The organism is Rhodococcus sp. CH91, assembly GCF_022554085.1.
Classification (GTDB): Bacteria; Actinomycetota; Actinomycetes; order Mycobacteriales; family Mycobacteriaceae; genus Rhodococcus.
In genome coordinates this window covers 228487-285706 of record NZ_JAKFYR010000006.1, presented here as the reverse complement: position 1 = coordinate 285706, position 57220 = coordinate 228487, and the positions used below count along the sequence as shown (strand labels likewise).

At 69.2% G+C, this 57220-nt stretch carries 56 protein-coding genes (2 of these 56 running past the window's edge); 43 read left to right on the top strand and 13 right to left on the bottom strand.

Annotated features, from left to right (window positions below; translation table 11 throughout):
- Positions 1–396, top strand: partial view of a type I methionyl aminopeptidase gene (gene map / locus MOM01_RS14325; RefSeq protein ID WP_241386082.1) — the final stretch only. The gene continues 402 nt to the left of window position 1, outside the view; 396 of the gene's 798 nt are visible here — the last part of the coding sequence; the start codon falls outside the window, past its left edge; the stop codon is at positions 394–396.
- A gap of 9 nt (positions 397–405) precedes the next feature.
- On the opposite strand, the gene dtd is transcribed toward map, so the two are convergent.
- The gene (gene dtd, locus MOM01_RS14320) at positions 406–843 is read right to left on the bottom strand and encodes a D-aminoacyl-tRNA deacylase (RefSeq protein WP_241386081.1); all 438 of its coding nucleotides are present in this window, start codon (positions 841–843) and stop codon (positions 406–408) included.
- A gap of 213 nt (positions 844–1056) precedes the next feature.
- Between dtd and infA the strand changes: the two genes are divergently transcribed.
- The 9 genes from infA to MOM01_RS14275 all read left to right on the top strand — a co-directional run bounded on the left by infA (position 1057) and on the right by MOM01_RS14275 (position 6812).
- Positions 1057–1278 carry a translation initiation factor IF-1 gene (infA, locus tag MOM01_RS14315; protein WP_006554587.1) on the top strand — a complete coding sequence of 74 codons (222 nt, stop codon included), beginning with the start codon at positions 1057–1059 and terminating at the stop codon, positions 1276–1278.
- Positions 1279–1369: 91 nt separating this feature from the next.
- On the top strand, positions 1370–1483 hold the full coding sequence (gene rpmJ, locus MOM01_RS14310; protein WP_003938068.1) for a 50S ribosomal protein L36: 114 nt from the start codon (positions 1370–1372) through the stop codon (positions 1481–1483).
- 210 nt (positions 1484–1693) lie between these two features.
- Entirely contained in the window at positions 1694–2062 is a 369-nt protein-coding gene (rpsM, locus tag MOM01_RS14305) for a 30S ribosomal protein S13 (protein WP_016932426.1), read from the top strand.
- The gene (gene rpsK / locus MOM01_RS14300; RefSeq protein ID WP_006554585.1) at positions 2062–2475 is read left to right on the top strand and encodes a 30S ribosomal protein S11; all 414 of its coding nucleotides are present in this window, start codon (positions 2062–2064) and stop codon (positions 2473–2475) included. Before rpsM ends, rpsK begins: the two co-directional genes overlap by 1 nt.
- A gap of 26 nt (positions 2476–2501) precedes the next feature.
- Positions 2502–3107 carry a 30S ribosomal protein S4 gene (gene rpsD / locus MOM01_RS14295; RefSeq protein ID WP_241386080.1) on the top strand — a complete coding sequence of 202 codons (606 nt, stop codon included), beginning with the start codon at positions 2502–2504 and terminating at the stop codon, positions 3105–3107.
- A gap of 101 nt (positions 3108–3208) precedes the next feature.
- The gene (locus tag MOM01_RS14290) at positions 3209–4270 is read left to right on the top strand and encodes a DNA-directed RNA polymerase subunit alpha (RefSeq protein ID WP_241386079.1); all 1062 of its coding nucleotides are present in this window, start codon (positions 3209–3211) and stop codon (positions 4268–4270) included.
- A gap of 30 nt (positions 4271–4300) precedes the next feature.
- Positions 4301–4855, top strand: a complete 555-nt coding sequence (gene rplQ / locus MOM01_RS14285) for a 50S ribosomal protein L17 (RefSeq protein WP_241386078.1) — start codon at positions 4301–4303, stop codon at positions 4853–4855.
- 65 nt (positions 4856–4920) lie between these two features.
- Positions 4921–5775 (top strand): tRNA pseudouridine(38-40) synthase TruA, encoded by an 855-nt coding sequence (truA, locus tag MOM01_RS14280; protein WP_374112304.1) that lies wholly within the window; start codon positions 4921–4923, stop codon positions 5773–5775.
- Positions 5776–5786: 11 nt separating this feature from the next.
- Positions 5787–6812 (top strand): alpha/beta hydrolase, encoded by a 1026-nt coding sequence (locus tag MOM01_RS14275; protein ID WP_241386076.1) that lies wholly within the window; start codon positions 5787–5789, stop codon positions 6810–6812.
- Positions 6813–6902: 90 nt separating this feature from the next.
- On the opposite strand, the gene MOM01_RS14270 is transcribed toward MOM01_RS14275, so the two are convergent.
- On the bottom strand, positions 6903–7769 hold the full coding sequence (locus MOM01_RS14270) for a phosphotransferase (protein ID WP_241386075.1): 867 nt from the start codon (positions 7767–7769) through the stop codon (positions 6903–6905).
- Positions 7770–7816: 47 nt separating this feature from the next.
- Positions 7817–8959, bottom strand: coding sequence for an acyl-CoA dehydrogenase family protein (locus MOM01_RS14265; RefSeq protein WP_241386074.1), 1143 nt, complete (start codon positions 8957–8959; stop codon positions 7817–7819).
- A gap of 71 nt (positions 8960–9030) precedes the next feature.
- Between MOM01_RS14265 and MOM01_RS14260 the strand changes: the two genes are divergently transcribed.
- On the top strand, positions 9031–9636 hold the full coding sequence (locus tag MOM01_RS14260) for a TetR/AcrR family transcriptional regulator (protein WP_241386073.1): 606 nt from the start codon (positions 9031–9033) through the stop codon (positions 9634–9636).
- A complete protein-coding gene (locus tag MOM01_RS14255; RefSeq protein WP_241386072.1) occupies positions 9633–10220 on the top strand; it encodes an NADPH-dependent FMN reductase in 588 nt (195 codons plus the stop codon). Before MOM01_RS14260 ends, MOM01_RS14255 begins: the two co-directional genes overlap by 4 nt.
- Here MOM01_RS14255 and eccE read toward each other — a convergent pair.
- A complete protein-coding gene (eccE, locus tag MOM01_RS14250; RefSeq protein WP_241386071.1) occupies positions 10208–11848 on the bottom strand; it encodes a type VII secretion protein EccE in 1641 nt (546 codons plus the stop codon). The genes MOM01_RS14255 and eccE overlap by 13 nt on opposite strands.
- Positions 11849–11985: 137 nt before the next feature.
- Here eccE and eccB point away from each other — a divergent pair, with 137 nt between their 5' ends.
- The gene (gene eccB / locus MOM01_RS14245) at positions 11986–13440 is read left to right on the top strand and encodes a type VII secretion protein EccB (protein ID WP_241386070.1); all 1455 of its coding nucleotides are present in this window, start codon (positions 11986–11988) and stop codon (positions 13438–13440) included.
- A gap of 4 nt (positions 13441–13444) precedes the next feature.
- On the opposite strand, the gene mycP is transcribed toward eccB, so the two are convergent.
- Both mycP and eccD read right to left on the bottom strand, forming a co-directional pair.
- Entirely contained in the window at positions 13445–14815 is a 1371-nt protein-coding gene (gene mycP / locus MOM01_RS14240; RefSeq protein WP_241386069.1) for a type VII secretion-associated serine protease mycosin, read from the bottom strand.
- A complete protein-coding gene (gene eccD, locus MOM01_RS14235) occupies positions 14812–16266 on the bottom strand; it encodes a type VII secretion integral membrane protein EccD (RefSeq protein ID WP_241386068.1) in 1455 nt (484 codons plus the stop codon). Before eccD ends, mycP begins: the two co-directional genes overlap by 4 nt.
- Positions 16267–16483: 217 nt before the next feature.
- Here eccD and eccCa point away from each other — a divergent pair, with 217 nt between their 5' ends.
- The 9 genes from eccCa (at position 16484) to MOM01_RS14190 (ending at position 26887) form a co-directional block, all read left to right on the top strand.
- Positions 16484–20467 (top strand): type VII secretion protein EccCa, encoded by a 3984-nt coding sequence (gene eccCa, locus MOM01_RS14230; protein ID WP_241386067.1) that lies wholly within the window; start codon positions 16484–16486, stop codon positions 20465–20467.
- Positions 20464–21915 carry a type VII secretion-associated protein gene (locus MOM01_RS14225; RefSeq protein WP_241386066.1) on the top strand — a complete coding sequence of 484 codons (1452 nt, stop codon included), beginning with the start codon at positions 20464–20466 and terminating at the stop codon, positions 21913–21915. The genes eccCa and MOM01_RS14225 overlap by 4 nt, the downstream gene beginning before the upstream one ends.
- 129 nt (positions 21916–22044) lie before the next feature.
- Entirely contained in the window at positions 22045–22398 is a 354-nt protein-coding gene (locus tag MOM01_RS14220) for a WXG100 family type VII secretion target (protein WP_241386065.1), read from the top strand.
- A 32-nt stretch (positions 22399–22430) separates the two neighbouring features.
- Positions 22431–22721, top strand: coding sequence for a WXG100 family type VII secretion target (locus tag MOM01_RS14215; protein ID WP_241386064.1), 291 nt, complete (start codon positions 22431–22433; stop codon positions 22719–22721).
- Positions 22722–23002: 281 nt separating this feature from the next.
- Positions 23003–23446 carry a 50S ribosomal protein L13 gene (gene rplM / locus MOM01_RS14210; RefSeq protein ID WP_241386063.1) on the top strand — a complete coding sequence of 148 codons (444 nt, stop codon included), beginning with the start codon at positions 23003–23005 and terminating at the stop codon, positions 23444–23446.
- On the top strand, positions 23443–23946 hold the full coding sequence (gene rpsI, locus MOM01_RS14205; protein ID WP_016932689.1) for a 30S ribosomal protein S9: 504 nt from the start codon (positions 23443–23445) through the stop codon (positions 23944–23946). Before rplM ends, rpsI begins: the two co-directional genes overlap by 4 nt.
- 151 nt (positions 23947–24097) lie before the next feature.
- Positions 24098–25438 carry a phosphoglucosamine mutase gene (glmM, locus tag MOM01_RS14200; protein WP_241386062.1) on the top strand — a complete coding sequence of 447 codons (1341 nt, stop codon included), beginning with the start codon at positions 24098–24100 and terminating at the stop codon, positions 25436–25438.
- Between the two features lie 88 nt (positions 25439–25526).
- Positions 25527–25871: a hypothetical protein gene (locus MOM01_RS14195; RefSeq protein WP_241386061.1), complete on the top strand. Its 345-nt coding sequence runs from the start codon at positions 25527–25529 to the stop codon at positions 25869–25871.
- Complete coding sequence (locus MOM01_RS14190) at positions 25868–26887, top strand: WXG100 family type VII secretion target (protein WP_241386060.1); 1020 nt, start codon at positions 25868–25870, stop codon at positions 26885–26887. The genes MOM01_RS14195 and MOM01_RS14190 overlap by 4 nt, the downstream gene beginning before the upstream one ends.
- Before the next feature lie 23 nt (positions 26888–26910).
- Here the strand turns inward: MOM01_RS14190 and MOM01_RS14185 are convergent, their stop codons facing one another.
- Positions 26911–27759, bottom strand: coding sequence for a hypothetical protein (locus MOM01_RS14185; RefSeq protein WP_241386059.1), 849 nt, complete (start codon positions 27757–27759; stop codon positions 26911–26913).
- Positions 27760–27886: 127 nt separating this feature from the next.
- Here MOM01_RS14185 and glmS point away from each other — a divergent pair, with 127 nt between their 5' ends.
- The 8 genes from glmS to tsaD all read left to right on the top strand — a co-directional run bounded on the left by glmS (position 27887) and on the right by tsaD (position 36340).
- Positions 27887–29752, top strand: coding sequence for a glutamine--fructose-6-phosphate transaminase (isomerizing) (gene glmS, locus MOM01_RS14180; RefSeq protein WP_241386058.1), 1866 nt, complete (start codon positions 27887–27889; stop codon positions 29750–29752).
- Positions 29753–29780: 28 nt separating this feature from the next.
- The gene (locus MOM01_RS14175; RefSeq protein ID WP_241386057.1) at positions 29781–31247 is read left to right on the top strand and encodes an NAD(P)H-hydrate epimerase; all 1467 of its coding nucleotides are present in this window, start codon (positions 29781–29783) and stop codon (positions 31245–31247) included.
- A 58-nt stretch (positions 31248–31305) separates the two neighbouring features.
- A complete protein-coding gene (gene alr, locus MOM01_RS14170) occupies positions 31306–32478 on the top strand; it encodes an alanine racemase (RefSeq protein ID WP_241386056.1) in 1173 nt (390 codons plus the stop codon).
- Between the two features lie 4 nt (positions 32479–32482).
- The gene (locus MOM01_RS14165) at positions 32483–33541 is read left to right on the top strand and encodes an alpha/beta fold hydrolase (protein WP_241386055.1); all 1059 of its coding nucleotides are present in this window, start codon (positions 32483–32485) and stop codon (positions 33539–33541) included.
- On the top strand, positions 33534–33992 hold the full coding sequence (tsaE, locus tag MOM01_RS14160) for a tRNA (adenosine(37)-N6)-threonylcarbamoyltransferase complex ATPase subunit type 1 TsaE (protein ID WP_241386054.1): 459 nt from the start codon (positions 33534–33536) through the stop codon (positions 33990–33992). The genes MOM01_RS14165 and tsaE overlap by 8 nt, the downstream gene beginning before the upstream one ends.
- A gap of 94 nt (positions 33993–34086) precedes the next feature.
- Positions 34087–34752: a tRNA (adenosine(37)-N6)-threonylcarbamoyltransferase complex dimerization subunit type 1 TsaB gene (gene tsaB / locus MOM01_RS14155; RefSeq protein WP_241386123.1), complete on the top strand. Its 666-nt coding sequence runs from the start codon at positions 34087–34089 to the stop codon at positions 34750–34752.
- On the top strand, positions 34749–35267 hold the full coding sequence (rimI, locus tag MOM01_RS14150; protein ID WP_241386053.1) for a ribosomal protein S18-alanine N-acetyltransferase: 519 nt from the start codon (positions 34749–34751) through the stop codon (positions 35265–35267). The genes tsaB and rimI overlap by 4 nt, the downstream gene beginning before the upstream one ends.
- 44 nt (positions 35268–35311) lie before the next feature.
- Positions 35312–36340: a tRNA (adenosine(37)-N6)-threonylcarbamoyltransferase complex transferase subunit TsaD gene (tsaD, locus tag MOM01_RS14145; RefSeq protein ID WP_241386122.1), complete on the top strand. Its 1029-nt coding sequence runs from the start codon at positions 35312–35314 to the stop codon at positions 36338–36340.
- A 20-nt stretch (positions 36341–36360) separates the two neighbouring features.
- Here the strand turns inward: tsaD and MOM01_RS14140 are convergent, their stop codons facing one another.
- Positions 36361–38031 (bottom strand): Hsp70 family protein, encoded by a 1671-nt coding sequence (locus MOM01_RS14140; RefSeq protein ID WP_241386052.1) that lies wholly within the window; start codon positions 38029–38031, stop codon positions 36361–36363.
- Between the two features lie 310 nt (positions 38032–38341).
- Here MOM01_RS14140 and groES point away from each other — a divergent pair, with 310 nt between their 5' ends.
- Together groES and groL are read left to right on the top strand one after the other, a co-directional pair.
- A complete protein-coding gene (groES, locus tag MOM01_RS14135; protein WP_006550071.1) occupies positions 38342–38644 on the top strand; it encodes a co-chaperone GroES in 303 nt (100 codons plus the stop codon).
- Between the two features lie 87 nt (positions 38645–38731).
- A complete protein-coding gene (gene groL / locus MOM01_RS14130) occupies positions 38732–40342 on the top strand; it encodes a chaperonin GroEL (protein ID WP_241386051.1) in 1611 nt (536 codons plus the stop codon).
- Positions 40343–40454: 112 nt separating this feature from the next.
- Here the strand turns inward: groL and MOM01_RS14125 are convergent, their stop codons facing one another.
- Complete coding sequence (locus tag MOM01_RS14125; protein ID WP_006550073.1) at positions 40455–40748, bottom strand: WhiB family transcriptional regulator; 294 nt, start codon at positions 40746–40748, stop codon at positions 40455–40457.
- 522 nt (positions 40749–41270) lie between these two features.
- Here MOM01_RS14125 and MOM01_RS14120 point away from each other — a divergent pair.
- From MOM01_RS14120 to MOM01_RS14110, 3 genes are all read left to right on the top strand, one after another.
- A complete protein-coding gene (locus MOM01_RS14120) occupies positions 41271–42134 on the top strand; it encodes a hypothetical protein (protein ID WP_241386050.1) in 864 nt (287 codons plus the stop codon).
- A 128-nt stretch (positions 42135–42262) separates the two neighbouring features.
- Positions 42263–42841: a sigma-70 family RNA polymerase sigma factor gene (locus MOM01_RS14115; protein ID WP_241386049.1), complete on the top strand. Its 579-nt coding sequence runs from the start codon at positions 42263–42265 to the stop codon at positions 42839–42841.
- Positions 42834–43919 (top strand): anti-sigma-D factor RsdA, encoded by a 1086-nt coding sequence (locus MOM01_RS14110; RefSeq protein ID WP_241386048.1) that lies wholly within the window; start codon positions 42834–42836, stop codon positions 43917–43919. Before MOM01_RS14115 ends, MOM01_RS14110 begins: the two co-directional genes overlap by 8 nt.
- 93 nt (positions 43920–44012) lie before the next feature.
- Here the strand turns inward: MOM01_RS14110 and MOM01_RS14105 are convergent, their stop codons facing one another.
- Positions 44013–44423, bottom strand: coding sequence for a DUF5319 domain-containing protein (locus tag MOM01_RS14105; protein WP_241386047.1), 411 nt, complete (start codon positions 44421–44423; stop codon positions 44013–44015).
- 259 nt (positions 44424–44682) lie between these two features.
- On the opposite strand from MOM01_RS14105, the gene guaB reads away from it, so the two are divergent.
- The 4 genes from guaB to guaA all read left to right on the top strand — a co-directional run bounded on the left by guaB (position 44683) and on the right by guaA (position 50962).
- On the top strand, positions 44683–46206 hold the full coding sequence (guaB, locus tag MOM01_RS14100; protein WP_241386046.1) for an IMP dehydrogenase: 1524 nt from the start codon (positions 44683–44685) through the stop codon (positions 46204–46206).
- 71 nt (positions 46207–46277) lie between these two features.
- Positions 46278–47411: a GuaB3 family IMP dehydrogenase-related protein gene (locus MOM01_RS14095; RefSeq protein ID WP_241386045.1), complete on the top strand. Its 1134-nt coding sequence runs from the start codon at positions 46278–46280 to the stop codon at positions 47409–47411.
- A gap of 186 nt (positions 47412–47597) precedes the next feature.
- Entirely contained in the window at positions 47598–49322 is a 1725-nt protein-coding gene (locus tag MOM01_RS14090; RefSeq protein WP_241386044.1) for a GMC oxidoreductase, read from the top strand.
- 68 nt (positions 49323–49390) lie between these two features.
- Positions 49391–50962, top strand: coding sequence for a glutamine-hydrolyzing GMP synthase (guaA, locus tag MOM01_RS14085; protein WP_241386043.1), 1572 nt, complete (start codon positions 49391–49393; stop codon positions 50960–50962).
- 98 nt (positions 50963–51060) lie between these two features.
- On the opposite strand, the gene MOM01_RS14080 is transcribed toward guaA, so the two are convergent.
- Positions 51061–51297 carry a hypothetical protein gene (locus MOM01_RS14080; RefSeq protein ID WP_241386042.1) on the bottom strand — a complete coding sequence of 79 codons (237 nt, stop codon included), beginning with the start codon at positions 51295–51297 and terminating at the stop codon, positions 51061–51063.
- The gene (locus tag MOM01_RS14075; protein ID WP_241386041.1) at positions 51290–52711 is read right to left on the bottom strand and encodes a PspC domain-containing protein; all 1422 of its coding nucleotides are present in this window, start codon (positions 52709–52711) and stop codon (positions 51290–51292) included. Before MOM01_RS14075 ends, MOM01_RS14080 begins: the two co-directional genes overlap by 8 nt.
- 133 nt (positions 52712–52844) lie before the next feature.
- On the opposite strand from MOM01_RS14075, the gene MOM01_RS14070 reads away from it, so the two are divergent.
- A complete protein-coding gene (locus tag MOM01_RS14070) occupies positions 52845–54131 on the top strand; it encodes an ATP-binding protein (RefSeq protein WP_241386040.1) in 1287 nt (428 codons plus the stop codon).
- The gene (locus MOM01_RS14065) at positions 54128–54814 is read left to right on the top strand and encodes a response regulator (RefSeq protein WP_241386039.1); all 687 of its coding nucleotides are present in this window, start codon (positions 54128–54130) and stop codon (positions 54812–54814) included. Before MOM01_RS14070 ends, MOM01_RS14065 begins: the two co-directional genes overlap by 4 nt.
- A gap of 17 nt (positions 54815–54831) precedes the next feature.
- Here the strand turns inward: MOM01_RS14065 and MOM01_RS14060 are convergent, their stop codons facing one another.
- Positions 54832–55983, bottom strand: coding sequence for a serine/threonine-protein kinase (locus MOM01_RS14060; RefSeq protein ID WP_241386121.1), 1152 nt, complete (start codon positions 55981–55983; stop codon positions 54832–54834).
- 276 nt (positions 55984–56259) lie between these two features.
- Between MOM01_RS14060 and MOM01_RS14055 the strand changes: the two genes are divergently transcribed.
- Both MOM01_RS14055 and MOM01_RS14050 read left to right on the top strand, forming a co-directional pair.
- The gene (locus MOM01_RS14055; RefSeq protein ID WP_241386120.1) at positions 56260–57036 is read left to right on the top strand and encodes a hypothetical protein; all 777 of its coding nucleotides are present in this window, start codon (positions 56260–56262) and stop codon (positions 57034–57036) included.
- Positions 57033–57220: the start of a DNA polymerase Y family protein gene (locus tag MOM01_RS14050; protein WP_241386038.1), read on the top strand. The gene runs 1381 nt beyond the window's last position; 188 of the gene's 1569 nt are visible here — the first part of the coding sequence; its start codon is at positions 57033–57035; its stop codon lies beyond the right edge, outside the window. Before MOM01_RS14055 ends, MOM01_RS14050 begins: the two co-directional genes overlap by 4 nt.

Sequence of the window (57220 nt, the reverse complement as noted above, 5' to 3'; positions counted from 1 at the left end):
ACCCGCCTGTCGCTCGAGGCCGGTATCGCCGCGATGCTCCCGGGCAACCGTCTGACCGACGTCTCCCATGCGATCGAGCAGGGTACGCACGCCGCGGAGAAGCTGCACGGGCGGTCGTACGGGATCGTCGACGGCTACGGCGGGCACGGCATCGGCCGCGAAATGCACATGGACCCCTTCCTCCCGAACGAGGGCAAGCCGGGTAAGGGCCCGAAATTGGTCGTCGGCTCGGTGCTCGCCGTCGAGCCGATGCTCACCCTCGGCACCTACGAGACCGAGGTCCTCGACGACGAGTGGACGGTCGTGACCGTCGACGGCAGCAGGGCCGCGCACTGGGAGCACACCGTCGCGGTCACCGAGGACGGTCCGCGGATCCTCACGCTCCGCCCCGAGTGACGAGCCGGGTCACACCTCGACGAGGAGCGTGACGGGTCCGTCGTTGACGAGGCTCACCTGCATGTGGGCACCGAACTTTCCGGTCTCCACCGTCGCCCCGAGATCGCGCAGTGCGTTCGCGAAGGCGTCGACGAGCGGTTCGGCCACCGTCCGCGGGGCGGCCGCGGACCACGACGGGCGCCGGCTCTTGCGGGTGTCGGCCATCAGGGTGAACTGACTGACCACCAGGATCGGCGCATCGACGTCCGAGGCCGATTTCTCGTCGTCCAGGATGCGCATCGTCCACACCTTCCGGGCGAGTGTCGCCGCCTTGCCGGCATCGTCGTCGTGAGTGACACCGACGAGCACGAGCAGGCCGTGACCACCCTCGGCCGGAGTGATCCGGGACACCTCGGTGCCGTCCACCGCCACCCTCGCAGTGGTCACCCGCTGAATCAACGCCCGCACGTGACGTCCTCCACTTCCGTCGTCGTCGATGTGTGCTCATTTGTCCTGCACGGGCAACGTCCCGTACCATTGATCGGTGGTGCGCGCTGCGCTCCGATCGGTTCCGCGTCGAATTCTTCTCGAATGTCGGTTCGTGCCGGTCACGGAGTTGCCGAGCGTCACGGTAACGGATGCCGATGCAACCACTACACCGAACGACGGATCGCGGAGGATATGGCTAAGAAAGACGGCGCAATCGAGGTCGAGGGCCGGGTTATCGAACCGCTGCCCAATGCGATGTTCCGCATCGAGCTGGAGAACGGGCACAAGGTGCTCGCTCACATCAGCGGCAAGATGCGTCAGCACTACATTCGTATCCTTCCCGAGGACCGCGTTGTCGTGGAGCTTTCTCCCTACGACCTCACGCGTGGACGCATCGTCTACCGCTACAAGTAACGAAGCTTCCCCGGCCACTCGGTCGGGGAGAATCATGTCGCCGGGCCGGTTCGCCGTGTCCGGCGGCGCACATACAGGAGATCGGACTTACGTGAAGGTTCAGCCTAGCGTCAAGAAGATCTGCGAGAAGTGCAAGGTGATCCGCCGTAACGGGCGGGTCATGGTGATCTGCGAGAACCTGCGCCACAAGCAGCGTCAGGGCTAGATCCACCTTCGTCTCGAAGATCTGCTTGGCAACAAGCACGAAGACCTTCCAGCACCAGTCGCGTGGTTACGATCCTCGATCCGTCGAGGAGCTACGCGATCAACCCCCGGTTCGGAGGCCGGGGCCCCACTGTGTTTATCGACTCACACAGTTCTTCGACGCAGGGGACGGGCTGGGAGCAGACCTCCGCACACCGAATAGGAATGCCACATGGCACGTCTCGCAGGTGTCGATCTTCCCCGCGAAAAGCGGATGGAGATCGCACTCACGTACATCTACGGCATCGGCCGTACCCGCTCCAAGGAGATCCTCGAGGCCACCGGCGTCAGCCCGGACCTGCGCAGCAAGGATCTGACGGACGAGGACCTCGCCAAGCTCCGCGAGTACATCGAGGAGAGCTACAAGGTCGAGGGCGACCTCCGTCGCGAGGTTCAGGCGGACATCCGCCGCAAGATCGAGATCGGCTGCTACCAGGGCCTGCGACACCGTCGTGGTCTGCCCGTGCGTGGACAGCGCACCAAGACCAACGCCCGCACCCGTAAGGGTCCGAAGCGCACCGTCGCAGGAAAGAAGAAGTAATGCCTCCCAAGTCACGCAGCACCGGTCCGAAGAAGACCCAGAAGGCCCGGCGCAGGGACAAGAAGAACGTTCCGCACGGTGCCGCTCACATCAAGAGCACGTTCAACAACACCATCGTGTCCATCACGGACCCGCAGGGCAACGTGATCTCCTGGGCGTCCTCCGGCCACGTCGGCTTCAAGGGTTCGCGCAAGTCGACCCCGTTCGCCGCGCAGCTCGCCGCCGAGAACGCCGCCCGCAAGGCGCAGGAACACGGTGTCAAGAAGGTCGACGTCTTCGTCAAGGGCCCGGGCTCGGGCCGCGAGACGGCGATCCGTTCGCTCCAGGCCGCAGGCCTCGAGGTCGGCACCATCTCCGATGTCACGCCCCAGCCGCACAACGGCTGCCGGCCGCCCAAGCGTCGTCGCGTCTAATACGGGAAAGGAAAAGGTTCTAAGTCATGGCACGTTATACCGGTCCCGTTACCCGTAAGTCGCGTCGTCTCCGTGTCGACCTGGTCGGAGGCGATCAGGCCTTCGAGCGCCGCCCCTACCCGCCCGGCCAGCACGGCCGCGCGCGGATCAAGGAGAGCGAATACCTGCTCCAGCTGCAGGAGAAGCAGAAGGCTCGCTTCTCCTACGGCATCATGGAGAAGCAGTTCCGTCGCTACTACGAAGAGGCTGCCAGCCGCCCCGGCAAGACCGGTGAGGTCCTGCTGACCATCCTCGAGTCGCGTCTGGACAACGTCGTCTACCGTGCCGGCCTCGCCCGCACGCGTCGTCAGGCCCGCCAGCTGGTGAGCCACGGCCACTTCCTGGTCAACGGCAAGAAGGTCGACATCCCCAGCTACCGCGTCTCGCAGTACGACATCATCGATGTCCGCGAGAAGTCGCTGAGCACGCTGCCCTTCCAGGTCGCCCGTGAGACCCAGGGCGAGCGCCCGATCCCGGGTTGGCTGCAGGTCGTCGGTCCGCGTCTGCGGGTGCTGGTCCACCAGCTCCCTGAGCGCGCACAGATCGACATCCCGCTGCAGGAGCAGCTGATCGTCGAGTACTACTCGAAGTAGGACACCTCGGTGTCGTGGTGTCCTCCGGTCCGTCCGGGCGGGAGGACACCGCTCCATTCCACTAGGGCGTCATATAGCGGACGCCCACAAGGAGGCAACAGATGCTCATCTCTCAGCGACCCACACTGACCGAAGAGGTCATCGCTGAAAACCGCTCGAAGTTCGTCATCGAGCCGCTCGAGCCTGGCTTCGGGTACACCCTCGGCAACTCGCTTCGTCGCACCCTGCTCTCCTCGATCCCGGGCGCAGCCGTCACCAGCATCCGCATCGACGGTGTGCTCCACGAGTTCACCACGGTTCCCGGCGTGAAGGAGGATGTCACCGACATCATCCTGAACCTCAAGGGCCTCGTGGTCAGCTCGGAAGAGGACGAGCCGGTCACCATGTACGTCCGCAAGCAGGGACCCGGCACCGTGACGGCCGGCGACATCGTGCCCCCGGCCGGTGTCACCATCCACAACCCGGACCTGCACATCGCCACCCTGAACGACAAGGGCAAGCTGGAGATCGAGCTCGTCGTCGAGCGCGGTCGCGGCTATGTTCCGGCCGTGCAGAACAAGGCGTCCGGCGCCGAGATCGGCCGTATCCCGGTCGACTCGATCTACTCGCCGGTGCTCAAGGTCACGTACAAGGTGGAAGCGACCCGCGTCGAGCAGCGCACCGACTTCGATCGGCTGATCCTCGACGTGGAGACCAAGAACTCGATCAGCGCGCGGGACGCGCTCGCCTCGGCGGGCAAGACCCTCGTGGAGCTCTTCGGTCTGGCTCGTGAGCTGAACGTCGAAGCAGAAGGCATCGAGATCGGTCCCTCGCCCGCCGAGGCCGACCACATCGCCTCCTTCGGACTTCCGATCGAGGACCTCGACCTCACGGTCCGGTCCTACAACTGCCTCAAGCGCGAGGGTGTTCACACCGTCGGCGAGCTCGTGGCACGCACGGAATCCGACCTGCTCGACATCCGCAACTTCGGCCAGAAGTCCATCGACGAGGTCAAGGTCAAGCTGCACTCGCTCGGCCTGTCCCTCAAGGACAGCCCGGCATCGTTCGATCCCAGCACCGTCGCCGGCTACGACGCCGCGACCGGTACCTGGAGCGACACCGACGCCGGCTCCTTCGGTGACAACGACGGCAACGAGGACTACGCCGAGACCGAGCAGCTGTAGCAGCTCACGGTCCGTTACTAGGAGAAAATCATGCCCAAGCCCAAGAAGGGCGCCCGCTTCGGCGGATCGGCCTCGCATCAGAAGGCGCTCATGGCCAACCTGGCCACTGCGCTCTTCGAGCACGGTCGTATCACCACCACCGAGGCCAAGGCCAAGGCCCTGCGCCCCTACGCCGAGAAGCTCGTCACGCACGCGAAGGCCGGCACGCTGGCTTCGCGCCGTGAGGTGCTGAAGGTCATCCGCAACAAGGACGTCGTCCACGCCCTGTTCGCGGAGATCGGTCCTTCCTTCGAGGACCGCAACGGCGGTTACACCCGCATCATCAAGACGATGCCGCGCAAGGGCGACAACGCCCCCATGGCCATCATCGAGCTGGTGCGCGAGAAGACCGTCACCTCCGAGGCCGACCGCGCTCGCCGCGTCGCAGCTTCGCAGGCTCCCGCCGAGGACAACGCGGTCGAGGCCGTCGAGTCCGAGGCCACCGATGCCGAGGTCGCGAACGCCGACGCCGTCGTCGACGGTATCGAGGACACCAACGCCACGGCTGCCGACGCACCCGAGGCGGACGAGGCCAAGAAGGACTAGTCCACTTGGTTTCGGCATCTGCTGAAGCTCACGAGCCCGCTGCCCCTTCGGGGGGTGGCGGGCTCGTGGCTTCGGACGAGACCCCTGACGGGGACACCCTCACGCGTCTGCGACTCGACATCTCCTACGACGGCACCGACTTCTCGGGCTGGGCCCGGCAACCGGGCCGGCGGACCGTGTGCGGCGAGATCGAGGACAAGCTCTCGGCGATCGTGCGATCACCCGTCCTGCTGACCGTCGCCGGTCGGACAGACGCCGGGGTGCACGCGAGCGGTCAGGTCGCCCACGTCGATGTCCCGACGGCAGCGCTACCCGACGACCCGGCCCGCTGGATCCGCCGTCTCGCGCGGTTCCTTCCGCGCGACGTGCGGGTCACCGGCATCTCGGTCGCCCCCGAGCACTTCGATGCACGCTTCTCCGCCATCCGGCGTCACTACGAATACCGGCTGACCACCGCGGTGTACGGTGCCGACCCGTTGCGTGCCCGTGACATCGTGGCGTGGCCGAAGGGCGTCGACCTCGATGCGATGCAACAGGCTTCGCGCTCACTGCTCGGTCTCCACGACTTCGCCGCCTTCTGCAAGCGTCGCGAGGGCGCGACGACCGTACGCGAACTACAGCGTTTCGACTGGACGCGGGAAGGTGACATTCTCACCGCCTACGTGAGCGCCGACGCCTTCTGCTGGTCGATGGTGCGCAGTCTCGTCGGCGCGGCGCTGGCGGTGGGGGAGGGGCGCCGCAGTGTCGAGTGGATGACGTCGTTGCTCGACGAGCGCGAGCGCGCGGCCGCCGTCGCCGTGGCTCCGGCCCACGGATTGTCACTCGTCCGGGTCGACTACCCTGCGGACGGAGAACTTGCCGCGCGCAATGTCGCGACGCGGGAGATGCGCGGGCCCATCACGCCCGGCTGTTGCGGATGAAAGGGACGAGCTTGCGCGGACGACGGTATGCACTCACAGGAGCGATCGGGGCGCTGGTCCTGTCGTCACTCGTCCTTCCCGGCACGCCGATCGCACTCGCCGATCAGCTGCCGGCGGCTGCGACCGGCGAGATCGCTTCGCAGGTCGCGACCGTCGAACGGATCGAGAAGCACACCGACCGCGACTGGTCGTTGTTCGTGTACTCCCCGTCCATGGGACGCTCGATCGAACTGCAGGTGCTGCGTCCCGCGGACACCGGATCACCGCGACCGGTCTTCTATCTGCTCAACGGTGCCGGTGGCGGCGAGGACCAGGCCAACTGGCGCGAGCAGACGGATGTCGTCGACTTCTTCGCGGACAAGAACGTCAACGTCGTGACGCCGATCGGGGGCGCCTTCAGCTACTACACCGACTGGCTGGAGGACGACCCCGTTCTCGGGCGCAACAAGTGGACGACCTTCCTCACCGAAGAAGTTCCGCCCGTGGTGGATCGGGCACTCGGAGCCAGCGGGCGGAATGCGATCGCAGGCGTGTCGATGTCGGCGACCTCGGCGCTGGCCCTCGCGGAGCAGGCACCTCATCTGTACCAGGCAGTCGGCTCGTACAGCGGATGCGCCGAGACGGCGACGGAGGTGGGTTCCCGCTACGCCGAGATCGTGGTGGCCTTCGGGGGCGGCGAGGTCGAGAACATGTGGGGCCCGGTCGGTGGAACCCACTGGCAGGAGCAGGATGTCGTGCTCAATGCCGAGAAGCTGCGCGACAAGGCGGTATTCGTCTCGTCGAGCAGCGGTGTGCCCGGCGCTCACGAGTTGCGGGCGTGGGAGCAGTCCGGTGTCGCCGTCCTTCCCGACCTGGCGCTGCTGGGACTGATCGAGGCCGGCGTGCACGACTGCACGGCTCGGCTGCGCCGTGCGCTCGACGAGGTGGGGGTCGAGGCGACCTATTCGATCCGGCCCGACGGCACCCACACCTGGGGGTACTGGCAGGAAGCGCTGCACGAATCGTGGCCCGTGCTCGGTGAGGCCATCGGAGCCTGATCCGGAAAGTGCTGTGGGGGTGGGATCGTCGCGATCCCACCCCCACAGTCGTTCTCACGCGTCCAGCGAGCCGAGGATCATGCGGGTCTGTCAACGCGAGGTGCTCGAGGTGCGAGAGAGGACCTCGGCGATCATGCGATGTCCCTCCGCCTCGTAGGGTTCGTCCCCCACGTGGAACGCCCAGACCGCGACCGCGACCGCCGCCCGGACCCGTTGGCGGAACCACGCTCCCGGCTCGCGGGGATCGTCTCCGTAGCCTCTCAGGAAAGCATCTTCGGCACCCGGGACCCGCAGGAATTCGCGTGCCGACAGGCGCTCGAAGTCCTCGGCGGCGGGCCGCAGTGCGGCACGCCCGAAGTCGATCACCTTCACGAAACCGGACTCGTCGGCCAGCCAGTTCCGGCCCTGCCAGTCACCGTGGGTGGGTACCAGCACGACCGCCGGGGTCGGCCATTCCCCGATCATGGACCGCAACCGACGGGTGATCTCGGGCCCGATGCGGTGGGGGGCGGCGAGCCACCTCGCGGTCTTCACGTTCGCGGATCGCTCGTATCCGTCGTCGAGGACGCCTTCCTGCGCATGGAACTCGGCGAGGAGCGAACCTGCCTGTTCGTAGACGTCGAGCGCAGCCGCCGCGCGTGTGCCGTGGATCAGACGCCCCGGGAGATATTCCGTCACGACGAGTTTCGCCGCCCGGTCGGCGAACACCATCCGTGCGGCGCGCCCCTGCCGCACCCACGGCGCCGTCCATCTCTCGTGGGCGTCGATCTCGCGGGCGATGTGACGGTCCGGAGCGCCCCCGGCCTTGACGACGAGCCGCCCTTCCCCGGTGTCCACCGCGAGGACGGTGGTCGCGACCAGCCCCCAGCTCATGTCCTCGACGACGACGGTACGGCCGAACCGCTGCGTCAGCAGACGACGTTGGTGTGGTGTGAGCCGCTCCAGGGCATCCGGCATGAAGGCACTTTATCGGTCTTTCCGCGCGGCGGCTGTCGTCCGAACGGTCATCCCGCGAGCGACCGCGCGATCACCAGCCGCTGAATCTGGTTGGTGCCTTCGAAGATCTGCGTGATCTTCGCGTCGCGCATGAAGCGCTCGACGGGGAAGTCCCGCGTGTAGCCGTATCCACCGAGAACCTGGACGGCGTCGGTCGTGACCTTCATCGCGGCGTCGGTGGCCACGAGCTTGGCGACCGACGCCTGGCGGGAATAGGGGAGTCCGGCGTCCTTGCGGCGCGCGGCGTCGAGATAGGTCGCGCGGGCCGAATCGACCGCCGCGGCCATGTCGGCGAGGACGAAGCCGAGACCCTGATGGTCGATGATGCGTTTGCCGAATGCCTGCCGTTCCTTGGCGTAGGCGGTCGCCTCGTCGAGTGCCGCCTGGGCCAGACCCGTCGCGACCGCGGCGATCCCGAGACGCCCGGAATCGAGCGCGCTGAACGCGATCGGCAGTCCCTGCCCCTCGGCGCCGATCCGGCGCTCGGCCGGGACGAAGGCATCGTCGTAGTGGGCGGAAGTGGTGGGAATCGCGTGCAGTCCCATCTTCTCCTCCGGTTTGCCGAAGGACAGACCCTCGGTGCCGGCGGGGACGAGGAAGCACGAGATGCCCTTGCTGCCGGTGTCGGCCGTGCGGGCGAACAGGGTGTAGAAGTCGGCCTTGCCGCCGTTGGTGATCCACGCCTTGGAGCCGGTGATCCGGTACCCGCCGTCGACGGGCTTCGCACGACACGCGAGTGCGGCGGCATCGGATCCGGCCTGCGGCTCGGACAGGCTGTATGCGCCGATGGTGGTGCCGCCCAGCATCTCGGGAAGCCAGGTGCTCTTCTGCTCGTCGGTGCCGTGGGTGGCGAGCGCGAAGCACGACAGGCCGTGCACACTGACCGCGACCGCGACCGCCGCCCAGCGGGCGCCGAGCTCTTCGAGCACCTGCAGGTAGACCTCGTACGGCTGGTCGCCGCCACCGAACTCCTCGGGATACGGCAGGCTCAGCAGCCCCGCGGCGCCGAGTGCGGGGAAGACGCCTTCGGGGAAGGTCTCGTTGCGTTCGTGCTCGTCGACGCGCGGCGCGAGCACCTTGTCGGCGACCTCGCGGGTGAGGTCGATAAGGTCGTAGGCCTCACGGGTGGGTAGCAGACGCTCGACGGGCACGGTGGTTCCTCCTGCGGAGTGCTGGGAACGAGAAGTAGTACTGAGGACGATACTGCAGTACTGTATTCCGTATGGCAAGAGTCGGTAGCCGGCGTTTCACCGCGCGGCAGACGCAACTGTTCGACGACCTGGTCGCGCTGTTCCTGGCGGAAGGCTTCGCGCATCTGACGCTGGACGACATCGCAGCCCGGCTCAGCTGCTCGAAATCGACGCTCTACGCCCTCGCGGAGAGCAAGGACCGGCTCGTCCACGCGGCCACCGTGCACTTCTTCAAAGGCGCCGCCGAACGTGTCGAGGCCGACGTCGCGCGGGCCGCGGACGCACAGGCACGCATCACCGCCTATCTCGAAGCGGTCGGGCGCGAACTCGAACCGGCCTCCACCCGCTTCATGGAAGACGTCGCACACACACCGGTCGCCCGTGAGGTGTACGAACGTAACACCCGATTCGCCGCGGACCGCGTCCGTCAGCTCATCGCCGACGGTGTCGGAGCCGGCCGCCTGCGCGAGGTCCACACGGCCTTCGTGGCCGATCTGGTCGCGTCGGTCATGGTGCGAATCCAGCAACGGCAGGTCGCCGAGGCGACCGGACTCGAGGACGCGCGAGCCTACCGGGAACTCGCCGCACTGCTCGCCCACGGCCTCGCCGCCGCACCGCACCTACGATCGACTCCATGACCACTGCGCCGCCGGCATCCGCACCGCACGACCCGATCCGCCTCGCGGTCGTCGTCGCGAGCGTGCGCGCCGGCCGCATCGCGCCGACGGTCGCCGACTGGTTCGTCTCCACCGCCCGTCGGCGCGGCGAGTTCGACATCGACGTCCTCGACCTCGCCGAGATCCCGCTCCCGCAGGACCTGTCGGGTGGACCGGGCGCCGAGGCCTTCACGCGGCGCATCGGCGCAGCGGACGCTTTCGTGATGGTGACCTCCGAGTACAACCACGGCTATCCCGCCGCGCTGAAAACCGCGATCGACACCGTCAAGCACGAATGGCGCACCAAGCCGGTCGGATTCGTCTCCTACGGCGGCCTGTCCGGTGGCCTGCGGGCAGTGGAGCAGCTGCGACAGGTCGTCGTCGAGGTCCATATGGTGCCGGTGCGGCAATCGGTGAGCTTCCACCGAGTCAAACACGCCTTCGCGCCGGACGGCACCACCACAGACGAGGCCGCGATCGACGGCGCGCAGCGCATGCTCGACCAGCTCCGATGGTGGGCTCGGACCGTGCGTGCCGGACGCGCGCACGACCGCTATCCGGGCTGACCGGCGGAGGGTCGACGAGCCGACGCGTGTGCGCGCCCGAGATGGGTGCTCTCCGCCGCGATCGTCACGAGGGTCAGAGGCGTGCGTTCGCCGCCCGCCGACAGGACGACCCGGTCCCCGGACGCCCCCGGTTGCAGCAGGGAGACCGTCGGTCTCTCGCGTGGCCATCCGTCCGGATGGAGGTGCACGTGGATCACCGTCGCGTGCGGTGCGGACGGCACCGGCCGGACGCCGTCGTAGACCACGGTGTCGAAATCGTGGTCGCCGGCGTACTCACCTGCGATCCGCAACCGGTCGGGTCCGGCGGCGGACTCGACCAGGGAGCGCCAGGAGGCCGGACGGTCGGTGTGGAGCAGGACCCGCGCGCCTACCGCCACGGACCGGAAGACGACCTGCTGGGCGAGATACAACTCTCCCGCGAGGTACACCGTGCGGATGCCCGGACCGGTCAGGCGTGCGGTGACGGCGCGCCCGGCGCCGTCCGAGCCGACGAGTTGCCCGCACCCCCCGGTCGGCAAAGCGAGCGCATCGAGTTCCCCGGCACACCACTCCCGCAGCGGGACGAGTCCTTCCAGGCGGGGAACACCGAGCGGTAAGGCGGCCGCCAGGGATTCGTGGTGGCGTCCGTGCGCCTGCAGTAGCCCCGCGACGGCCGGGGCCTCCGGGCTCCGGGTGACGAATCGAGCCAGTGCTCCCACCCGCACCGTGCCGTGATCACCCGGTCGCAAGCGGATCACGAGCGTCGAGGACGAAGTCGGGTGACTCCAGACCGCGGTCGTGCGGTGACGATCGACCGCACGGGGATCGAAGGACCCTCCGGTACCGAAACCGGTGGAGAGCACGACGTGCCGTCGTGCCCGGCCCCATTCCGCGGTCGGTACGCCCTGTGACACGCGCAGCCCGGCCTGCTCGACCTCGCCCGCGGTGAGCAACCGGGCGGGGTGCCCCTCGTCGGCGAGGACGCGGAGCACTCGCCGGGCCGCCGCGACGATCGTCCGGGCCACACCCTCGGAGCCTCCGCCCCGGCGGGCCGCGGCATCCGCGCAGGAGGTGGCGTCGAGTCGGAGCACGAGCCGGACCGTACGTTCCGCGGCGGCCGGAAGAGGGCCCACCAGCTGCGCGTAGGCCTGCCCGGCGGGAGTCGAGTCGCGGAGCCGGCAGCCGTGCATCACGACGTCGATCCCGTCGAGGACGGCATCGTGCCGGTGCAGGCACGCGGCGATTGCGGCGAGAGGAAGGGTCCGGCCCGGATCCTCGCTGTCGCGGCCGAGACGGGTGAGGGTGCCGGTGGGCGGCGCCAGCTCCAGTACGACGCTCACGAAAGGACCGTCCCATCGCAGCCCCACCGGCCGCGCCGCGGCCGGGTGGAAGTCGTGGACAGCCGCCGCTCCGGGCAGGGCACCGGAGCCTCGGGGGAGAAAGGTGGACACCCATTCGACGATGTCGCGGCCCCCCGCCCGGACCAGGAACAGTGCGCAGAACGGCACCGCGAGCGCGCACGCCGCCCACGCGGATGCCCCCAGGGCCAGTGCGACCGCCCACACGAGGATCCCCACGCCCTGCGCACTCGACAACCGGACGGCGGTACGACTTCTCGCATCACCCGACGCGAGTACGCTCCCGTGCATCGATCCCCCCGAACCTCGGCCGGCCGCTCTCGGGCGCATTCCGGCTCCCCCTCGCCCCGCGCGACACGCGTGCGGTCACCGCCCCCGCAGGACTGTACTGTGTTGCGCCAGAGAGCGTGCCGTACGGGGGGAGATCCATGGCAGCGCAACCGACCACGCGATGGCAGGTCAGTGGATACCGATTCCTGGCCAGGCGCACGGATCACGCGCTGGTACGAGGTGACGTGCGAATGATCCACGACCCCATGCGTTCCCAGTCCCGGTCCTTCGTCGTGGGAGTGGTCGTCGCGTGTCTCGTACTGGGGGCGTGTGCCGCACTGGCGCTGTTCCGTCCTCAGGACCGGATCGGCGATGCCGCTGTCGTCGTCGGACGTGATTCGGGCGCCCTCTACGTCGCGATCGACACCACCTTTCATCCGGTCCTCAATCTCGCTTCGGCCCGTCTGATCCTGGGTTCGCCCGCCGAACCCGCAGTAGTGGCGGACGAGGAATTGTCGAGTCGTCCGCGCGGGCCACTGGTGGGAATCCCCGGTGCGCCGTCCTCCCTCGCCCACGATCCGGAGGAGACCTCGTGGACGGTGTGCGACATCGTGGACCCGAACGGTCTGCACTCCGCAACCACCGCCGTGCTCGCGGGCACGCCCGATCACCGCGCAGGATCGGTGCTCCCGCGGGACGAAGCGCTCCTGGTCTCGTCGGAGGGCCGCTACCACCTGCTGTACGACGGCAGACGCGCGGAGATCGATCCGGACGACCGCTCAGTCCTGCGACTGCTCGGCATCGATCTCACCCGAGCCCGTCCGGCGAGCCCCGGGCTCCTCGCCGCCGTTCCGGAAGGGCCGAAGCTGTCGGCACCGCACATCCCCGGCGCGGGAGGTCCTCCGTCCGTGCCCATTCCGGATGTACGCGTCGGATCGGTCGTCGCCGTCTCCGAGCCGGACGGGCAGAGTTTCCACGTGGTACTCACGAACGGCACGCAGGAGATCTCACGCTTCACCGCCCACCTCCTCCACTCCTCGGATTCCCAGGGGGCGAACGAGATTCCGTCGGTCCCGCCCGACGTGCTCGCGGAGGCACCTCCGGTACACGAACTCCCGGTGGACACCTTCCCGGAAGTCGTGCCGACCGTCGTCGACCCGGGCGACATGCCGGTCGCCTGTTCGACCTGGCGGTCCGTGCCGGCCGAGGACGACAGGCACCGGTCGTCGCTGGGCCTGTCGGCCGGTACCGCACTGCCCACGGGACAGGACGCGGTGCCGGTCGTACCGGCGCAGGCCGACGGTGGGGGCCCGCAGGCCGACGCGATCCACCTATCACCGGGCCGCGGGCGGTACGTGCAGGCCACGTCCCTCACCTCCGCCACCGACCGGCGCGGATCGTTGTTCTACGTAGCGGACACCGGTGTCCGCTACGGCATTGTCGATGCGGAGGCCGCCGAAGCCCTCGGGTTCACGGGTCCACCGGCCCGGGTTCCGTGGCCGATCCTGCACCTGTTCGCTCCGGGACCCTCGCTCGGCAGAGCGCAGGCCCTGCTCGCGCACGACGGCATCGCCCCCGACCCCGGTGCGGTGCCCGTGAGCGCCGGCAACTGATCGCTCAGCCGCGTGACCGCGCGAGCCGTCGCGCCGGCGTGGTGAGGACGAGACCGAGAACGGTCGTGGCAATGACGGCCGCCGCCGCGATCAGCGCGATGCTGCGCGGCCGGTGATCCGGTACCGGCGGAGGGGCGGGCTCGTCGACGGGGACCGGTGGTGCCGGTACCGCGCGCTCGGCCGGCAGAGGGGCGGTGACGGCCGCGAGCGGATCGACGACGCCGTGTCCCACGCGCGGATTCCACCCTTCCGCCGGCGCGTGGGCAGTGCTCTCCACGCGGGCCATCACCTCGCGGGCCGTCAGGTGCGGGTACCGTGCCCGCACCAGCGCGACCGTCGCCGCGACCAGCGGTGCAGCGAAGCTCGTACCGGACACCGCCCTGCCACTCTCCGGGCCGGGGATCAGGTCGGCCAGGCCGGCGCTGCGGGGATCGAGGAACACCGATGCGCTTCCCGGAGCCGCGACATCCACCCACGGCCCGGGAAGGCTGTACTCGGCGGGAGTGCCGTCGTCCTCGACGGCGCCGACGGTGAGGACGTAGTCGTCGTACCACGCGGGGGACGCCAGGGTGGCGACCGATTCCCACGGATCCGCACCGGGATCCACCGGATCGACGGAGGCGGGATTACCCTCGCGGCAGGTGTCGAGATTGCCTGCGGCCGCGACGACTACCGCATCGTGCACGTCGGTTGCGTACTGCACTGCAGCTCCCAGGGCGCCGTCCGACATGCCCTCGGCGACGGTCCGGCAGGCGACCTCCGAGATGTTGACGACGGTCGCTCCGAGATCCGCGGCGCGACGGACGGCCGACGCGAGGGTCCTCACATCGCCGTATCCGGAAGCGTTGCGTGCCGCCTCGTCGTCCGGGCGGGATCGGTCGGCGAAATGACCGCTGGACTGCCGGATCGCGATCAATCCGACGTCAGGGGCACCGCCGGCGAAACCCGAGCCGGGTGTCGGGCGCGCAGCGATCAGTCCTGCGACGAGAGTGCCGTGCGCGTCGCAGTCGTCGGTACCGTCCCCCGTGGAGACGTAATCGCCGCCGGGTACCGGGATCGGCAGTCGCGGATGCGGATGGACGCCGGTGTCGATCACCGCGACCACCTGCCCGGCTCCCCGCGTGACGGGCCAGACGGACGCGAAATCGAGGCTCTGCTGCGCGTGCGGGATCCGCGGTCCGTCGACGGCATCCGGAAGATCCGCGCACTGCACCCGCAGTTCGGTCGCTTCGGGAGGTGACGGGTTCGCCGCGGGAGGCAGGAGAGTGGGATCCGGTACCGGCGGGGCGGCCGCCGCGACTCCCACCGCCGTGGCGGACGCGACCAGGACGATCACGGCCGGGGCCCGGCACCAGCGGCGCAGTCGATCCGTCACAGTCCGCGGACGGCCGCGTACAGGCCGGCGACCCAGCACGCCACGGGCACGATCGTCGCGACGGTCGCGTATTCGGCGAACTCGGCGAGCCGCCGCTGCACCGGGGTGAACGTCCGCCTCGGTGCGACCGTGCCGAACACGAAACCGGCACACGCGAGGGCGGAAGCGGAGACGAACACCGCCCACGGCGGCAGCGCTCCCGTCGCCGCGGCGCCCGCGATCAGGCCGAGCAGCAGCACGACCCCACCCGCCACGAGTGGAACTGCCTGCGCGGCCGCCGTGTACGTGCGTCCCCGGAAGACCAGCACGATGCCTGCCGCGACGGCCAGCACCGGTCCCGGAAGGAATATCTGTCCCTCCCACGGGAAGGCCGCACACCAGGCTCCGCCGGCCGTGAGGACGACGACCGCGTGGACGAGCCCCGTGAGGATGCTCCGGGCCTGCTCGGCACGACGTTCGAGTTCGGCGGTCGAGGGCAGGCCCGACGCAGTTCCGTCCTCGGCCGCCTCCGTATCGAGGCGAGCCCCGGGCGAAGGGACCGGAGGGATCGGAAGCTTCGCGAGAATACCCGCGAGGCGAGGCGCCGATCCGGCGAGAAGCAGTGCCGCGACGACCGTTCCCGCCCCGAGAGCCCGCGGACCGAGGCCGGTGGTGGACGCGAGGACACCCGTCACCAGTACGCCCGCCGAGGTGGTGGCGACCGCAGTGCAGGTCGCGAGACCGAGACGCGTGATCCGGACCGCGACCACCGCGACCGCGCCGGTGAGCACCGCGGCGAGGACGAGACGAGGAGCAGGGTCCTGTCCCGGGACCAGCAGCGCTCCGGCGGTGAAGGCGGGTGGGAACGCGCACCACGACAGTGCGGTGGCTGTGCGTCGATCGTGGTGGAGACCGGCGAGGATGCCGGCCGCCAGCACGAGCATCAGCGACAGGGCGGCACACACTCCGCCTGCCACCGAGCGTCCCGCACCGTCGGGCAGGAAGAACAACGGCGTGCAGCCCGCGACGAGCGCGGCAGGGCCCAGGACGGCGGCGACGAGGCCTGCGGGCTCCGGCCCCCAGGGGATCGCCGTCCGGTTCGAGGCCGCGATGCTGTACACCACGTCGTCGAACAGTGGCGGCGGAGCGGGAGATCCGGCGTCCTGGAGGACGAGGATCTCGCCGTCGCGGACGCCCTGCTCGTCCAGGCTCGCTGCGCCGGACAGGGGAGCGCGACCGATCCTTGCGAGCACCCAGCTGTCGGGTTCCGTGCGTTCGGGTGTCACGTCGAAGTCGTTGTCCTGCCGGTGCCCGGCCACGAGATCCACGATGCCCGGCAGCAGGAGCGCCACCGGAACGTCGAGTGGCAGGGCGAGATCGACCTCGGTGTGCCGGGCGAGCACCGTCAGCCGGCACAGATCCGGGGCGCCCACCTGCCCCGGGGTCTCGGATCGCGCACGCACAGATGTCATCGGCCTCGGTTCCCCCCGTCCCTGCAAGTCCGAACGACGCAGACCATACGACATCCTCGCGGCCGCTGTCCCGTTCGAGATCCGGCCCCCGACGGAACAGCTCGCGAAGACACGAGTCGTCACCGGGAGACGAGGGTGGAGAAGTCGATCCTGTGGGTTAGTCTTCCCCGATCGCGGGCCGTAGGGGGCGGCCGGCGACGTCCCGGGGGGTGGCGACGTGAGTACCGTACGTTTCGTGCGCAGGGCGAGGCGGGAAGCGCCGCGCGTGCCCAGCGGTGACATGAGTGTTCAACCACCGCCGGACATTCCCCGGGCTACGCCCGGAAATCTGCTCACGAAGTTGCTGCCCTTGGTGATGGTCGCGGCGATGATCGGGATGGTCGCGCTGATGTTCACCTCCGGGGCGGCGCGCAGCCCCATGGCGATGATCTTCCCGCTCATGATGGTCGTGTCCCTGGTGGGCATGCTCGCGAACGGCGGCCGCGGCGGCGGGGCGAAGACGGCGGAGACGAACGAGGACCGCAAGGACTACCTGCGGTATCTCGACAGGTTACGGCGAGAGGTCACCGAGACCGCACAGGAACAACGCCGGGCGCTGGAATGGACGCATCCCGATCCGGCGCTGTTGTGGACCCTCGCCGGCAGCGTTCGGATGTGGGAGAGACGCACCACGGATCCGGACTTCGGTCATGCGCGGGTCGGCCGCGGTGGTCAGCGCCTGGCCACCCGCCTCGTTCCTCCCGAAACCGGACCGGTCGAGGACCTCGAACCCGTCGCGGCCGTCTCGCTCCGCCGTTTCGTGCGCGCCCACTCCGTGGTGCCGGCCCTGCCGACCGCCGTGTCCCTGAGAGGGTTCGCCTCGATCGGGGTCGACGGCGACCGCGACGCAGCACGGTCACTCGTCCGGGCGATGCTCGCCCAGATGTGCACCTTCCACGGCCCGGACATCCTGCAGGTCGCGATCGTGTGCGGTCCGGATACCGCGTCGGAGTGGGAGTGGGTCAAATGGCTGCCCCACGCACAGAATCCGGCCCTGTGCGACGGCGCCGGCAGTGCACGGACGGTCTTCGGTTCGGTGCTCGAACTCGAAACCGATCTCGGTGCCGTCTTGTCCGGCCGCAGCAGGTTCGTCCGCAACGCGCCTGCGGTCGAGGGGATCGTGCACCTCGTCGCGGTCCTCGACGGTGGTGTCACCGGTTCGGGTTCGGGCGTACTCGACGAGGGGCTGGACTCGGTCACGATACTGGATCTGTCGGGTTCGACTGCACGCCTGACTGCCACGCGTGGTCTGCGCCTGGTGGTCGAGGAGGGTCGCGTGGGGGCCGCGACGGGCACGACCGTCGACGTGTTCGCCGAAGCCGACGGCATCGACGCGCCCCAGGCGCAGATGCTCGCGCGGAGGCTCGCGCCCTACCGGATATCTGCCGGCGCGATGCAGGAGACCACAGGTGCCGAACGGCCGTCGAGTTGGCAGGAGCTGCTCGGACTGGGCGACCCGGCCCGTTTCGATCCGGAGCACGCATGGCTGCCCCGGCGCGGGCGGGACCGCCTGCGGGTTCCGATCGGCGTCGGTGTCGACGGCGCCCCCGTCGAACTCGATCTCAAGGAGGCCGCCGAGAACGGGATGGGTCCGCACGGACTGTGCATCGGCGCAACCGGTTCGGGTAAGAGCGAATTCCTGCGCACGCTGGTGCTCGGGCTGGTCGTCACGCACCCGCCCGAGGCACTCAATCTCGTCCTCGTGGATTTCAAGGGAGGAGCGACCTTCCTCGGCCTCGAGGGGTTGTCGCACGTGGCAGCGGTCATCACCAACCTCGCGGACGAGATCGCGATGGTCGACCGGATGAAGGACGCGCTCGAAGGCGAGATGAACCGCCGGCAGGAACTTCTCCGCACCGCGGGCAACTTCGCCAACGTCGGTGACTACGAGAAGGCCAGAGCGGCGGGGGCATCGCTCGACCCGCTGCCCGCCCTGTTCATCGTGGTCGACGAGTTCTCCGAACTGCTGTCGCAGCAGCCCGACTTCGCCGACCTCTTCGCGGCGATCGGGCGCCTGGGCCGGTCCCTGCACATGCACCTGTTGCTCGCGAGCCAGCGACTCGACGAAGGCCGGCTCCGCGGACTCGACAGTCACCTCTCGTACCGGATCGGCCTGAAGACTTTCTCCGCGAACGAATCCCGCAGTGTGCTCGGTGTTCCGGACGCCTATCACCTGCCGTCGGCTCCGGGCGCCGGATATCTCAGGACCGATTCCGCCGACATCCAGCGGTTCTCCGCCGCGTACGTATCGGGGCCCTACGACGCCGGCAGCCCCGCACGACGACCCCGTCCGGCGACGACGACCCTCCCGCGGCCGCGCCTCTTCACGGCCCGAACGGTGCCTGCCGACCCCGCGCCGTCCGCGCCGCCGGTCCGGGAACCGTCTCCGCCTCCGGTGGCGAACGACGGACGAAGCGTTCTGGAGGTGGTCGTCGGGCGGCTCCGGGGACACGGAACGCCCGCCCACGAGGTGTGGCTGCCCCCGCTCGACGCGTCTCCTCCGCTCGACATGCTCGTGCCCCGGTCGCTGCTCACCGGGGAGGTGCCGCGTCACGCGCGATTGTGCACGGTCGTCGGGATCGTCGACAGACCCTTCGATCAGCGCCGAGACCCGCTGACGGTGGATCTGTCGGGCGCTGCGGGCAATGTCGTGGTCGTCGGTGGCCCGCAGTCGGGGAAGTCCACTCTGCTGCGCAGCCTCGTCGTGTCGATGGCGCTCACGCACACCGCCGAACAGGTGCAGTTCTACTGCCTCGATTTCGGCGGGGGAACGCTGTCGGGGCTCGCGGGGCTACCGCACGTCGGGTCCGTCGCAGGACGGCACGACGCCGATCGCGTGCGGCGCACCGTCGCGGAGATGATCTCCCTGCTGCGCCGGCGCGAACGATCGTTCGCGGAGAACGCAGTCGAGTCCATGGCCCAGCTGCGCCGGATGCGTGCCGACGGAAGCGCGGTGCTCGCCGACGATCCTTTCGGTGACGTCTTCCTCCTCGTGGACGGATGGCCCAGCATTCGGCAGGACTTCGAGGCCCTGGAGCAGACGATCGGGATCCTCGCCGCCCAGGGTCTGTCCTACGGAATCCACGTCGTGCTCAGTGCCCCGCGCTGGGGTGACGTCCGGCCTGCGATGCGCGACCTGCTCGGCACGAGATTCGAACTGCGGCTCGGTGACCCGTCCGACTCCGAGTACGGCAGGAAGCGAGCGGCGACGGTACCGGAAGGCCGACCCGGGCGCGGCATCGATCGCGACGGCCGGCACATCCTCGCCGCGCTGCCGCGGGTGGACGGCAGCGCCGGCACGTCGGATCTCGCGGTTGCTGTCGCCGATGCGGTCGACGCCGTGCGCAGGGCTGTCCCGGGGAGACCGGCTCCGCCGGTGCGCATGCTGCCGGAGCGTGTCCCACGGCACGACCTTCTCGCCGCGATCTCCGTCGGGCGGCCGAGCCCGCCCGATACCGTCGCCTCCGGTCGTCTCGTCGTGCCGATCGGCATCGACGAATCCGAACTGGCGCCCGTGTCGGTGGATTTCGCGGACAATCCGCACCTGCTGATCTTCGGCGACTCGGGGTGCGGCAAGACGACGTTGCTCCGCGGCATCTGCCGAGGACTGACCGAAGCCGGCAGCGGCACACGGATCCGCATCATCGTCGGCGACTACCGCAGGACGATGCTCGGCGTCGTCGAAGGCGAGCATCTGGGTGGCTATGCGCCCTCGGCGACCGTGCTGTCGGCCATGGCGACGGAACTCGCCGGGATCTGCGAACGGCGGCTGCCCGGTCCGGGCACGACGCAGCAGCAACTGCGCGACCGGTCGTGGTGGACGGGACCGGAAGTGTTCGTCGTCGTCGACGATTACGACATGGTCGCCGCTTCGGGACAGAACCCGCTGCTGCCACTGCTCGACTATCTGCCGCACGGCAGGGACATCGGGCTGCACCTGGTCGTCGCGCGCCGTGCGGGCGGTGCAGGACGAGCTCTCTACGAGCCGGTCCTTGCCCGGTTGCGCGAGTTGTCGAGTCCGGGGCTGGTCATGAGCGGCAGCCGCGACGAGGGAGCACTCGTCGGCGCGATCCGCCCGTCCCCGATGCCGCCGGGACGCGGCACCTTCGTGCGACGCGACGGTGCGTCGCTCGTCCAGACGGCCTGGTTGCCCGAGCCGTGACGACCACTGCCTTCACCCTGACGCCGGGTTCCGTCCACGTCCGCTGGGGCGGAAACGTCCGCAGCGTTCCCGCCCTCGCGGTGGACGGCGGGAACGGCCGGGTCTACGGCGCGCCGGCCCGCGATGCTCCGGACCCGATCGATGTCACCGCCCTCGTCGATGCGGCAGCGGTCGGGACGGAAACCGAACTCGCACTGCTGTTGAGCGGACTCGTCGGGCACGCGGCGACGGTCGTGGGCGCACCGGGCGCGGACCGAGCGTTCGCCGTGCATCCGACATGGTGGAACGAGCGCCGACGCGATCTCTTCGTCACAGCCGTACGGCAGGTCGCGGCCGATGCGATTCCGGTGCCGATCGCGGTGGCCGCGCGATGTGCGGCGGGCACAGCGGCGCACGAGCGCTGCGTGGTGCTCGAATTCGCAGCCCGGGGTGTCACCGCAGTGCGGGTCGGTTCCGCCGGACTCGACGGATCGGCGGTCGAGCGAGTCGCGCGGGATCCCGATCTGTCGATGTACTCGTCGGATGCGGCGGCACGCCTCGCGAGCCTGCTGATGTCGGTATCGGACGGGCCGGGTCCCGATGCCGTCCTCGTGACGGGTGGTCCCGGCGAGCCGTCCGGAGTCGAACTGCTCGCTCTCGTGGACGACCTCGTGGGGGCGGGGCAGCAGGTCGTTCCCGTTGCTGCCTCGGAGATGCTCGTCGCGCTCACCGGATCGGGAGCGGTCGGTCCGGTGCCTGCTCCGGTGATCTCCTCCGCCGCGACGTCCGTTCCGGACGAGCAGACGTTGCCGTGGTTGCGGGAGGTGCGCGCACGTCCGGATCCTTCTCGTGCCGGGCACGCCAGGAGGAACGCGATGTTCGTGGCGGGGGTCGTGATCCCGGCTCTGCTCGCCGGCGCGGTCTTCCTGTGGGCGTTCTCCGGGGCAGGCCGGGAGGACGCCGAATCCGCATCGAGGTCCGAAGCCGGTGCGGCCGAGACTGTTCCGGTGGGAGATGCGGATCCGCAGGATCCCGATCGCGCACCGTCGAAGCAGTTCGGTCTCGGTCGGGTGCGCCTCGAACTGCCCGGCGACTGGCGCATCCGTGACCCCGAGACGGCCCACTCGGGCCGTGTGGAGCTCGTGCCGGCCGGTGGTGCGGATCGCCGGATCGTCGTCGCGTACCGGGTTCTCGCCGACGGGATCGACGAACAGGATGTCGCCTCGGAGCTGGCCGTTCGGGCCGGTGAGCGTGCACCCGTGATACGCGATCTCGACGCCGACACCACATTCGCCGATCGCAAGGTCGTGTCGTATCTCGAGGTTCCCGACGAGTACTCGGTGGTGCGGTGGTCCGTCATGGCCTTTCCCGGGCTTCAGGTGTCGGTGGGATGTCAGTACCTCGAGGGGGAGTGGAGACGTATCCGCAGCGAATGCGAACAGGCCGTACATACTCTGCGGATCGGTTGACGAGGAAGGTCCGCAGATTCCCGGGGCCGACGGAACCGATACCGGATCGGGCGCGTCCAACCACGTGTAGGAGCGAAGACCGGCTCGATGCCGAGCCGGATGATGCCGCACGAGCGAAGGAGTACGCCGTTGAGCGAACCGATCGGCAATTCGAACCACCTGACCACCGATGTGGCGACCATGGAGGTCGTCGCGGGACAACTGCAGGACTCCCGCGCCGAACTCGATGCGATCCTCGGACGGCTGACGGGCGTGGTGCAGTCGGCGCCCTCGGTCTGGCGAGGGCGCTCGGCGGAACAGTTCGCCGGAATCATGGAGCGCTGGAACGTCAACCACACCAAGTTGTCGACCGCCCTGGACGAACTGGCCGAAGCCGTGCGCACCAGCGGACGATCGTATGCCGCAGCGGAGGAGCACCAGGCCCGCTCCCTGTCGGGCATCGATCCCGGCGCCGGGTCGGTGCTCAACGGCTCGTTCACCTGACCCCGACACCCGACAGCAGAGGAGAACGATCCGTGTCCGAGATCTACCAGAACTTCGCCGGCGTGGCGGACCTGCACGCTCAGCTCGTCTCCGGCCAGAAGGCGATCGAGGCGACCCTCGACCGCATCGAAGGGCAGGTCGCCCCCCTGGTCTCGAGCTGGGACAGCGGGGCGAAGGAGCGTTACGCCGCCACACAGGCCCGCTGGAATCAGGCCGAGGCCGGTCTCATCCAGGTGCTGCACGACATCGGCCGGGTGGTCTCGACCGGTAACGACAACATGCAGGAGGTCGAGCGGTTGAACCAGCAGCGCTTCCCGGGCTGACCCGGAGGCGACGGGCCTCTCCGGCTCGTCGGCGTGACGTCCCGGTGGTGGAGAGGCCGCCGGGACGTTCGCGTGCGCCGGCTGCCGCGGGTCGCGCGCGTGCGGAGCCCGCCGGTACTTTGACCCGTTCGGCCTGCAGCCGGTAGAGTGTCCCCTCGGCGTGTCGCACGTCGTCGTGCCCTTGTGGCGCGACGAACACCTCTCCCGGGTCTCAACTGGCCGCCGGGCGTGGCAACCGTCGGCATGCAGGCCAGCAGCGAAACGATAGACGAGGAAGATCTGTGTCTACGTACACACCGAAGGCCGGCGACGTGACCCATCAGTGGCACGTCATCGACGCCACCGACGTGGTGCTCGGCCGCCTCGCGGTGCAGGCAGCCAACCTGCTCCGCGGCAAGCACAAGCCCACATTCGCGCCGCATGTCGACGGTGGTGACTTCGTCGTCATCATCAACGCCGACAAGGTTGCCGTCTCCGGCAACAAGCGGACCGACAAGTTCCTCTACAGCCACTCCGGTCACCCGGGCGGTCTGCGGGCTCGTTCGGTCGGCGAGGTTCTCGACAAGAACCCCGACCGTCTCGTGGAGAAGGCCGTCACCGGCATGCTCCCGAAGAACAAGCTCGGTCGCGCCATCGCGAAGAAGCTGAAGGTCTACGCGGGCCCGAACCACCCCCACGCCGCGCAGCAGCCGGTGCCGTTCGAGATCAAGCAGGTGGCACAGTGACGACGCCCGAGGAACAGAACGTGAACCCCGAAGAGTACGTCGAGAACGTCGAGGTCGCTGCGGAAGAGTACGTCGAGGACGTCGTCGAGGCCCCCGCGGCCCCGATCGTCTTCGATCGTCCGGTCCAGACCGTCGGTCGCCGTAAGGAGGCCGTCGTCCGCGTCCGCCTCGTTCCGGGCACCGGCAACTTCGTGCTCAACGGCCGCACCATCGAGGACTACTTCCCGAACAAGGTGCACCAGCAGCTCGTGAAGTCGCCCCTGGTGACGGTCGAGCGCACCGAGTCGTTCGACATCCACGCACGCCTGCACGGCGGCGGCCCGTCCGGCCAGGCCGGCGCGCTGCGTCTCGCCATCGCGCGTGCGCTCACCGAGGTCACCCCCGAGGATCGCCCCGCGCTCAAGCGCGCCGGCTTCCTCACGCGTGACCCGCGTGCTGTCGAGCGTAAGAAGTACGGCCTGAAGAAGGCTCGTAAGGCATCGCAGTACTCCAAGCGCTGATGTGCCGCCGACGCTGATTTCGTCAGAGTCGGCACCTGTTCCACCACGAGAGCAGGCGTCGGTAGACATCTCCTACCGGCGCCTGCTTTCGTGCATTCTGTCCTCTATCGACATCCGCGGCGGGGCCGCACACGACTGGGAGGCTGTGTACATGGGTCGGTTGTTCGGCACCGACGGAGTCCGGGGCTTGGCCAACGCCGAGCTCACAGTGGAGCTGGCAGTACGCCTGGCAGGCGCTGCAGCAGCCGTCCTGGCCCCACAGGGTGCCGAGCGGCGACCGGTCGCGGTCGTGGGCCGGGATCCGCGCGCGAGCGGGGAGATGCTCGAGGCGGCCGTCACGGCCGGACTCACCGCAGCCGGAGTCGACGTCCTCTCGGTGGGCGTGCTGCCCACCCCGGCGGTCGCGTACCTCACGGGTGACTACGGCGCCGACCTCGGCGTGATGATCTCCGCGTCGCACAATCCCATGCCCGACAACGGCATCAAGATCTTCGCGGCCGGCGGGCACAAACTCGACGACGAGATCGAGGACCGGCTCGAAGCCGTGCTCCACGGCGACGCCGAAACGGCGGGGCGACCCACCGGCGCAGGCATCGGCCGGGTACGCGCCGTGTCCGACGCCCTCGACCGTTACCTCGCGCATCTCGCGGCGGCCGTGCGTCAGTCCCTCGCGGGAACGACTGTCGTGGTGGACTGCGCCCACGGGGCCGCGTCGCAGGCCGCTCCCGCTGCCTACGCGGCCGCCGGTGCGCGGGTCATCGCGATCAACGCCGAACCCGACGGACTGAACATCAACGACGGATGCGGGTCCACGCACCTGTCCGTGCTGCAGCAGGCCGTGCTCGAGCACGGCGCCGACCTGGGTCTGGCACACGACGGCGACGCCGACCGCTGCCTCGCCGTGGACGCGACCGGCACGGTGGTCGACGGTGACGCCATCATGGCGATCCTGGCTCTGGGCATGCACGAAGCCGGTGAACTCCCCGACGACACCCTCGTCGCCACGGTGATGAGCAATCTCGGCCTGCACCTCGCGATGCGCGCCGAGGGGATCGCGGTCCGCACCGTCGGTGTGGGCGATCGCTATGTACTCGAAGAACTGCGACGCGGCGGCTACGGCCTCGGCGGTGAGCAGTCCGGTCACATCGTGCTGCCCGCCCACGGCACGACCGGCGACGGTGTGCTCACCGGCCTGCGGTTGATGGAGCGGGTGGCCACGACGGGCCTTCCCCTCGCGAAACTCGCCTCGGTGATGACCTCTCTCCCGCAGGTGCTCGTCAACGTGCCGGTGCACGACAAGGCCACGGTCGCGAACGATCCTTCGGTGGCGGCCGCGGTGGCCGAGGCCGAGCGCGAACTCGGTGACACCGGCCGGGTGCTGCTGCGCCCGTCGGGTACCGAGCAGCTCGTCCGGGTCATGGTCGAGGCAGCCGAGGACGATCACGCTCGTGCCGTCGCCGACCGCCTCGCACGGGTCGTCGCTGCCGTCTAGCTCCCCGGTTTCGCGGACGACGGAACCGGATCACGGTCCGCCGCGTCCTACCTCGTCGAGACGGTTTCGCCGGAACGGGGGGCAGGACATGGAAGCACGACACGGCGTGGTCCGATTCGACGGCGCAGCGGTGCGCGCGATCGTGGCGCATCTGTCGGAGTCGGCGGACGATGCCGATCGCGAGATCCGCCGGGCGTTCGGCGGCCTCGAGTTCGACGTGTCCGGCGCGGGCACACACGAAGCGGCCGGTGCCGGGGTCGAGGACGGCTACCGCAGATTGCGCGCGGCGTGCCAGGCGTGGGTCGTCGCGTCGCAGGCCCATGCCGAGGCGCTGCGCGTGGCGACGGAGCACTACGCCCAGCACGAACGCGACACCGAGGCCGGGCTGGCCGCAGGTTCGGAGTGGGACGAGCGGCGGACCGGGCAACCGTGAGAATCCCTCCCGAGGATGCCGGCAGCATCCTCGACGCGGGGGCCACCGGCCTCGCCCATCTCACCGACCACCTGCCGATCCTGCATGCGCTCGGACTCGCGACCGAGATCACCGCGGCGGACCTGCGGGCGCGATACGACGCGGAACGCGCGATCGCGCTGTCCGCCCTCTCCGACGATGCGCACACCTCTCGCGCGCTCGCCGACTCCCTGAGCCGTCGCATCGACGACCATCGCCGGCTCCTGACGCGCCTCGACGGGGCATGGGACGGATCCGCGGCCGAGAGCGCGCGCTCGGACCTGGCGTTTACCATCGCCCGCGGAACCGCGCTGTGCGCGGTGCTCGTCGATGTCGCGGCATCCCTGGACTCCGCCGCCACCGGGGTGGCAGAGGCACTGCGGGAGAAAGCCCGCGTCGTCGGCGAGTTCGAAGGCCGCACCGTGGACGGTCGCACCACGGACGACATCGCGACCATCCTCGCGGGAGCGAACGGCGGTGCCCGCGGGCCGACACCGGAGGAGGCGGCGCACTGGTTCGCGGACGAGTCCGGCGATGCGACGACGGGCGATCCGGCCGCCGCATGCCGGAAGTGGCTCGAGCAACGGCTGGCACCCGTCGTGGAAGGTGCTCTCGACCTGGTGCTCCGGGCGTGTGAGGATGCCGGCCGTCGCATCGCGGAGACGCTCACGGTCCTGTCGGCGGCTACGGAACGAGCCGTCGAACATGCGGAGGGCGCGGCCGGCACCCCGGCCACCGGCCCGTCCGCCGAGGCAGTGGGGGAGCCGGCTGCGGGGACGAAGGACGAGGGTCGGCACGACGTACCGGCAGGGGGCGACGTACCGGCAGGGGGCGGCCCCATGACGCTTCCCGGTGCCCGGCCGGCCGAGCGGAGACGGGGGCCCACCTCCGGAGACGGGAAGACGCCCGAGGGCGGCGAAGGGTCCGGGGGCCACCACCCGCCGGACGAGAAGGCCGTGGGCGACAGTGTTGTGCTCGAGGAAGCCGGACCGCTCTGACGCGGCGTGTGATCCGGCGGGCGTCAGCGTCCGAGGAGCAGGTTCACCTGGGTGCCGAGATCGCGGTCGACGATGTCGGGATCGGGGATCACCGTGGAACCGGGCAGCTCGGTGGCGGGATCGGAGAACATCGCATACGTCTTGTCGCCGGTCAGGCGGTGCAACAGGAAGCCGGTGAGCAGTGCCCGGGTGCGTTCCTGCGTGCGCCGCTCGGGACCACCGACGCCGAGGGCACCGAGCAGGCGGCGCCCTTCGGCGAGCCCTTCGTCGTTCGCCTTGTCGATCACGCGCAACTGCAGGTCGTCGCCGGCCCATGCCCGGGCCACCGCGACGGCGTCGCTGGTCATCGAACCGATGCTCTTCTCGCCCACGAGCACGAGACCCGGCGCCCGGACGCGGGCGGCCGCCTCGGAGGCCGGAGGGGAAACGGGGGAGGGAAACAGCGGAGCGACCGCCGCGACCTCACGCCGTGCAGCGGCGAGGACCGCCGCACCCGCACCCGAGCCGTGCCCCACCAGCGCGAGCTTCGAGGGATGCACGCTGATCCGGCCTGTGCCGAGCCGCACACCGGTGCAGATGTCGAGGGTGGTCAGCAGGTCGGTCGACAGGCCCACCGCCGAGGGCATCGGCCCGCGCTCGGTGCTCGGTGCCCCGACCACGATGCCCCAGGACGCCAGATGCTCGAACAGCTTCGTGTACTTGGTGACGCCGGTGAGCCAGCCGTGCCCGAATGCCACCGCAGGCAGGTCGAAGCCTTCGGCCGGGGTGTAGACCACACCCGGCTGACCGGCGAGAGCCAGGTCGCCGCGCAGCACAGTGTGCGGGCCGCGCCGGGAGAGTTCCTGAGCCAGTTTCTTGGGGTTCGCCGCCACGGCGTGAACGTTAGCGGATGGTGCCGCCGACCGGGGCCGGTGTGTACCGGACGGCGTGCCTCCGCAGGCGCGAAGCCGTCACCGGCGCGTTGTTCCCCACCCAGGGGAGACCAGTACCCTGCTAGTCATGTGCGGAATCGTGGGGTATGTCGGGCACCGTCGTGCTCTCGACGTCGTGGTGGAGGCGCTGCGGCGGATGGAGTACCGGGGTTACGACTCGGCGGGCATCGCCATCCTTGACGGGCAGGGCGGTCTGGCCGTCGAGCGTAAGGCGGGACGGCTGAGCAACCTGGAGGCCGAACTCGACGAGATCGGTGAGGAACACTTCACCGGTACCGCGGGGATGGGCCACACCCGATGGGCCACCCACGGTCGTCCCACCGACCGCAACGCGCATCCGCATCGCGACGCGAGCGGGAAGGTCGCGGTCGTGCACAACGGCATCATCGAGAACTTCGCGCCGCTGCGGGAAGAACTCGAGAAGTCGGGTGTGGAACTGGCCAGCGACACCGATACCGAGGTCGCGGTGCACCTGGTCGCCCGTGCCTATGAGGAAGGGCCGACCGCGGGCAACTTCGTCGACAGCGCGCGCAGTGTGCTGCGTCGGCTCGAAGGGGCTTTCACGCTGGTCTTCGCGCACGCCGATCATCCCGGCACGATCGTCGCGGCACGCCGGTCCACTCCGCTGGTCGTCGGCGTCGGCGACGGTGAGATGTTCATCGCGTCCGATGTGGCGGCGTTCATCGAGTTCACCCGCGAGGCGGTCGAGCTCGGTCAGGACCAGGTCGTGGTCATCACCGAGGACAGCTACACCGTCACCGACTTCGACGGCAACAGCGAGGTGGACACCCGCCCGTTCACCATCGACTGGGATCTGGCCGCCGCGGAGAAGGGCGGCCACGACTACTTCATGCTCAAGGAGATCGAGGAGCAGCCGGCCGCGGTCGCCGACACCCTGCGCGGGCACTTCGTCGACGGGCGCATCGTGCTCGACGAGCAGCGCCTGTCGGATCAGGAACTGCGCGACATCGACAAGGTGTTCGTCGTCGCGTGCGGCAGCTCGTACCACTCCGGGCTGGTCGCCAAGTACGCCATCGAGCACTGGACCCGGCTGCCGGTGGAGGTCGAGCTGGCCTCCGAGTTCCGCTACCGCGATCCGGTGCTGGACCGTTCGACGCTGGTCGTCGCGATCTCGCAGTCGGGGGAGACCGCCGACACCCTCGAAGCGGTGCGGCACGCCAAGGATCAGAAGGCGCGGGTGCTGGCGGTGTGCAACACCAACGGTGCGCAGATCCCGCGGGAAGCCGACGCGGTGCTCTACACGCGTACCGGCCCGGAGATCGGGGTGGCCTCGACGAAGGCGTTCCTGGCGCAGATGGCCGCGAACTATCTCGTCGGCCTGGCCCTGGCGCAGGCACGCGGCACCAAGTATCCGGACGAGGTGGCCCGCGAGTACCAGGATCTGGCGGCGATGCCGGAGAAGATCGCCGAGTTGCTGACCGGGATGGATCCGGTCCGTGCGCTCGCCCGTGAGCTGTCGGATTCGCCCGCCGTGCTGTTCCTGGGCCGCCATGTGGGGTATCCGGTCGCGCTCGAGGGGGCGCTCAAACTCAAGGAACTGGCGTACATGCACGCCGAGGGCTTCGCCGCCGGTGAGCTCAAGCACGGTCCGATCGCGTTGATCGAGGACGGACTGCCGGTCATCGTGGTCATGCCTTCGCCGAAGGGCCGCGCGGTGCTGCACAGCAAGCTGCTCAGCAACATCCGCGAGATCCAGGCGCGCGGTGCGGTGACCGTCGTCATCGCCGAGGAGGGCGACGAGACCGTCCGCCCCTTCGCCGACCACCTGTTCGAGATCCCCTCCGCGCCGTCGCTGCTGCAGCCGCTGCTGTCGACGGTGCCGCTGCAGGTCTTCGCCGCCGAGGTGGCCCAGTCCCGCGGTTACGACGTCGACAAGCCCCGCAATCTCGCCAAGTCCGTCACCGTCGAATAACGGACGGCTCGTCGCTGCAGGAGGGACGATGCGCAGTTACCACCCGTCCGATGCGGTGCGCGCGGCCGAGGCGCCACTGCTCGCGTCCCTTCCCGAGGGCACGCTCATGCGTCGCGCGGCCTACGGGCTCGCGCAGGTCGCGGCCGCAGAACTGCGGGAACGCACGGGCGGTGTCGCCGGACGCCGGGTGAGCCTGCTCGTCGGTTCGGGTGACAACGGCGGCGATGCCCTGTGGGCGGGAGCGCTGCTGCGCCGGCGGGGGGTGTCCGTCACGGCACTGCTGCTCGACCCCGACAGGGCGCACGCCGCGGGTCTGCGCGCGCTCCGGGCGGCCGGGGGACGCGCTGTGCCGGCGACCACCGACCGTCTCGGTAGTCCCGACCTCGTGCTCGACGGCATCGTGGGCATCTCCGGGCGAGGGCCGCTGCGACCCGCCGCGGCTGCTCTGGTGGACGCGATCTGCGCGCCGATCATCGCGGTCGACACCCCGAGTGGTGTCGACCCCGATACCGGAGCGATCGACGGACCGGCGGTGACCGCCGCGGTGACGGTGGCGTTCGGCGCGTACAAGCCGGTGCATGCGCTCGCTCCGGCGAGTTGCGGACGCGTGGAATTCGTCGACATCGGACTCGACCTTCCCGAGGCGCGACTGGTCGCGGCCGAAACGTCCGAGATCGGGGCGATCTGGCCTGTTCCCGGTCCCGACGACGACAAGTACAGCCAGGGAGTCGTCGGTATCCGCGCCGGCAGCGCCGGATATCCCGGTGCCGGGGTGCTGTGCACGGGCGCTGCCGTGGCGGCGACCTCCGGCATGGTGCGGTACGTCGGTTCCGGCGCACCGGACGTACTTGCGCGTTTCCCCGAGACAGTGACGTCGCGGTCGGTCGCCGAGACCGGGCGGGTGCAGGCATGGGTCGTGGGCCCCGGCGCCGGTACCGACGACGAAGCCCTCGCGGCACTCCGCGAGATTCTCGCCACCGACCTTCCGGTGCTGGTGGATGCGGACGGACTCACATTGCTCGCCCGGGAACCCGGCCTGGTACGGGGGCGCACGGCCCCCACTCTGCTCACTCCGCACGCCGGTGAGTTCGCGCGCCTGGCCGGGCGGCGTCCGGAACCGGACCGGCTCGCGGCGGTACGGTCCCTCGCGGCCGAGTGGGGAGTGCACGTGCTCCTCAAGGGCCGCGCGACTCTCGTGGCCCGGCCGGACGGGTGCGTCTTCGTCAACGACGCGGCCGGATCGTGGGCGTCGACGGCCGGATCCGGCGACGTGCTCGCAGGCATGATCGGGGCGCTCCTGTCGGCGGGCATGCCGGTGGACCTCGCGGCATCCGCCGGGGCGCGGGCGCACGCCCTCGCCGCGAACCTCGCCGCCCACCGGCCGGCCGGCGCCGGCGGTGCGGGTACCGGCGCGGCTCCGATCTCGGCGAGCGGGCTCCTGTCCCGGATCGGCGATGCGATTCGCCTGCTGCGCACCCACATTCCCGAATCGTGACCTGGCACACGGGGACGTGCCGTCGGAGCCGGTGGGTGCAGTGGCAGGATCGAGAGACGTGACCACGACCCGACGCACCTCGCAACTTGCACGTACCGACCAGCCTCAAGCAGAAGCGGTGATCGATCTCGACGCCGTCGCGGAGAACGTACGAGCGTTGCGTGAGCACGCGGGTCCCGCTGCGGTCATGGCCGTCGTCAAGGCCGACGCCTACAACCACGGCGCCGTCCCCGTCGCGCGGGCCGCCCTCGCCGCCGGTGCCCGCGAACTGGGTGTGACCACACTCGACGAGGCCCTCGAACTGCGCGCCGCGGGTATCGAGGCGCCGATCCTGTCGTGGCTGCACACCGCCGATGCGAATTTCGGTCCTGCGATCGAAGCCGGGGTCGAACTCGGACTTTCCTCGCCGAGACATCTCGCTTCGGTCGTCGAGGCCGCCCGGCGCGTCGGGGTCACCGCGACGGTCACGATCAAGGTCGACACCGGACTGCACCGCAACGGTGTGGCCGTCGACGAGTGGGACGACATGATGCGCGACCTCGGTCGCGCCCGCGCCGAAGGCTCGGTACGGCTGCGCGGTGCGTTCTCGCATCTGGCCCACGGCGACGAACCGGATCACCCGGGCAACACCGAACAACGTGACCGGCTGACGGAGGCCGTCGCCGATCTGCGCCGCCGGTCGCTGACCCCCGAGGTGGTGCACCTGGCGAACTCTGCAGCCACGGTCACCCGCCCCGACCTGCGATTCGACATGGTTCGGCCCGGAATCGCGATGTACGGACTGACACCGATCCCGGAACGCGGAGATATGGGTTTCCGGCCGGTGATGACCGTGCGGGCGAGGGTGGTGCTGGTGAAGAAGGTCGAGGCGGGAGGCGGTGTGTCCTACGGGCACACCTGGATCGCTCCCGAGGACACGACGGTGGCGCTGCTGCCGATGGGATATGCGGACGGAATCCGCCGCAATCTCAGCGGCCGTATCGAAGTGCAGCTGGGTGGACGCCGGTGCCCGCAGATCGGCCGGGTGTGCATGGATCAGGTCGTCGTCGACCTCGGTCCCGAGGGGGGCGGAGTAGAAGAGGGCGACGAGGCGTTGTTCTTCGGAGACGGGCGTCGCGGTGAACCGCTGGCCCAGGAGTGGGCGGACGAGCTCGGCACGATCAACTACGAGATCGTCACCGGTATCGGCGGCCGGACCGTCCGGAGTTATGTCGGGGCGAAGGGAGCGTGACGTCATGTCCCTCGTGAGCAGAATGGGGCTGTTGGGATCGAGCCTCGCAACTCTCGCCTCTTCGGCGGGGCTGTACGCGGTCAAGACCGCCGGCATGCCCGCCCACGAGATCTATCAGGACGAGGACTTCGAGGAGATCCTCCGGTTGCCGCACCGCATCGTCACCACCGAGGACGATGTCCGGCTCGTCGTGCGCGAGAGCGGCTCGTCCCTGGCTCCGCTCACCGTCGTCTTCGTCCACGGCTACTGCCTGCGGATGCAGTCCTGGCATCTGCAGTACCGGCATCTGCAGGAACAGTGGGGGCGCGAGGTGCGCGCCGTCTTCTACGACCAGCGCGGCCACGGCGAATCCGGTTTCTCGGGCGCATCGCAGTGCACCATCGCCCAGTTGGGCCGCGACCTGGGCCGGGTGATCGACGAGGTCGCGCCGCACGGCCCGGTGGTCGTCGTGGGCCACTCGATGGGTGGTATGACCGCGATCGCCCTCGCCTCTCAGCGACCCGAACTGTTCGGAGAACGCATCGTCGGGGTGGGACTCCTCGCGACCACCGCGGCAGGTCTGAGCAAGACGGGTATCGGACGTAATCTCGAGAATCCGGTGCTCGACGCTTTCCGATATGCAGCCCGTACCGCTCCGGGATTCGTTCAGTTCGCCCGGGGCGCGGCGCGTGCGATCGTCACCCCGATCCTGCGTGCCGCCTCGTACGGCACGGTGGTCAGCCCTCGCCTGGTGCAGCTGTCCGATCGGATGCTCGACGAGACGTCGGTGCTGACCATCGTGAACTACCTCCGGACTCTCGAACTGCACGACGAGTCCGCGGCGCTGCCCGTCCTGGGCACGGTTCCCGTCCTGGTGCTCTCGGGCGACGCCGACATGGTGATCCCCTACGCGAGTTCGGAGGCGCTCGCGAAGGAACTGCCCGACGTCGAGCTCAAGCGGGTGCGTGGCGCCGGGCATCTGGTGCAGTTGGAGTTTCCCGAGGTCGTGGACCGTGCGATCGATCGCCTGATCCGGCGCGGTTCCGCTCACGGAATGTCCGGAAGGCAGATCGCAATTGGGTGAGCAGAGCATCGAACTGACGACCGTGGAGGACACCGAGGCGTTCGGCCGACGGCTCGCGGAGAACCTGCGTGCGGGGGACCTGGTGGTTCTCGACGGTCCTCTGGGGGCGGGTAAGACCGCGCTGACCCGGGGAATCGCTGCCGGTCTCGGTGTGGAGGGACGCGTGACGTCGCCGACCTTCGTCATCGCCCGCGAACACCGTCCCGGTAACCCGGAAGGTCGTGAGCCGGTGGGCCTCGTTCACGTCGACGCGTACCGCCTCGGTGACGGGCCGGACGCTCTCGACGAACTCGACGCGCTCGACCTCGACACCGATCTCACCGACACCGTCGTGGTGGTGGAGTGGGGAGGCGGCCTCGTCGAACAGCTCGCCGAGCGGCATCTGCGGGTCAGGCTCCGGAGGGATCCGGGTACCGACATCCGGCGCGCGGACTGGGAGTGGGTGGGCTGACCCACCCGCGATCCGCCTCGGAAAGCATGGCTTCCCGGTGGGTTCGGTCACCGCGCGACAGTCGAGCGGGTCGGGCGGAGTAAGCTGGTACATCGTGCTCGTGCTCGCCGTCGATACCGCCACCCCCGCCGTGACCTCGGGAGTCGTCCGTCTCGACCGCGGTCACGACTCCCGGCCCGAGGTGCTCGCCGCGCGCGTCACCGACAATCCGAGAGCCCACGCCGAAGTCCTGACGCCGCAGATCCTCGAATGCCTCGCCGAAGCCGGCGCAGAGCCCTCGGATCTCGACGCGATCGTCGTCGGGATCGGCCCGGGCCCGTTCACCGGCCTTCGGGTGGGAATGGCCACCGCTGCCGCCTTCGGTGATGCACTCGCACTCCCCGTGCACGGTGTCTGCAGCCTCGACGCGATCGCGGCCGACGTCCGTCGTCTCCACGGCGCGGACGGTGATCTGCTCGTGGTGACCGATGCCCGGCGCCGCGAGATCTACTGGGCACGTTATGCCGGGGGCCACCGTGTGGAAGGACCCGAGGTACGCAAGCCGGCCGATCTTCCTGCGGAGCCGTCGGTGCGGGTGGCGGGTTCGCCGGCGCACACGTCGCTGTTCGATCTTCCCGCGGTGGACGTGTACACCCCGTCGCCTGCGGGGCTGGTGGCCGTCGCCGCCGAGGCGTTGCGTACGGGCGCCGAGCCCGAGCCTCTCGTTCCCCTGTACCTGCGCAGGCCCGACGCGGTGGAGACCGCGAATCGCCGCGCATGAACACCACACCCGACGACACGAACGCGACCGGCGAACCCCCGGTGGTCGTCGATGCGCTGCGCCCCGAGGACGCACCTCGCTGCGCGGAACTCGAGCAGATCCTGTTTCCCGGCGACGACCCGTGGAGTGCCGATGCGTTCCGTGCGGAGCTGGCATCGCCCCACAATCACTATTTCGCAGCGCGCGACCTGCAGGGCCGGTTGATCGGATATGCCGGGCTCGCGCGTCTCGGTACGGCGATCGGCCCGGAATCCGAGGTGCACACGATCGGCGTGGATCCTGCGGCCCGCCGCCGCGGGATCGGAGGAGTCCTGCTCGGCGAGTTGCTGGCAGTGGCGGATCGGTGGGGCGGACCGGTCTTCCTCGAGGTGCGTACCGACAACGAGGCGGCGATCGCGCTGTACCGCCGTGAGGGTTTCGAGGTCGTCGGGACGAGGAAGCGTTACTACCAGCCGAGCGGCGCGGATGCTTACACGATGCGACGTCCGGATCCGCGAGAGGAGTCACAGGCGTGACCACGAGCAGGCCACGATTCGAATTGCCCGAGCAGCCCGTCGTGATGGGGATCGAGAGTTCGTGCGACGAGACAGGTGTCGGCATCGTCCGCTGGGTCGGTGACGGCACTCTCGAACTGATGGCCGACGCTGTGGCATCGAGTGTGGACGAGCACGCCCGCTTCGGTGGTGTGGTGCCGGAGATCGCGTCGCGCGCTCACCTCGAGGCGATGGTGCCGACCATGCGTCGTGCGCTGAGCGAGGCGGGGATCGAGAAGCCGGACGCGGTGTGCGTGACGATCGGGCCCGGCCTCGCCGGTGCGCTGCTCGTCGGCGTGGCTGCGGCCAAGGCGTATGCGGCGGCGTGGAACGTACCGTTCTTCGCGATCAATCATCTGGCGGGACATGTCGCCGTCGACACCCTCGAGCACGGGCCGATGCCGCCGTGCGTGGCGCTTCTCGTGTCGGGTGGCCATACGCACCTGCTGCACGTCGAGGATCTCGGCAAGCCCATGGTCGAACTCGGTACCACCGTGGACGACGCCGCCGGGGAGGCCTTCGACAAGGTCGCGCGGCTGCTAGGACTCGGTTATCCGGGTGGTCCGGAGGTCGACCGGCTGGCCCGGCAGGGCGACCGGTCCGCGGTGACCTTCCCGCGCGGGATGACCGGTCCGCGCGACGCGCGCCACGATTTCTCCTTCTCCGGCCTCAAGACTGCGGTCGCCCGTTTCGTGGAAGCGAAGGAACGCGCGGGCGAACCGGTTCCGGTCGCCGACGTCGCCGCGGGATTCCAGGAGGCCGTCGCCGACGTACTGACGATGAAGGCGGTCCGGGCGGCCCAGGATCTCGGCGTCGACACGCTGGTCCTCGGCGGTGGCGCGACTGCCAACAGCCGGCTGCGGGAGCTCGCCGAGCAGCGGTGCGCCGCCGCCGGGATCACCCTGCGGGTTCCTCGTCCGAGGCTGTGCACCGACAACGGTGTCATGATCGCGTCTCTCGGCGCACACCTCATCGCAGGTGGGGCTCTGCCGTCCTCGCTGGGAGCGGCGACGGATCCGGGGCTGTCGGTCTCGGTGCCCCAGGTGGTCGCCTGACCTGTCGGCCGGACCCGGGCTCAGCTCGGTGCGGCGCCCGAAGTGCCGGATACGGTGGTCGTCCCGGTCGTGGTCTCGACGGAGCTGCCGCTCGCGGTCGGGGTGGTGGCCGGCGACTCGGGCGGTGGTGCGGGTGAGCTCGACGGTGTCGTCGGTGCCACTCCCGGGCCGGGGACGGTGGTCTCGGGGCCGTCCGGTGCGGGACCGGTCGTGACCGGGGGAGTGGTGCCGGGGGCCGTGGGATCGGTGGTGTCGGGGGCGACGGTCGGATCCGGCGTCGGTGTGGACCCGAAGTCCGGAGCTGCCGGCGAGGTCTCGGAATCCGGAGGCGTCGGTGCTGCGCCGAAGTCCGGCGGTGTGGTCGTGGGACTCGGCAACGGCGTGGAGTCCGGTGCCTCGTCGGGCGCCACCCCCGGAGTCGGTACCTGATCGATCGGGGTGGGGGTCACCGTGGTGACCGGCGGGTCGGGCCGGGTGGACCGCTCTTCACGAGTCGTCGGTGTCGTGGGATCGAAGGTCGACCGAGGCCACGGGACCGTTGTCGGCGCCGCGAGGTCGTCGTCCGCGGTGCGGGACGAGATGGCCTCGGGGGTCGGATCGTGTGACGGTATGACCGTCTCGGTCGGTGGTGTGTTCGGCGAGAGCGCCGCCCCGCTCGTGAACAACGGGGAGACGGGGACGTTGCTGTTGTCGCGTTCGGTGAAATGCTGCGTGGCGTATCCGGCCGTGATGGCGCTCAGCACCAGGATGCCGGCGACGACGCTCGATATCCGGCCCGAGGATCCACCGCCGATGCGGGTAGGAGATCCCACGAGGGGATATCCGGCCGAGGAGTCCGAGTCCCCCGACAATGCGGCACCGATCGCAGCCGCAGCGCCCGGTTCGGGCACCGTGATGATCTCGCCGCGGAAACCCGCAGAGATCGCCGCGACGAGGGCGGGGGAGGCGGCGGTGCCGCCCACCAGCGCCAGCGTGCCGGGAACCGGATCCACGCTCGTGCAGATCCGCTGGGTGAACGCAGCAACCCGAACGGCGAGGTCGGCGGTGAGTTCGTCGAGTTCGGAGCGGGTGAGTGTGACCGATGCGTTCGGGCCGGCCTCCGCGATGTCGATACGCGTGGACGACGCCGTGGCGAGCGCTTCCTGTGCGCCCTGGCACCGCGCTGCCAGCAGGTCCGTATCGATCTGCCGGCGGCCGCGCATGCGCTCGGTGGCGTGCCGGACGTGATCGAGTACGCGGGAGGCCAGTTCGGCACCACCGATCTCCTCGGTTCGGGCCGAGCGCAGCACGGTACCGGATTCCTGGTCGAGGATCGAGACGGTCGTACCGGTGGCCCCGATGTCCACGAGAGCGATCGCGCCGGGCTCCCGACGGACCCCGACCGTGCGGAGGTAGGCGAGCGCGGCGGTGCTCTCGGGAACGAGCCGCACCATGTGTCCCGCGCGTTCCGCTGCGATGCGGACCGCATTCGCCTGGTCTTCGGTGCGGTACGCGACCGTGACCTCGGGAGTGCCGGATCGTTGGGCCGACGCGAGTGCGACGGCGTCGAAGACGAGATCGCCGAGATCGCGCCCGGGTTCGGATTCGGCCGCGAGTCTGCGGAACTCGGTGGTGGGAGTAGTTGCAGTATCGACGCGCAGGGCCGAGCCGACGCCGGAGGCGCCGACGGATATGCCGAGCGACGTGGGCATTGTTCACCTTCCGTGCGTGATCGACGAACAGGCGGTGGACGCCTTCCCCCTGAAGGTCACCGAACGATCACGCTCATCGGTTTCCGTTATTCAACCGTAACATGCGCTCCGGTTTCGTGCTCGTCGGCGTGTTCGCGCCTGCCGCCCTTGAGTGCTGGCACTCTCGTGTATAGAGTGCTAGTGACACCGAGCGCCGGCCCGGCACCCGCGACGACGGGACGCGTGCGGAGTCACCGTGATGACTGAACACACCCGTGTCCGAGAACACTGATTCTCGGACCCCAATACCCCTGAAAGTGGAGGGCTCATCGTGGCGAGCGTGAACATCAAGCCGCTCGAGGACAAGATCCTCGTCCAGGCCAACGAGGCCGAGACGACGACTGCCTCCGGCCTGGTCATCCCGGACACGGCGAAGGAGAAGCCCCAGGAGGGCACCGTCGTCGCCGTAGGCCCCGGTCGCTGGGACGAAGATGGCGACAAGCGCATCCCGCTCGACGTCAAGGAAGGCGACGTCGTCATCTACAGCAAGTACGGCGGAACCGAGATCAAGTACGCCGGCGAGGAGTACCTGATCCTGTCTGCGCGCGACGTCCTGGCTGTCGTCGCCAAGTAGGCCGCTTGCATTCCGCCCCGGTGTCCCGATTCGGACCCGGGGCGGAATACGTTGTGGAACATCCGAGTCCAGGAGTAGCCGGAGAACATGTCCAAGCAAATCGAGTTCAACGAGACCGCGCGCCGGGCTCTCGAGCGCGGTGTCGACCAGCTGGCCGACGCCGTCAAGGTCACGCTCGGCCCGCGTGGTCGACACGTCGTGCTCGCCAAGGCCTTCGGTGGCCCGACCGTCACGAACGACGGTGTGAGCATCGCCCGGGAGATCGAGCTGGAGGATCCCTTCGAGAATCTCGGCGCTCAGCTCGTCAAGAGTGTCGCGACCAAGACCAACGACGTCGCCGGTGACGGCACCACCACCGCGACCGTTCTCGCCCAGGCGCTCGTGAAGGCCGGTCTGAAGAACGTTGCCGCAGGTGCCAACCCGATCTCGCTCGGGGCCGGTATCGCCCAGGGTGCGGAGAAGGTGAGCGAGGCTCTGCTCGCGGCCGCCACTCCCGTCGAGGGCAAGAATGCCATCGCGCAGGTGGCCACGGTGTCCTCGCGCGACGAGGAGATCGGCGAGATGGTCGGCGAGGCGCTGACCCGTGTGGGCGAGAACGGTGTCGTCACCGTGGAGGAATCCTCCACCCTGCACACCGAACTGGTCGTCACCGAAGGGGTGCAGTTCGACAAGGGCTTCCTGTCGCCGTACTTCATCACCGACATCGATGCGCAGGAAGCCGTCCTCGAGGACGCGCTCGTCCTGCTCTACCGCGAGAAGATCACCTCTCTTCCCGACTTCCTGCCGCTTCTCGAGAAGATCGCCGAATCCGGCAAGCCGGTTCTGATCATCGCCGAGGACATCGAGGGTGAGCCGCTGTCGACCCTCGTGGTCAACGCGATCCGCAAGACCCTCAAGGCCGTTGCGGTCAAGGCGCCGTACTTCGGTGATCGCCGGAAGGCGTTCCTCGAGGATCTCGCGGTCGTCACCGCCGGTACGGTCATCAACTCCGACCTGGGCCTGTCCCTCAAGGAGGCCGGACTCGACCTCCTCGGTTCGGCACGTCGCGTCGTCGTGACGAAGGACACCACCACGATCGTCGACGGTGCCGGCACCGCCGAGGACATCGAGGCTCGCGCGGCCCAGCTGCGTCGCGAGATCGAGGCGACCGATTCGGATTGGGATCGCGAGAAGCTCGAGGAGCGTCTCGCGAAGCTCGCCGGCGGTGTCGCAGTCATCCGGGTCGGTGCTGCTACCGAGACCGACCTCAAGGAACGCAAGTTCCGCGTCGAGGATGCTGTGAACGCCGCCAAGGCTGCCGTCGAGGAGGGCATCGTGCCCGGCGGCGGCTCCGCGCTCGTGCAGGCTGCGCGCTCGCTCGAGGAGCTGGAGAGCTCCCTGTCGGGTGATGCGGCCACCGGCGTCGCCACGCTGCGGGCTGCTCTCGCCGCACCGCTGTACTGGATCGCGACGAACGCGGGCCTCGACGGTTCGGTCGTCGTGAACCGGGTCCGGGAATCCGGGCAGGGTTTCAACGCTGCGACGCTGTCCTACGGCGATCTCGTCGCCGAGGGTGTCGTCGATCCGGTGAAGGTGACGCGGTCCGCCGTGGTCAACGCTGCGTCGGTGGCACGCATGGTGCTCACCACGGAGAGTGCGGTCGTCGACAAGCCGGAGGAGCAGGCCGACGCCGGGCACGGCCACGGGCACGCCCACTGAGGCTGTAGGCCGTTCCGCGCCGAGCGGATACCGCGAGGCCCCGTGGGGAATCTTCGGATTCCCCACGGGGCCTTCGTCGTAGCGGCGGGCCTTCACCGGCCCGGAGGCCGATTCACACGGCCACTTTCCGTCGGCGCTGCCTCGTGTACATCTCACGTTCGGTCTCGGACATGCCGCCCCAGATCCCGTACGGTTCGGCGACCGCCAGGGCGTGGTCGCGGCAGCGCGCCAGCACCGGGCAGGTGCGGCACAGTTCCTTCGCGCGGTTCTCCCGCTGGGCGCGCGCACGGCCGCGCTCACCGTCCGGATGGAAGAACACCGAGGAGTCCACACCACGACACTTTCCGTGCATCTGCCAATCCCAGAGGTCCGCATTCGGGCCGGGCAGGGTGTGTGGTGCAGGCATCTGTGGCACTCCTTCGCAGCAAGCTCGCATCAGTGTCGCGAGCGGACCGTGGACACATCGGGATTCCCGCTGTGCGCCGAATCAAACAAACTCACCGTAGAATCTGTATCGATTCGTCGTCAATCTATTCGATGAGTGGGATAGTCCATAACCGCCCGGGAAAGATTTAACCGCAGAAATATTTACTTTCGCCGGAAGTCGTGCCTGTCCCGTGCGGGCGGGGTCCGAAGGCGGTAACCTCCCGCCGTCGGTGTGGGTCGAAGGTCCCGTACTCCCTGGTAACAGCGCATGTAGGCGGGCTGCGCGTCGTCGGGCTCGGGGTGAGGCGCCCGTCGGGAACGGTTCTACCTGCAGTTCACTTCTTTTAACGCGTTGTTTAACAAAATGTTCGGAAACGTTCTCGGCGTCGGTTGTTCCAATACTCAGGACTATTTGCGCTCAGGGTGTGAATTTCTCCGGGAGTTCCCGGACTGGACGAGTCCCGCCGTTTTGCGCCGTATCGGGGGGTGCAATGATTTCGCGATGCTCACCCACGACGCACGCGGTGAAGTCGCGAACTCCGCGCCCCGGCGCGAGGTACTGGCCTCCGCAGCTTTCGGTCCTGTCCCGGGCCTGCATCCGCTCCCCGCGGCCCACGGACCCGAGCAGCACTGGCTGCGGGCGGTCGCATTGGGCGGACAGGGACGCTACGCGGCCGCGCGGGCCGAACTGGCTCACCTGCGGAAACCGGGTGGACCGCACCTGTGGGCGTCGCTGGGGGCGAGTACCGAGGCGTCGTTCCTGCGCCAGCTGGGCGGTCATCGTGCCGCGGCGATACTCGACGGACGGGCACTGTCGGCGTCGGTGCGGGGGGAGCCGGCCTCCGAACCGTCCGTTCAGGCATGGTGCGACGCCGTCACCGGATTGGCCGCCGACGCCCTCGGGCGAGGCCGGCTCGGCGTCTGCGGTGCGCTCCTCGACAGGTGTGCCTCGGTCCTGGACGCCACCGAATCGGAAGCAGGCGGGCAGTCGTTCCTGCGTCAACGGATCCGGATCGCATGGGTCGGTGCCGAATCGGCGCTCGCGGCAGGCGACTTCGCACGCGCGCGTCCCCGCGCCGATCGAGCAGTGGAATTGTCGCGTGAGTTCGGGTCCGTGCGGCACAGCGTCAAGTCCGACCTCGTCCGTGCGGCATCGCTGACCGGACAGCCCGATCGGGGTCCGGCGACGGCGCTGGCCGCCGATGTACTCGCCCGCGCCGGGGAATACGGTCTGATCCCCCTGCAGTGGGCCGCGGCGATGCTGCTCGACGGACTCGATCCCGGGCGGGGTGCGGACGTCCGTGATCTCTGCGAGACCTCGATCGTGCACCGTGGCGGCCGTTTCGCGGAGACCTCTCCGCGCTGAATTCCATTCGCACACGGGGGGTCACCCGAACGGTCGGTAGTTGTCGTTACTCTGGGGGTGTTCCACGGTCAGGTGGAAGCCCGCCCGGGGGGGTGGTGCCGACTGTAACGCCAGGACTTGCGCAATCGATGACTGTTATGGGTGAGGAGTTGGACTCCGCCGTTGCTGCGGCTGCGCAGGGCGATCGGGTAGCTCTTGCCCAGGTTCTTGCCAGTGTCCGGCCCCTTGTCGTGCGGTACTGCCGCGCTCGGGTCGGATCTGCGGAGCGCGGCCAGCTCTCCGCAGACGATGTTGCTCAGGAGGTGTGCCTGGCCGTGATGACCGCTCTGCCGAGATATCAGGATCAAGGCCGCCCCTTCATGGCATTCGTCTACGGCATCGCCGCGCACAAGGTTGCCGATGCGCACCGCAGCGCAGCGCGCAATCGCGCGGAACCTGTGGCGGAGGTGCCGGAAGTGATGTCTCTCGACGACAGCCCGGAGGAATACGCCCTCAACTCGGAGGCGAGCCGCCAGATGAAGCAACTGCTGGCGATCCTCCCGGAGAAGCAGCGGGAGATCCTCATTCTCCGCCTCGTCATGGGACTGTCGGCGGAAGAGACGGCCGCGGCCGTGGGAAGTACCGCGGGAGCGATCCGAGTGGCTCAACACAGGGCCATCGCGAGACTCAAGAAGGAAGTCACGAGAGCAGGTGAGCGGAATGAGTAGGAGGCGTTTCTCGGGCGACGGCTTCGACGAGGAGTTCCCCGACGACGAAACCTCCGTGGACCTCGCCGCCGTCCGCCGTGACGATGCGCTCATCGACGCGATCTCGGGCAACGGACTCGTCGAGACGAAGAACACCGAGGAGTACGAACTCGCCACCTTGCTCGCGGACTGGCGAGCGGAGATCCTGGCCGAACCGATGCCCGCCGGTCCCGAGCTGGACGAGGTCGTGGCTGCGGTCAACCGGGAACTCGGTGCGCGCGACACCCTCACCGGAGTGCCGGCCGCGGCACCTCCCCGGCCCAGGTCGAAGGGTCAGCTGCGGCTGCTCCGGCCCCTCGCGGGTGCGGCAGCGCTCGTCGCGGTGGCCGTGGGGACTGCGACGGCGGTGTCCTACAGCGCCGAACCCGGCGATCCGCTGTGGGGCGTCAAGCAGGTCGTCTTCAGCGAGCAGGCGCAATCGACCGAGGCGCGCCTGGATGCCACCTCGACTCTGCAGCGAGCCGAACAGCTCATCGCCGAAGGTCATCCGGAGGAAGCACGTCAGTTGCTGACCTCCGCCGAGTCCCGCTCGGGCGATGTCCGGGATTCGGGGGAGCGCGACGCCCTCGGCGACTGGATGCAACGTCTGGCCGACGAGATCGGCAAGCTCGCTCCGCAGCTGCCTCCCCCGCCTCCGGCTGCACCTGTGACCCCGCAATTACCGGATCCCGGGGCTGCCGTTCCACCACAGTCCCCAGTACCCGGCACGGAAGGGCAGCAACCCGTCCCGTCGACCGGCGCGAACACGGGAACGACGCTGCCGCCCACCTCGACGGTCGATCCGACGAGTGTCCTGCAGGCTCCGGCTCCGGCTCCGATCCCGGACACCACCACGCCGTCGCAGACTGCGCCTCCACCGCCGCCTCCGTCCTCCGACACGTCGACCCCGGCTCCCGTCGAGCCTGCTCCGACGACCGTCTCTCCGACCCCGGAGCCCACCACAGGTGCCTCGTCGCCGCGGTCGACGACGCAGGAAGGCCCGGGAGTCGATCTGGCGCCGGCATCCTCGTCGGGTGTCCCGGCGACTCCGACTTCGTAGGCACGACGAACGAATCGGGCCCGGCAGCATCTGCTGCCGGGCCCGATTCGTCGTATGAGGTGCTGTGATTCGTGGTCCGCGGTGGACTGTCGGTCAGGAGTCCAGTCCGTAGGGATCGACGGGCAGAGCCTCGTTCATGGACGCGTCCGCGTACCCGCGGCAGTAGTCCCATGTGACATAGGAGTCGGGGGACGGATCGAAGGCCGGCTCGTGAGGACGGACGGTGCCGTCGACGAGCAGCTGGAGCAGATTGGCTCTCAGCATGTCCCAGTCGTGGTAGTGGTCCTGGTGGCAGTCCTCGCAGCACACCACGAGCCCGCGGACGCCGCGGGGAGCCAGGAGTGCCTCGTAGACCGCCAGGTCTGCGAGGTCCTCTTCCACCGCGAGCCGCTCCGCAGGGTCCAGAGGCTGGCCCGGCTCGATCGCGTCCAGTGCTGCGGACGGATCGTCGGGGTCTCCTGCGAACGGGTCCGGGGGGAGTCCGGGAGGCAACTGATCACGCACGACTCCACGGTACGCAGACCGAGGGGGTCTGCGCCAGCGCTCGACGGGGGACACGCCGGAAATCGTGCGCCCCGATGTGACGAAGATCCGGGAACAGGGTGGGAGCCGAGGTTGTTCTCCCGAACAGATAACATGGACAAGTGCGTGCCGCTCTCTTTCCGCCCGTCGGTACGACGAGCGTGCACAGCCTTCATTCATTCCCGTTGCCGGACGGCGTTCCCGTCCGCTCCCATCGACTGTCACGGAGGGTCCGAACCGCATGAGTAGTACCGGAGGGCGCGTGCACACCGGCGGTGACGACCCGAACAAGGTCGCGATGCTGGGGCTGACCTTCGACGACGTGCTGCTGCTTCCCGCGGCTTCCGACGTCGTCCCGAGCCAGGTCGACACGTCGAGCCAGCTGACCCGCGATATCCGACTGCGGATCCCGCTGGTGAGCTCGGCGATGGACACCGTTACCGAGTCCCGCATGGCCATCGCGATGGCGCGCGCCGGGGGCATGGGTGTGCTGCACCGCAACATGGCCACCGAAGTGCAGGCCGCTCAGGTCGAGACCGTCAAGCGGTCGGAGGCCGGCATGGTCACCGACCCGGTGACCTGCAAGCCGACCGACACCCTCGCCGAGGTCGACGCGATGTGTGCGCGCTTCCGCATCTCGGGTCTGCCGGTCACCGACGACGAGGGCCAGCTCGTCGGCATCATCACCAACCGCGACATGCGGTTCGAGGTCGACCAGAATCGTCCGGTCGCCGAGGTCATGACGAAGGCTCCCCTCGTCACCGCCCGGGAAGGTGTCACCGCGGAGGCCGCGCTCGGCCTGCTCCGCCGCCACAAGATCGAGAAGCTGCCCATCGTCGACGGCCAGGGCAAGCTGACCGGGCTGATCACCGTCAAGGACTTCGTCAAGACGGAGCAGCATCCCAACGCCACGAAGGACCGCGACGGCCGCCTGCTCGTCGGCGCTGCCGTGGGCGTCGGCGACGACTCCTGGTCCCGCGCCATGACGCTCGTCGACGCCGGTGTGGACGTGCTCGTCGTCGACAGCGCACACGGCCATTCGGCCAACGTGCTGTCCATGATCTCCAAGCTCAAGAGCGAGGTCGGCGATCGCGTCCAGATCATCGGCGGCAACGTCGCCACTCGTGCGGGCACCGAAGCGCTCATCGGCGCGGGAGTGGACGCCGTCAAGGTGGGGATCGGTCCCGGCTCGATCTGCACGACCCGTGTCGTCGCCGGTGTCGGCGCCCCCCAGATCACGGCGATCCTCGAGGCGTCTACCGTGGCCCGTGCCCACGGCGTGCCGGTCATCGCCGACGGCGGGATGCAGTTCTCCGGCGACGTCGCCAAGGCTCTCGCGGCCGGCGCGTCCACCGCGATGCTCGGTTCGCTGCTCGCGGGTACCACCGAATCCCCGGGCGAGCTGATCCTGGTGAACGGCAAGCAGTTCAAGAGCTACCGCGGCATGGGTTCGCTCGGCGCGATGCAGAGCCGCGGCGAGGCCAAGTCGTACTCGAAGGACCGTTACTTCCAGGACGACGTGCTCTCCGAGGACAAGCTCGTGCCCGAGGGTATCGAGGGACGAGTGCCGTTCCGCGGGCCGTTGCAGCAGGTCACCCACCAGCTCATCGGCGGTCTGCGCGCAGCGATGGGGTACACCGGCGCCACCACGATCGAGCACCTGCAGGAGGCGCAGTTCGTGCAGATCACCGCTGCCGGCCTCAAGGAGAGCCACCCGCACGACATCACGATCACCGCCGAGGCGCCGAACTACGCGGTCCGGTAGGTTTCGCGGCCGCAGCAGGGTCCCGTCCCGAGTCCGGCGGGAGCATCGTCCAAGAGGAGAAAGGGGCGCGCGTGCGCGACCTCGTTGAAATCGGCATGGGTCGCACGGCCCGGCGTACGTACGAACTGCGCGACGTGGACATCGTCCCGTCCCGCCGGACACGTTCGTCGAAGGAGGTGTCGACCGCCTGGCAGATCGATGCCTACCGTTTCGACATCCCGGTGCTGGCGCATCCGACCGACGCGCTGGTGTCGCCCACCTTCGCCGTCGAGCTCGGTAAAGCCGGTGGTCTCGGTGTGATCAACGGTGAGGGCCTGTGGGGTCGTCACGCCGACGTCGATGCCGTCGTCTCGCGCCTCGCGGAGATCGCGAGCACGGATCCCCGCGCAGCAGTGCGTTATCTGCAGGAACTGCACGCAGCCCCGCTCCAGGGCGACCTGCTGGCCGCTGCCGTCGCGCAGGTGCGGGACGCCGGTGTCACCACCGCCGTGCGGGTGAGCCCGCAGAACGCGCGGACGCTCACCCCCGAGCTGGTGAAGGCCGGTGTCGACCTCCTCGTCGTGCAGGGCACCATCATCTCGGCCGAGCACGTGGCTCACGGCGAGGACGAGCCGCTGAACCTCAAGACGTTCATCTCGGAGCTCGACGTGCCGGTCATCGCCGGTGGCGTGAGCGATCACCGCACGGCGCTGCACCTGATGCGCACGGGGGCCGCCGGTGTGATCGTCGGCTTCGGTTCCACGAAGCAGGCGACCACCACGAGTTCGTCCCTCGGCATCGGTATTCCGATGGCGACGGCGATCGCGGACGCGGCAGCGGCCCGGCGGGACTACCTCGACGAAACGGGTGGCCGCTACGTGCACGTCATCGCGGACGGTGACATCGAGACCGCCGGCGACCTCGCGAAGGCGATCGCGTGCGGTGCCGACGCCGCCGTGCTCGGGGCGCCTCTGGCGCTCGCGGACGAGGCGGCGGGACGGGGCTGGTACTGGCCGTCGGTCGCCGGACACCCGTCGATGCCCCGCGGCGCTGCCGTGCGTATCACCGAGGGTGATCGTCCGGGTCTCGCCCGGGTGCTGTTCGGTCCGTCCGACGATCCGTCCGGTTCGCTCAATCTCGTGGGCGGTCTGCGCCGGTCGATGGCGAAGGCCGGATACTCGGACCTGAAGGAATTCCAGAAGGTCGGTCTGTCGGTCCGCGGATAGCGCGGGAACTTCTCCCGGCGCCTTCCCGGTGGCCGGTCACAGCGTCGGACGACGCTGTGACCGGCCATCGGTGTTTCGGCAGCTTTTTCATGCAACTGCACGTAACGGGTAGAGTCGGGCCTGTGCCTGTAGTCACACCGCCGCGGTGCATACTGGCCGGTAACAATTCTCGTCGCTGGAGGTTCCATGGGTAAGCAGCGGGTCACGGACTACGACGTCCTGATCGTAGGTTCGGGTTTCGGCGGAAGCGTCACGGCGTTGCGGCTGGTGGAGAAGGGGTACAAGGTCGGCGTTCTCGAGGCCGGCCGCCGCTTCGCCGATGCCGACTTCGCGAAGACCAGCTGGGACCTGCGCCGATTCCTGTGGGCTCCCCAGTTCGGCTGCTTCGGAATCCAGCGGGTCCACCTCCTGCGCGACTGCCTGATCCTCGCGGGTGCCGGGGTGGGCGGCGGGTCGCTGAACTACGCCAACACCCTCTACAAGCCCCCGGCTCCCTTCTTCGAGGACCGTCAGTGGGCCCACATCACCGACTGGCACGACGAGCTGAGTCCGTACTACGACCAGGCGAAGCGGATGCTCGGCGTCGTTCGGTACGGCCGGATGACCGACGCCGACAAGGTGATCAAGTCGGTGGCCGACGACATGGGTGTCGGCGACACCTTCATCCAGACGCCCGTGGGCGTGTTCTTCGGTGAACCCGGACGCACGGTGGCCGATCCCTACTTCGGTGGTGTCGGCCCGGATCGCACCGGATGCATCGAGTGCGGTGAGTGCATGACCGGCTGCCGGCACGGAGCGAAGAACACTCTCGTGAAGAACTATCTGGGTCTGGCGGAACGCGCCGGAGCCGAGATCATCCCGCTGACCACCGTCACCGACCTGCGTCAGGCCCCCGACGGCAGCTGGGACGTGATCACCGAACGGACCGGCGCCTGGGTCCGCAAGAAGCGCCGGACCTACACGGCCTCGCATGTGGTCCTCGCGGCCGGCACATGGGGAACGCAGCACCTGCTGCACCATCTCAAGGACACCGGGGCGCTGCCCGAGCTGTCCGGGCGACTGGGCGAACTCACGCGCACCAACTCCGAATCCATCGTCGGTGCAGGCAAGATGAGTGTCGACCGCGATCTGGAGCTCACTCAGGGTGTCGCCATCACGTCGTCCTTCCATCCGACGCCGGATACGCACATCGAACCGGTGCGGTACGGCAAGGGATCCAACGCCATGGGATTGCTGCAGACGCTCATGACGGACGGCGACGGCCCGGTCCCGCGGTGGGCGAAATTCCTCGGACAGGTCGTGAAGAATCCCGTCAAGATGCTCCGGATGCTGTCCGTGCACCGCTGGAGCGAGCGGACCATCATCGCCCTCGTGATGCAGAATCTCGACAACTCCATCACGACCTACACCACCAAGGGTCTCTTCGGCCGGCGCAAGGTGACCAGCAAGCAGGGCCACGGACAGCCGAATCCGACGTGGATCCCGGCCGGCAACGAGGCGACCCGGCGCATCGCCGAGAAGATCGACGGTGTGGCAGGGGGCACATGGGGGGAGATCTTCAACATTCCGCTCACCGCGCACTTCCTCGGGGGCGCGGTCATCGGTTCCGATCCCGATCACGGCGTGATCGATCCTTATCACCGCGTGTACGGATACCCCACGCTGAGCGTCGTCGACGGGGCCGCGGTCTCCGCCAATCTCGGCGTCAACCCGTCACTCACCATCGCGGCCCAGGCGGAACGCGCTGCGGCACTGTGGCCGAACAAGGGGGAGAACGACCTCCGTCCCGAGCAGGGGCAGCCCTACCGCCGGATCGCGCCGGTCGAACCGAAGAATCCGGTGGTGCCCGTCGACGCTCCCGGCGCGCTGCGGCTGCCAGTCGTCGAGATCAAGCACAGCGGCGTCGCATAGCGATCAGCGAAGAGACCGGATGAGCGGCCGCGTCGGGAACACCCGGCGCGGCCGCTTAGACTGTTCGGGTGTCGCAAAGTCAGCAGTCCAGACCGGTCGTCGTCGTCGATTTCGGAGCCCAGTACGCGCAGCTGATCGCTCGGCGGGTACGCGAGGCCAATGTGTACTCGGAGGTCGTGCCGCACACGGCCGGCGTCGAGGAGATCGCTGCGAAGAACCCCCGCGCCGTGGTGCTGTCCGGTGGGCCCGCCAGCGTGTACGAGGAAGGTGCTCCGCGCCTCGATCCTGCACTGTTCGACCTCGATGTCCCCGTCTTCGGAATCTGCTACGGCTTCCAGGCGATGGCCCAGGCGCTCGGCGGCACGGTCGCGCACACCGGCTCGCGCGAGTACGGACGCACCGAGATGTCGGTCTCGGGCGGTGTGCTGCACGACGGCCTGCCTCCCACCCAGCCGGTGTGGATGAGCCACGGCGACGGCGTCACCGAGGCGCCCGAGGGTTTCGAGGTCACGGCCAGCAGCGCCGGCGCGCCGGTCGCGGCCTTCGAGGATCGCGCCCGCCGGCTCGCCGGTGTGCAGTACCACCCGGAGGTTCTGCATTCTCCCCACGGCCAGCAGGTGCTCAGCCGGTTCCTGCACGACATCGCCGGGATTCCCGGTGACTGGACCGCAGCGAACATCGCCGACGCACTCGTCGAGCAGGTGCGGGAGCAGATCGGCGACGGCCGTGCCATCTGCGGCCTGTCCGGTGGTGTCGACTCCGCCGTCGCGGCCGCCCTGGTGCAGCGTGCCATCGGCGACCGTCTGACCTGTGTTTTCGTCGACCACGGGCTCATGCGCGAGGGCGAGCGGCAGCAGGTCGAGAAGGACTTCGTCGCCGCTACCGGCGCCCGTCTGATCACCGTCGACGCGTCCGAGACGTTCCTGCGTGAGCTCGCGGGCGTCACCGACCCGGAAACCAAGCGCAAGATCATCGGCCGCGAGTTCATCCGGTCCTTCGAGGGTGCGGTCTCCGAGGTGCTCGGCGAAGGCGCCGACAAGGGTGAAACCGTGAAGTTCCTCGTGCAGGGCACCCTGTACCCGGATGTGGTGGAGTCCGGTGGCGGTTCCGGTACTGCGAACATCAAGAGCCACCACAACGTCGGCGGGCTCCCCGAAGACATCGAGTTCGAACTCGTCGAACCGCTGCGGTTGCTGTTCAAGGACGAGGTGCGTGCCGTGGGCCGCCAGCTCGGCCTGCCCGAGGAGATCGTCGGCCGTCAGCCCTTCCCCGGCCCCGGCCTGGGCATCCGCATCATCGGCGAGGTCACCCGCGAGCGCCTCGACATCCTGCGTCGCGCCGACTCGATCGCCCGTGAGGAGCTGACCTCCGCCGGGCTCGACGGCCAGATCTGGCAGTGCCCGGTCGTCCTGCTCGCCGACGTCCGCAGCGTGGGTGTCCAGGGTGACGGCCGTACCTACGGTCATCCCATCGTGTTGCGTCCGGTGTCGAGCGAGGACGCCATGACCGCCGACTGGACGCGACTGCCCTACGAGACCCTCGAGCGGATCTCCACGCGCATCACGAACGAGGTCGCCGACGTCAACCGCGTGGTGCTCGACGTGACGAGCAAGCCGCCGGGAACCATCGAGTGGGAGTGATGCCTGCTCTTCGCAGCGGGTGAGACAGCGGCGTCCCCCGGACCGGATCGGTCCGGGGGACGCCGTGTTCTTCCCTGTCGTTCTTCGTCGTCCTTCCGTCACGAACCCCGACGGCTGGGGAGGAGGACCAGCACCGCCCCGACCACCAGTGCGACGCCCACGAGCACCCACCCGAGGTCGACGGAGGCGAAGACGTCGAGGGGGAACGGCCCGATCATCGCCCACCCGCTCACCACCAGCGCGACCAGCGCGGACAGCAGGAGCAGGGGAGAAGGACGCCGGCGGGTGCGTCCGGCCTTGTTCTCGCTGCACGTTCCGGTGTCGTGATCAGCCACGGCGCACCTCCAGAGATCCGAATTCCACGGCCGCGTCCAGTGTCAGGACCGGCCCTTCCCGACCGTTTCCGCCCGTGTCGAGTCCGGGTTCGGGGCATCGCTCGACGGATCCTGCCTTGGCGGTACAGGTGGCCCGGACGTCGAGATCCTCGGGCAGCAGCACCTCGACGCTGCCGAATCGGCCGTCGATCCGTACCGTGCGGTCCTCCGTGAGGTCGAGTCCGCGCAGATCCAGGTTCATGGAACCGAACCGGAAGTCGTACTCCGACTGCAGCTGTTCGGTGGTGGTCGGAGACCAGTTCCGGTTGCCCCACGACGACGTGTCCATCGACGAGAGGGGCCGGCCGGTCGGTCCGGCGAGCGAGGCCAGGACGACGAACCCGAGCAGGGGACCGGTCACGACGAGCAGTCCCTGGCCGCGGCGCAGGAACGCGCCGATCAGCAGACCCACGCCGATCACGGCGAGGGCCACGGCCCCCACGCGGGCTGGTGTCACCCAGGCCAGATCGGCGGCAGCGCCCAGCGCGCCGGTGACGGCCGCAGCGATCACCGCGAGCCCGAGCACGGTGGTGGTCAGGCGCGACCGCCGATTCTCGACGACGGCGGGTTCGCGTTTCGGTGCAGGCTCGGGCAGGTCCCAGGCGAACGGGGCGACTCCGAGCGGGTCCCATTCGGGTGGGGAGTGGCGCTCGGGGGAGAGCGTCTCGGCGCCCGGTTGCGGCGGGTCGGTGTCCTTGCGTAGATCGGGCATCGGGGACGAATTCCTCTCCGTGGTGTCCGTTGTGACCGTGGTGTCCGAAGCCTCCGAGGAATCCGGTGCCCCGGCGGCGTCCGGGCTCTCGGACGTCTTCGGGGCCGGCTCGTCCGTGCTCGCCGGGACCGTGCCGGTATGTACGGCCCGGATGGAGTGGAAGGGGTGCGTCATCGGCGGGTGGAGGAAGGAGGGCTGGGCGGGAACGGGTGTTCCTTCCGGAGCCGGGAGGACAGGTGGTTCGGGCTGCCGCTGGTACAGCAGCCACCACCCGCCGAGCAGCAGGAGTGTTCCGATGAAACCGGAGCCCCCCGATCCCGCCCCGATCGGGCCGATGGCCCCCGCCGCGATCGCCAGGGCCACAAGAATGACGACGACCTTGGTCGTCGAATCCGAACCGGACCCGCGCCCGACGAGCGATTCGAGCGAGGAGACCTCGTCTCCGTGACGGGGGAAGAGCAGCCAGGCTGCCAGATAGAGCACGAGACCGCCGCCGCCGAACAGGGCCGAAGCGACGAATACGACGCGGAGCAGCACGGGATCGACGCCGTACCGCACCCCGATTCCGGAGCACACGCCGGCGACGTGGCCCTCCTTCGGTAGGCGCACGGGGCGGGTCCGCCACATGTCCGCCACCTGGTCCTGAAAGCTCCTCGTGTCCATGCCGTCAATCCTGGCGCGACCCGGCGCGCAGCACATCAGGGACGAACCCTGATTTCGGAGAGCCCGATCGGCGCCGGGACCTCAGGGTTCGTCCCCGATGCCCGGACGGCCGGGTCCGTGCCAGTATCGAAGTGTGCAACCGGTACCTGGATTACCCGTCACCGTTCCGCGCCTCGAACGGCGCGTGGGCGGTCGCGTCGTGGGCGGTGTGGCCGGTGGTCTCGCCGATCATCTCGGCATCGATGCCACCAAGGTGCGGGTCGCGTTCACGGTGCTCTCCGCCCTCGGCGGATTCGGTATCGCGGCCTACGGCCTGCTGTGGATGTTCGTGCCTCCGGGCTCGGATACCGAGCGTCCCACCGGATCGGAGCGCCGCCGTGCCATCGGCCTGGCGTTCATGGGAATCGGTCTGGCGGTGGGGCTCTCGTGGCTGCTCAGCGGTGGAGCCGCCGCAGTGGTCGTTCCGATCATCGTGGTCGTCGTCGGTGCTGCCCTCGTGTGGCGCGAGTTCGACGTCGAAGGGCCGCGATCGGTGCTCGGTCTGCCGGCTCATCCGACGGTCCTCGCGTGGGCCCGGGTGCTCGGTGGTCTGACCCTCGTCGTCACCGGGCTCGGCGTGATGGTCATCGCGCAGGTCGACGTCGCGGCATTGCGCTCGTCCCTGCTGGCGGTCGTGGTCACCCTGATGGGTGCGGCACTGCTGTCGGTGCCGTTGTGGATCCGGATGTGGCGTGCTCTCGAAGCCGAACGCGCGGCCCGGGTGCGCAACGAGGAGCGTGAGGAGATCGCGTCGCACCTGCACGATTCGGTGCTGCAGACGCTGGCTCTCATCCAGAAGCAGGCCGACGACCAGCAGGAGGTCGTGCGGCTCGCACGCAGCCAGGAACGCGAACTGCGTCGCTGGCTGTTCGGCGGGGACGAGTCGCCCCGGTACTCGCTTGCCGAGACGCTGCGCACCATCGCAGGTGAGGTGGAGGACCAGTACGGGTTGTCGGTCGAACCCGTCATCGTCGGTGATGTCGCCCCCGACGACGAGGATCTGTCCCCCGAGGCGGCGACCGCGGTGCTCGGCGCGACCCGCGAGGCGCTCGTCAACGCGGCCAAGCACGCGGGGGTCGACAGCGTCGATCTGTTCGCGGAGGTCGAACCGCATCAGGTCAGCGTGTTCGTGCGTGATCGCGGCGTCGGATTCGATCCCGACGAGGTCCCGGCCGACAGGCAGGGATTGGCGAAATCCGTTCGTGCCCGGATCGAGCGTCGCGGGGGTCGTACCGTGGTGAAATCGAGCCCCGGCAAGGGAACCGAGATCCGCATCCACATGCCTCGTGCCGGCCGGGAGCATACCGAGCGGGATGAGGAGACGGTATCGACCTTAGAGTGGGAGGTGACCGACCCCCGCCCCGAGGAGCAGACTCAGTGACTTCGATTCCGGCGACATCCTCGGGTGCCACCGAGAACAACCGTTCGTTCCGTGTCTTCCTGGTCGACGATCACGCCGTCTTCCGCTCGGGGGTGCGAACCGAGTTGGGCCGGGAACCCGACATGGAGATCGTGGGGGAGGCGGGGGGTGTCGCGGACGCCGTCGCCGGAATCGGTTCGAGCAGACCGGACGTCGTGCTTCTCGACGTCCACATGCCCGACGGCGGTGGTGTGGCGGTGCTCCAGCGGATCCCGGACGGGCCGGTGTGCCTGGCGTTGAGCGTGTCCGATGCGGCCGAGGACGTCATCGCCGTGATCCGCGCCGGTGCACGCGGATACGTGACGAAGACGATCTCCGGCCCGGATCTGGCCGACGCCGTCCGGCGGGTCGCGGGCGGGGACGCGGTGTTCAGCCCGCGTCTGGCCGGTTTCGTCCTCGACTCGTTCACCGGGCGGTCGGCCGCGCCGGAGCCGCCGCTCGATCCCGAACTCGACTCGCTGACTCCGCGAGAACTCGAAGTGCTGCGCCTGCTCGCTCGTGGTTACACCTATCGGGAGATCGCCGAGGAACTCGTGATCTCGGTGAAGACCGTGGAGACGCACGCCTCGAACGTCCTGCGCAAGACTCAGCAGTCCAACCGCAATGCGTTGACACGCTGGGCGCATCGGCGCCGCATCGACTGACGCGGCCATCTCACCCGTCAGACGACGACCAGTGCGATGACGACGGCGACGAGAAGCGCCACGACGACCACCGCGACCATCGCGGCCATCGCCAGAGGGGCGTACGCGACGATGCGGTCCTGCGGGTTGTCGGGCACGGGTCCCTTCGGGAGGAGGCGGTCGAGCAGTCCGGCCGGGGAGAAGGTCTTCCCGGAAGCCCGGGTGTCCCCGGCGGTCTGCCCCGCAGCGGCGAGGGAACGATCGACGAAGGATCCTCGTGGACGGGGAGGCTCGGCGATCGGGGCGGAACGTTGCGCCCACGAGGGGATCGTCCCGTCCTCGGACTGGATGGGCCGGCCGCGCAGGTTCGCCGCCGACCCGCTGGGGCCGAGCACAACGCGGGCGAGGAGATCGCGCGCCTGCTCCATCGTCGGGCGTCGTGACGGGTCCGGCTGGAGCAGTTCGAGCAGGGGCTCGGTGAGGGGGCCGGTCTGCGTGGGCATGACGATCTCGCCTCGGGCGACCCTGTGCAGCAGTGCGATCGAATCGGTCTCGAAACCGAAGGGTGGCCGGCCCTCGACGGCGGTGTAGAGGGTCGCGCCGAGGGAGAAGACGTCGCTGGCCTCGGTGGGGTCGTTGCCGCGCGCGACCTCCGGGGCGAAATAGGCGGGTGTTCCGATGATCACGCCGTCCGGATCGTTGTCGCCTTTCGCCCGGGCGATGCCGAAGTCGCTGATCTTCACGATTCCGGCCCCTCGACCACGTTCGGCGATGAGGATGTTGCCCGGTTTGACGTCGCGGTGGACGATCCCGACGGCGTGTGCGGCGGTGAGCGCGTCGGCGACGTTCGCGCCGATCTGTGCCACCACGTACGGGGGGAGGGTGTCGACGACGTTCATCACCTGCGCCAGGCTGCGGGACGGCAGATGTTCCATGACGAGCCACGGTTCGCCGTAGTGCAGTGCCACGTCGTACATCGAGATGGCGTGCTCGTGGGTGAGCTGGGCCGCCGCCCGGCCTTCGCGCAGTGCGCGGCGCCGGAGTTCCTCGGCTTCGTCGGGAGCGAGATCGGCCGTGGAGATCACCTGTTTGACGGCGACGTCGCGGCCCAGGCGGGTGTCGCGCGCGAGCCAGACGGCACCCATACCGCCCCCTCCGAGCTTGGAATCGAGCCGATATCGACCGGCCACCAAGTGATCCGGCCCTACGGCCCGTCCCGCCCACGCCTGCTCTGCCACCTGATCGAGCGTAGTCGATGGGAGATGCCCGCCCCGGGCGAAGTCGTGTGAGTTGTGCCGTAGTCGCTGTTCGGAGGGGTTACGGCCCTCCGCTTGACGGGAAGGAGCGAGGTCGGGTCTACTGGACGGAGTCGAAAGTATGTTCGAATAGAGTTCGAGCCGGACCACGACTTCCCCGTGGTCGGCCGGTCGTGTGTGCAAGGCGGCAGGCGGATGACAGGGGTGACAGTGGGCGAGGTGGCCGAATTTCCGGTGGACGACGAGGAAGCGGCTCGGCGGGGCACTCTCCGCGCCGAGCGGGTCGAGGTGTTGCGCCGTCGCATCGCGGCCGTACCGGCACGCGGCGAGGTCCCGTCCGTCGCGCGAGGGCGGGTCGAGACCGCCTCCGAATGCATCCTTCCCGTTCCGGCTCCCCTCGCGGAACTGTTGCCGCACGGAGGTCTGGTGCGGGGCAGTGTCGTGTCGATCTCGGGCGCTACCTCCCTCCTTCTCGGGGTGCTCGCTTCCGTGACCGCCTCCGGGGGATATGCCGCCGTGATCGGCCGGCGCCGGTTGGGTCTTCTGGCCGCTGCGGAGATGGGAGCCCGATTGCACCGGCTGGCGGTGATCCCCGATCCCGGGCCGGATCCCGTGGAGATCGCGGCTGTGCTGCTCGACGGGATCGACCTGGTGGTTCTGGGGCTCGGCGGAGCGACGGTATCTCCTTCTCGCGCACGTGCGGTCGCAGCGCGGGTCCGTAGCAGGCAGTCCGTCCTCGTGGTCACCGACGGTCGCTGGGAAGGGGCTCAGGTGCGACTCGAAGCGCAGGTCGACGGCTATCACGGAGTCGACGGTCCCGGGCGGGACCGATTGTGTGCGACGCGATTGTCGGTCCGGGCACACGGACGAGCGTTCTCTCCGCGTTCCACCCGCATCGAGGTGAGCGCCGACCACAGTGCCGTCACCTGGGCATACGCCGATCGGAATCCGGTGGAGGACAGGAATTCGCGGAAGGCGGCCCGGTGAACGACCGAGCACCGGTGCGGGTCCTGGCACTGTGGTGCCCAGACTGGCCTGCGGTGGCCGCCGGTGCCGCCGCCGAACTGCCCGCGACCGTGCCGATCGCCGTGGTGTCGGCGAATCGGGTCGTCGCGTGTTCCGCTTCGGCGCGGGCCGCAGGGGTGCGGCGCGGACTGAGGCGTCGTGAGGC

Bases quoted from the DNA above. Each gene is read 5' to 3' on its own strand.
- infA (WP_006554587.1), top strand. From the start codon at position 1,057: ATGGCTAAGAAAGACGGCGCAATCGAGGTCGAGGGCCGGGTTATCGAA.
- rpsM (WP_016932426.1), top strand. From the start codon at position 1,694: ATGGCACGTCTCGCAGGTGTCGATCTTCCCCGCGAAAAGCGGATGGAG.
- rpsK (WP_006554585.1), top strand. From the start codon at position 2,062: ATGCCTCCCAAGTCACGCAGCACCGGTCCGAAGAAGACCCAGAAGGCC.
- rpsD (WP_241386080.1), top strand. From the start codon at position 2,502: ATGGCACGTTATACCGGTCCCGTTACCCGTAAGTCGCGTCGTCTCCGT.
- MOM01_RS14290 (WP_241386079.1), top strand. From the start codon at position 3,209: ATGCTCATCTCTCAGCGACCCACACTGACCGAAGAGGTCATCGCTGAA.
- rplQ (WP_241386078.1), top strand. From the start codon at position 4,301: ATGCCCAAGCCCAAGAAGGGCGCCCGCTTCGGCGGATCGGCCTCGCAT.
- MOM01_RS14270 (WP_241386075.1), bottom strand. From the start codon at position 7,769: ATGCCGGATGCCCTGGAGCGGCTCACACCACACCAACGTCGTCTGCTG.
- MOM01_RS14260 (WP_241386073.1), top strand. From the start codon at position 9,031: ATGGCAAGAGTCGGTAGCCGGCGTTTCACCGCGCGGCAGACGCAACTG.
- MOM01_RS14255 (WP_241386072.1), top strand. From the start codon at position 9,633: ATGACCACTGCGCCGCCGGCATCCGCACCGCACGACCCGATCCGCCTC.
- eccE (WP_241386071.1), bottom strand. From the start codon at position 11,848: ATGCACGGGAGCGTACTCGCGTCGGGTGATGCGAGAAGTCGTACCGCC.
- eccB (WP_241386070.1), top strand. From the start codon at position 11,986: ATGGCAGCGCAACCGACCACGCGATGGCAGGTCAGTGGATACCGATTC.
- eccD (WP_241386068.1), bottom strand. From the start codon at position 16,266: ATGACATCTGTGCGTGCGCGATCCGAGACCCCGGGGCAGGTGGGCGCC.
- glmM (WP_241386062.1), top strand. From the start codon at position 24,098: ATGGGTCGGTTGTTCGGCACCGACGGAGTCCGGGGCTTGGCCAACGCC.
- MOM01_RS14195 (WP_241386061.1), top strand. From the start codon at position 25,527: ATGGAAGCACGACACGGCGTGGTCCGATTCGACGGCGCAGCGGTGCGC.
- glmS (WP_241386058.1), top strand. From the start codon at position 27,887: ATGTGCGGAATCGTGGGGTATGTCGGGCACCGTCGTGCTCTCGACGTC.
- MOM01_RS14175 (WP_241386057.1), top strand. From the start codon at position 29,781: ATGCGCAGTTACCACCCGTCCGATGCGGTGCGCGCGGCCGAGGCGCCA.
- MOM01_RS14165 (WP_241386055.1), top strand. From the start codon at position 32,483: ATGTCCCTCGTGAGCAGAATGGGGCTGTTGGGATCGAGCCTCGCAACT.
- rimI (WP_241386053.1), top strand. From the start codon at position 34,749: ATGAACACCACACCCGACGACACGAACGCGACCGGCGAACCCCCGGTG.
- tsaD (WP_241386122.1), top strand. From the start codon at position 35,312: ATGGGGATCGAGAGTTCGTGCGACGAGACAGGTGTCGGCATCGTCCGC.
- MOM01_RS14140 (WP_241386052.1), bottom strand. From the start codon at position 38,031: ATGCCCACGTCGCTCGGCATATCCGTCGGCGCCTCCGGCGTCGGCTCG.
- groL (WP_241386051.1), top strand. From the start codon at position 38,732: ATGTCCAAGCAAATCGAGTTCAACGAGACCGCGCGCCGGGCTCTCGAG.
- MOM01_RS14125 (WP_006550073.1), bottom strand. From the start codon at position 40,748: ATGCCTGCACCACACACCCTGCCCGGCCCGAATGCGGACCTCTGGGAT.
- MOM01_RS14120 (WP_241386050.1), top strand. From the start codon at position 41,271: ATGCTCACCCACGACGCACGCGGTGAAGTCGCGAACTCCGCGCCCCGG.
- MOM01_RS14115 (WP_241386049.1), top strand. From the start codon at position 42,263: ATGACTGTTATGGGTGAGGAGTTGGACTCCGCCGTTGCTGCGGCTGCG.
- MOM01_RS14110 (WP_241386048.1), top strand. From the start codon at position 42,834: ATGAGTAGGAGGCGTTTCTCGGGCGACGGCTTCGACGAGGAGTTCCCC.
- guaB (WP_241386046.1), top strand. From the start codon at position 44,683: ATGAGTAGTACCGGAGGGCGCGTGCACACCGGCGGTGACGACCCGAAC.
- MOM01_RS14090 (WP_241386044.1), top strand. From the start codon at position 47,598: ATGGGTAAGCAGCGGGTCACGGACTACGACGTCCTGATCGTAGGTTCG.
- MOM01_RS14075 (WP_241386041.1), bottom strand. From the start codon at position 52,711: ATGGACACGAGGAGCTTTCAGGACCAGGTGGCGGACATGTGGCGGACC.